The sequence below is a fragment of the Paenibacillus sp. Z6-24 genome (assembly GCF_054161335.1).
This window is the reverse complement of sequence record NZ_CP096398.1, coordinates 760001-817671: the sequence shown is the minus strand read 5'-3', so window position 1 is coordinate 817671 and position 57671 is coordinate 760001. Positions and strand designations below refer to the sequence as shown.

General features: G+C 47.8%; 61 protein-coding genes, 2 rRNA genes and 1 other annotated feature (2 of these 64 running past the window's edge). Of the genes, 1 reads left to right on the top strand and 62 read right to left on the bottom strand.

Features of this window, described 5'->3' with window-relative positions; translation table 11 throughout:
- The 55 genes from map to M1D61_RS03285 form a co-directional block, all read right to left on the bottom strand.
- Nucleotides 1–613, bottom strand: partial view of a type I methionyl aminopeptidase gene (gene map, locus M1D61_RS03555; protein ID WP_458121208.1) — the 5' portion only. It extends 140 nt beyond the left edge of the window; only the first 613 of its 753 coding nucleotides appear in the window; the start codon lies at nt 611–613; its stop codon lies off the left edge, out of view.
- A 5-nt stretch (nt 614–618) separates the two neighbouring features.
- Entirely contained in the window at nt 619–1263 is a 645-nt protein-coding gene (locus M1D61_RS03550) for an adenylate kinase (protein ID WP_458121207.1), read from the bottom strand.
- Between the two features lie 93 nt (nt 1264–1356).
- Nucleotides 1357–2655 (bottom strand): preprotein translocase subunit SecY, encoded by a 1299-nt coding sequence (secY, locus tag M1D61_RS03545; protein WP_046213340.1) that lies wholly within the window; start codon nt 2653–2655, stop codon nt 1357–1359.
- Nucleotides 2655–3095, bottom strand: a complete 441-nt coding sequence (gene rplO / locus M1D61_RS03540) for a 50S ribosomal protein L15 (protein ID WP_017815380.1) — start codon at nt 3093–3095, stop codon at nt 2655–2657. Before rplO ends, secY begins: the two co-directional genes overlap by 1 nt.
- A 46-nt stretch (nt 3096–3141) precedes the next feature.
- Nucleotides 3142–3327, bottom strand: coding sequence for a 50S ribosomal protein L30 (gene rpmD / locus M1D61_RS03535; protein WP_017815379.1), 186 nt, complete (start codon nt 3325–3327; stop codon nt 3142–3144).
- A 12-nt stretch (nt 3328–3339) separates the two neighbouring features.
- Nucleotides 3340–3837, bottom strand: a complete 498-nt coding sequence (gene rpsE, locus M1D61_RS03530; protein WP_017815378.1) for a 30S ribosomal protein S5 — start codon at nt 3835–3837, stop codon at nt 3340–3342.
- A gap of 27 nt (nt 3838–3864) precedes the next feature.
- Nucleotides 3865–4230: a 50S ribosomal protein L18 gene (gene rplR, locus M1D61_RS03525; RefSeq protein ID WP_458122400.1), complete on the bottom strand. Its 366-nt coding sequence runs from the start codon at nt 4228–4230 to the stop codon at nt 3865–3867.
- 82 nt (nt 4231–4312) lie between these two features.
- Nucleotides 4313–4855: a 50S ribosomal protein L6 gene (gene rplF, locus M1D61_RS03520; RefSeq protein ID WP_046213342.1), complete on the bottom strand. Its 543-nt coding sequence runs from the start codon at nt 4853–4855 to the stop codon at nt 4313–4315.
- 31 nt (nt 4856–4886) lie between these two features.
- Complete coding sequence (rpsH, locus tag M1D61_RS03515) at nt 4887–5285, bottom strand: 30S ribosomal protein S8 (protein ID WP_017815375.1); 399 nt, start codon at nt 5283–5285, stop codon at nt 4887–4889.
- 32 nt (nt 5286–5317) lie between these two features.
- On the bottom strand, nt 5318–5503 hold the full coding sequence (locus M1D61_RS03510) for a type Z 30S ribosomal protein S14 (protein WP_013312154.1): 186 nt from the start codon (nt 5501–5503) through the stop codon (nt 5318–5320).
- A gap of 70 nt (nt 5504–5573) precedes the next feature.
- A complete protein-coding gene (rplE, locus tag M1D61_RS03505) occupies nt 5574–6116 on the bottom strand; it encodes a 50S ribosomal protein L5 (protein ID WP_458121206.1) in 543 nt (180 codons plus the stop codon).
- A 33-nt stretch (nt 6117–6149) separates the two neighbouring features.
- Entirely contained in the window at nt 6150–6506 is a 357-nt protein-coding gene (rplX, locus tag M1D61_RS03500; protein WP_082096552.1) for a 50S ribosomal protein L24, read from the bottom strand.
- Nucleotides 6507–6559: 53 nt separating this feature from the next.
- Nucleotides 6560–6928: a 50S ribosomal protein L14 gene (gene rplN, locus M1D61_RS03495; RefSeq protein WP_017815372.1), complete on the bottom strand. Its 369-nt coding sequence runs from the start codon at nt 6926–6928 to the stop codon at nt 6560–6562.
- A gap of 37 nt (nt 6929–6965) precedes the next feature.
- Nucleotides 6966–7229 (bottom strand): 30S ribosomal protein S17, encoded by a 264-nt coding sequence (rpsQ, locus tag M1D61_RS03490; protein ID WP_458121205.1) that lies wholly within the window; start codon nt 7227–7229, stop codon nt 6966–6968.
- 52 nt (nt 7230–7281) lie between these two features.
- Entirely contained in the window at nt 7282–7482 is a 201-nt protein-coding gene (gene rpmC / locus M1D61_RS03485; RefSeq protein ID WP_017815370.1) for a 50S ribosomal protein L29, read from the bottom strand.
- Nucleotides 7472–7906, bottom strand: a complete 435-nt coding sequence (gene rplP, locus M1D61_RS03480; RefSeq protein ID WP_017815369.1) for a 50S ribosomal protein L16 — start codon at nt 7904–7906, stop codon at nt 7472–7474. Before rplP ends, rpmC begins: the two co-directional genes overlap by 11 nt.
- Before the next feature lie 2 nt (nt 7907–7908).
- Nucleotides 7909–8574, bottom strand: a complete 666-nt coding sequence (gene rpsC, locus M1D61_RS03475) for a 30S ribosomal protein S3 (RefSeq protein ID WP_458121204.1) — start codon at nt 8572–8574, stop codon at nt 7909–7911.
- 15 nt (nt 8575–8589) lie between these two features.
- On the bottom strand, nt 8590–8937 hold the full coding sequence (gene rplV, locus M1D61_RS03470; RefSeq protein ID WP_046213345.1) for a 50S ribosomal protein L22: 348 nt from the start codon (nt 8935–8937) through the stop codon (nt 8590–8592).
- Nucleotides 8938–8972: 35 nt separating this feature from the next.
- The gene (gene rpsS / locus M1D61_RS03465) at nt 8973–9251 is read right to left on the bottom strand and encodes a 30S ribosomal protein S19 (protein WP_017815366.1); all 279 of its coding nucleotides are present in this window, start codon (nt 9249–9251) and stop codon (nt 8973–8975) included.
- A gap of 62 nt (nt 9252–9313) precedes the next feature.
- Nucleotides 9314–10144 (bottom strand): 50S ribosomal protein L2, encoded by an 831-nt coding sequence (gene rplB, locus M1D61_RS03460; protein WP_046213346.1) that lies wholly within the window; start codon nt 10142–10144, stop codon nt 9314–9316.
- 12 nt (nt 10145–10156) lie between these two features.
- Nucleotides 10157–10450: a 50S ribosomal protein L23 gene (gene rplW, locus M1D61_RS03455; protein ID WP_017815364.1), complete on the bottom strand. Its 294-nt coding sequence runs from the start codon at nt 10448–10450 to the stop codon at nt 10157–10159.
- Nucleotides 10450–11073 (bottom strand): 50S ribosomal protein L4, encoded by a 624-nt coding sequence (gene rplD / locus M1D61_RS03450; protein ID WP_046213347.1) that lies wholly within the window; start codon nt 11071–11073, stop codon nt 10450–10452. Before rplD ends, rplW begins: the two co-directional genes overlap by 1 nt.
- Before the next feature lie 25 nt (nt 11074–11098).
- Complete coding sequence (gene rplC / locus M1D61_RS03445) at nt 11099–11722, bottom strand: 50S ribosomal protein L3 (RefSeq protein ID WP_017815362.1); 624 nt, start codon at nt 11720–11722, stop codon at nt 11099–11101.
- Between the two features lie 44 nt (nt 11723–11766).
- Complete coding sequence (gene rpsJ, locus M1D61_RS03440) at nt 11767–12075, bottom strand: 30S ribosomal protein S10 (protein ID WP_017692074.1); 309 nt, start codon at nt 12073–12075, stop codon at nt 11767–11769.
- A gap of 328 nt (nt 12076–12403) precedes the next feature.
- Entirely contained in the window at nt 12404–13594 is a 1191-nt protein-coding gene (tuf, locus tag M1D61_RS03435; protein ID WP_046213348.1) for an elongation factor Tu, read from the bottom strand.
- Nucleotides 13595–13706: 112 nt separating this feature from the next.
- Nucleotides 13707–15779 carry an elongation factor G gene (gene fusA / locus M1D61_RS03430; RefSeq protein WP_458121203.1) on the bottom strand — a complete coding sequence of 691 codons (2073 nt, stop codon included), beginning with the start codon at nt 15777–15779 and terminating at the stop codon, nt 13707–13709.
- Between the two features lie 50 nt (nt 15780–15829).
- Complete coding sequence (gene rpsG, locus M1D61_RS03425; RefSeq protein WP_017815359.1) at nt 15830–16300, bottom strand: 30S ribosomal protein S7; 471 nt, start codon at nt 16298–16300, stop codon at nt 15830–15832.
- Nucleotides 16301–16350: 50 nt separating this feature from the next.
- Nucleotides 16351–16770, bottom strand: a complete 420-nt coding sequence (rpsL, locus tag M1D61_RS03420; RefSeq protein ID WP_017815358.1) for a 30S ribosomal protein S12 — start codon at nt 16768–16770, stop codon at nt 16351–16353.
- A gap of 138 nt (nt 16771–16908) precedes the next feature.
- Nucleotides 16909–17157, bottom strand: a complete 249-nt coding sequence (locus tag M1D61_RS03415) for a ribosomal L7Ae/L30e/S12e/Gadd45 family protein (protein WP_046213350.1) — start codon at nt 17155–17157, stop codon at nt 16909–16911.
- Nucleotides 17158–17396: 239 nt separating this feature from the next.
- Nucleotides 17397–21011, bottom strand: coding sequence for a DNA-directed RNA polymerase subunit beta' (rpoC, locus tag M1D61_RS03410; RefSeq protein WP_458121202.1), 3615 nt, complete (start codon nt 21009–21011; stop codon nt 17397–17399).
- Between the two features lie 147 nt (nt 21012–21158).
- Entirely contained in the window at nt 21159–24704 is a 3546-nt protein-coding gene (rpoB, locus tag M1D61_RS03405; RefSeq protein WP_458121201.1) for a DNA-directed RNA polymerase subunit beta, read from the bottom strand.
- 423 nt (nt 24705–25127) lie between these two features.
- On the bottom strand, nt 25128–25724 hold the full coding sequence (locus M1D61_RS03400) for a class I SAM-dependent methyltransferase (protein ID WP_458121200.1): 597 nt from the start codon (nt 25722–25724) through the stop codon (nt 25128–25130).
- A 105-nt stretch (nt 25725–25829) separates the two neighbouring features.
- Entirely contained in the window at nt 25830–26192 is a 363-nt protein-coding gene (gene rplL / locus M1D61_RS03395; protein WP_046213354.1) for a 50S ribosomal protein L7/L12, read from the bottom strand.
- Between the two features lie 94 nt (nt 26193–26286).
- Nucleotides 26287–26790, bottom strand: a complete 504-nt coding sequence (gene rplJ / locus M1D61_RS03390; RefSeq protein ID WP_017815352.1) for a 50S ribosomal protein L10 — start codon at nt 26788–26790, stop codon at nt 26287–26289.
- 68 nt (nt 26791–26858) lie between these two features.
- Nucleotides 26859–27022: a sequence feature (ribosomal protein L10 leader region), on the bottom strand.
- A gap of 76 nt (nt 27023–27098) precedes the next feature.
- Nucleotides 27099–27791, bottom strand: coding sequence for a 50S ribosomal protein L1 (gene rplA, locus M1D61_RS03385; RefSeq protein WP_046213356.1), 693 nt, complete (start codon nt 27789–27791; stop codon nt 27099–27101).
- A 108-nt stretch (nt 27792–27899) separates the two neighbouring features.
- Nucleotides 27900–28325 (bottom strand): 50S ribosomal protein L11, encoded by a 426-nt coding sequence (rplK, locus tag M1D61_RS03380; protein ID WP_026136396.1) that lies wholly within the window; start codon nt 28323–28325, stop codon nt 27900–27902.
- A gap of 170 nt (nt 28326–28495) precedes the next feature.
- On the bottom strand, nt 28496–29029 hold the full coding sequence (nusG, locus tag M1D61_RS03375) for a transcription termination/antitermination protein NusG (RefSeq protein WP_017815349.1): 534 nt from the start codon (nt 29027–29029) through the stop codon (nt 28496–28498).
- 22 nt (nt 29030–29051) lie between these two features.
- A complete protein-coding gene (gene secE / locus M1D61_RS03370; RefSeq protein WP_046213630.1) occupies nt 29052–29243 on the bottom strand; it encodes a preprotein translocase subunit SecE in 192 nt (63 codons plus the stop codon).
- 372 nt (nt 29244–29615) lie between these two features.
- The gene (sigH, locus tag M1D61_RS03365) at nt 29616–30260 is read right to left on the bottom strand and encodes an RNA polymerase sporulation sigma factor SigH (RefSeq protein WP_046213357.1); all 645 of its coding nucleotides are present in this window, start codon (nt 30258–30260) and stop codon (nt 29616–29618) included.
- Between the two features lie 186 nt (nt 30261–30446).
- Complete coding sequence (locus M1D61_RS03360) at nt 30447–30971, bottom strand: NYN domain-containing protein (RefSeq protein ID WP_458121199.1); 525 nt, start codon at nt 30969–30971, stop codon at nt 30447–30449.
- A gap of 5 nt (nt 30972–30976) precedes the next feature.
- Nucleotides 30977–31723: a 23S rRNA (guanosine(2251)-2'-O)-methyltransferase RlmB gene (gene rlmB, locus M1D61_RS03355; protein ID WP_458121198.1), complete on the bottom strand. Its 747-nt coding sequence runs from the start codon at nt 31721–31723 to the stop codon at nt 30977–30979.
- A gap of 107 nt (nt 31724–31830) precedes the next feature.
- Entirely contained in the window at nt 31831–32268 is a 438-nt protein-coding gene (locus tag M1D61_RS03350; protein WP_046213360.1) for a Mini-ribonuclease 3, read from the bottom strand.
- A 16-nt stretch (nt 32269–32284) separates the two neighbouring features.
- Complete coding sequence (cysS, locus tag M1D61_RS03345) at nt 32285–33682, bottom strand: cysteine--tRNA ligase (protein ID WP_458121197.1); 1398 nt, start codon at nt 33680–33682, stop codon at nt 32285–32287.
- A gap of 39 nt (nt 33683–33721) precedes the next feature.
- Nucleotides 33722–34381: a serine O-acetyltransferase gene (gene cysE / locus M1D61_RS03340; RefSeq protein ID WP_458121196.1), complete on the bottom strand. Its 660-nt coding sequence runs from the start codon at nt 34379–34381 to the stop codon at nt 33722–33724.
- 486 nt (nt 34382–34867) lie between these two features.
- Nucleotides 34868–36331 (bottom strand): glutamate--tRNA ligase, encoded by a 1464-nt coding sequence (gltX, locus tag M1D61_RS03335; RefSeq protein ID WP_458121195.1) that lies wholly within the window; start codon nt 36329–36331, stop codon nt 34868–34870.
- Between the two features lie 24 nt (nt 36332–36355).
- Complete coding sequence (gene ispF / locus M1D61_RS03330; protein ID WP_458121194.1) at nt 36356–36832, bottom strand: 2-C-methyl-D-erythritol 2,4-cyclodiphosphate synthase; 477 nt, start codon at nt 36830–36832, stop codon at nt 36356–36358.
- Complete coding sequence (ispD, locus tag M1D61_RS03325) at nt 36829–37527, bottom strand: 2-C-methyl-D-erythritol 4-phosphate cytidylyltransferase (protein WP_458121193.1); 699 nt, start codon at nt 37525–37527, stop codon at nt 36829–36831. The genes ispF and ispD overlap by 4 nt, the downstream gene beginning before the upstream one ends.
- Nucleotides 37528–37690: 163 nt before the next feature.
- Nucleotides 37691–38740 carry a PIN domain-containing protein gene (locus M1D61_RS03320; protein ID WP_458121192.1) on the bottom strand — a complete coding sequence of 350 codons (1050 nt, stop codon included), beginning with the start codon at nt 38738–38740 and terminating at the stop codon, nt 37691–37693.
- Nucleotides 38741–38855: 115 nt separating this feature from the next.
- Nucleotides 38856–39581, bottom strand: coding sequence for a CDP-diacylglycerol--serine O-phosphatidyltransferase (gene pssA, locus M1D61_RS03315; protein WP_458121191.1), 726 nt, complete (start codon nt 39579–39581; stop codon nt 38856–38858).
- A gap of 55 nt (nt 39582–39636) precedes the next feature.
- A complete protein-coding gene (disA, locus tag M1D61_RS03310; protein ID WP_458121190.1) occupies nt 39637–40713 on the bottom strand; it encodes a DNA integrity scanning diadenylate cyclase DisA in 1077 nt (358 codons plus the stop codon).
- A 12-nt stretch (nt 40714–40725) separates the two neighbouring features.
- Entirely contained in the window at nt 40726–42096 is a 1371-nt protein-coding gene (gene radA, locus M1D61_RS03305; RefSeq protein WP_458121189.1) for a DNA repair protein RadA, read from the bottom strand.
- 210 nt (nt 42097–42306) lie between these two features.
- Nucleotides 42307–44778: an ATP-dependent protease ATP-binding subunit ClpC gene (gene clpC, locus M1D61_RS03300; protein ID WP_458121188.1), complete on the bottom strand. Its 2472-nt coding sequence runs from the start codon at nt 44776–44778 to the stop codon at nt 42307–42309.
- Nucleotides 44779–44797: 19 nt separating this feature from the next.
- Nucleotides 44798–45871: a protein arginine kinase gene (locus tag M1D61_RS03295; protein WP_458121187.1), complete on the bottom strand. Its 1074-nt coding sequence runs from the start codon at nt 45869–45871 to the stop codon at nt 44798–44800.
- A 13-nt stretch (nt 45872–45884) separates the two neighbouring features.
- Nucleotides 45885–46409, bottom strand: coding sequence for a UvrB/UvrC motif-containing protein (locus M1D61_RS03290; protein WP_458121186.1), 525 nt, complete (start codon nt 46407–46409; stop codon nt 45885–45887).
- 25 nt (nt 46410–46434) lie between these two features.
- A complete protein-coding gene (locus M1D61_RS03285) occupies nt 46435–46893 on the bottom strand; it encodes a CtsR family transcriptional regulator (protein ID WP_046213370.1) in 459 nt (152 codons plus the stop codon).
- Nucleotides 46894–47508: 615 nt separating this feature from the next.
- Here M1D61_RS03285 and serS point away from each other — a divergent pair.
- Nucleotides 47509–48804, top strand: coding sequence for a serine--tRNA ligase (gene serS, locus M1D61_RS03280; RefSeq protein WP_458121185.1), 1296 nt, complete (start codon nt 47509–47511; stop codon nt 48802–48804).
- A 124-nt stretch (nt 48805–48928) separates the two neighbouring features.
- Here serS and M1D61_RS03275 read toward each other — a convergent pair whose 3' ends face one another.
- From M1D61_RS03275 to M1D61_RS03245, 7 genes are all read right to left on the bottom strand, one after another.
- Nucleotides 48929–49819 carry a carbohydrate ABC transporter permease gene (locus M1D61_RS03275; RefSeq protein ID WP_458121184.1) on the bottom strand — a complete coding sequence of 297 codons (891 nt, stop codon included), beginning with the start codon at nt 49817–49819 and terminating at the stop codon, nt 48929–48931.
- A gap of 14 nt (nt 49820–49833) precedes the next feature.
- The gene (locus M1D61_RS03270) at nt 49834–50712 is read right to left on the bottom strand and encodes a carbohydrate ABC transporter permease (protein WP_458121183.1); all 879 of its coding nucleotides are present in this window, start codon (nt 50710–50712) and stop codon (nt 49834–49836) included.
- Between the two features lie 139 nt (nt 50713–50851).
- Nucleotides 50852–52195, bottom strand: a complete 1344-nt coding sequence (locus M1D61_RS03265; protein ID WP_458121182.1) for an extracellular solute-binding protein — start codon at nt 52193–52195, stop codon at nt 50852–50854.
- Between the two features lie 139 nt (nt 52196–52334).
- On the bottom strand, nt 52335–53108 hold the full coding sequence (locus M1D61_RS03260) for a response regulator transcription factor (protein WP_458121181.1): 774 nt from the start codon (nt 53106–53108) through the stop codon (nt 52335–52337).
- A 198-nt stretch (nt 53109–53306) separates the two neighbouring features.
- Nucleotides 53307–55049, bottom strand: coding sequence for a histidine kinase (locus tag M1D61_RS03255; RefSeq protein ID WP_458121180.1), 1743 nt, complete (start codon nt 55047–55049; stop codon nt 53307–53309).
- A gap of 219 nt (nt 55050–55268) precedes the next feature.
- A 5S ribosomal RNA gene (gene rrf, locus M1D61_RS03250) occupies nt 55269–55385 on the bottom strand.
- Between the two features lie 71 nt (nt 55386–55456).
- A 23S ribosomal RNA gene (locus M1D61_RS03245) occupies nt 55457–57671 on the bottom strand (it continues 708 nt past the right edge of the window).

Here is a 57671-nt window from a genome sequence, read left to right as displayed (position 1 = left end):
TTACCATAGGTTCAATTGCTAGAACCATTCCCGGTTTAAGCCTTGGACCCCGATCGGCGATTCCGTAATTCGGAATTTTTGGATCTTCGTGCAGTTTGGTTCCGATCCCGTGACCGACATACTCTCGTACGACAGACATTCCGGCATCTTCAATAAAACGCTGTATCGCATGCGATATTGTAAACAGACGCACATCCGGTTTTACCAGGTCAAGTCCGGCAAATAAAGCCCCTTCTGTAACATCCAAAAGACGCTTCGCTTCGTCAGAAATTTGTCCTACCGGATAGGTCCACGCCGAATCACCGTGATACCCCTGATACTGAGCTCCAATATCAAAAGTAACGATGTCGCCTTCTTGCAGTTTGCGTTTGCTTGGGAATCCATGAACAAGCTGCTCATTCACCGAAGCACAAATACTGGCAGGAAAACCATTGTATCCTTTGAACGATGGCAAGGCATTCTGGCTGCGAATATAACGGTCCGCAAGTTGATCGAGCTCTTCCGTTGTAACCCCTGGCTCGATAGACTGTTTGATCAAAGCGTGTGTTTCCGCTACGATTCGCCCTGCTTCTCGCATAAAGCCAAGTTCTGTTTCGGATTTGCAAATGATCATTCCGCTTAACCTCTCAGCAATGACACAATATCCTGTGATACTACGTCAATGCCCTGTTCGCCATCAATATCTCTTAGAAGGTTGCGATCTCCGTAGTAAGCGAGCAGAGGTGCCGTCTTGTTACCGTACTCGTCAAGTCGGGTTGCTACACTTTCTTCGTTATCATCAGCTCTCTGGTAGAGTACACCGCCATCGATATCACATACGCCTTCTTGCTTTGGCGGATTAAATACAATGTGGTAAGTAGCACCGCAAGTTTTGCAGATGCGTCGTCCGGTAATACGAACGAGCAGCTTGTCACGATCTACTTTAAGATTGATTACGTGGTCCAGCTTCCGGTCCATTGCTGCCAGCATCTTATCCAGTGCTTCAGCCTGGGCCAAAGTTCTTGGATAACCGTCAAGCAAAAAACCTTTTTCACAGTCAGGTTGAGCGAGTCGCTCTTCCACAATTCCATTGGTTACATCATCCGGTACCAGTAACCCCTGATCAATGAACTCTTTGGCTTTAACTCCAATAGGAGTCTCCTGTTTGATCGCCAGACGAAATGCATCGCCCGTAGAAATATGAGGAATGCCCAGTTCTTTCACAATCACAGCGGCCTGTGTTCCTTTTCCTGCTCCCGGAGGTCCCATGAATATAATGTTCACGCTTCGTCACTCCCCCTAAAACTACTCTTGCAAGAACAGCACGGAAAGGTGCCGGGTATGAATGGGACTCCCCATTCAGCCGGAACCTGCCGTCTATTTATTGATAAAACCCTTGTAATGGCGTTTGATAAGTTGGCTTTCGATCGTTTTCATCGTATCCAGTGCAACACCGATAACGATAAGAAGCGATGTACCACCGATTTGAACCGATTGAGGCAAACCGGAAATGGCGCCCAAGAATACTGGAAGTACAGAGATGATCGCCAGGAACAAAGAGCCGGTCATGGTCAAACGAGTCATAACACGAGTCAAGTACGTAGCCGTAGGCTTACCTGGACGAACGCCTGGAATGTAACCGCCATTCTTCTTCATATTATCTGCCATTTGCGTAGGATTCATTTGCACAAATGTATAGAAGAAAGTAAAGCCTATAATCATTATAACATACAGCACCATACCGAGCGGCTTGTCGTACCAAAGATTATCGGTAACCCATTTAGCCCAGAGATGTGTAGACCAAAAGCTTGCTATAATGATCGGGAATTGAAGCAGGGATACAGCGAAGATTACAGGGATAACACCAGCTGAATTGATCTTCAGCGGAATATGTGTATTCTGACCGCCATACATTTTGTTACCTACAACGCGTTTTGCATATTGTACCGGAATTTTCCGAATCCCTTGTTGAATGAAGATAACACCGATAACAATCAAAATCACGACAATAACAACGACAACCAGTTTCACAACGTTCATGAACGTCTGACCTGGTGCCAGGAAATCCGATTGAACCATATCACGGATATGCTGTGGAATTGCTGCCACGATCCCCGCGAAAATGATAATCGAGATCCCGTTACCAATTCCTTTTTCAGTGATCTGCTCGCCGAGCCACATTAGGAAAGATGTACCCGCCGTCAATACAAGTGCAATCAGAATATAACTCCAGATAGTAGCACCTGGAATCATTTCTGTGTTGTACAGACGGTTAAAGCCGATCGATGTACCAAAGGCCTGAATCAGACCCAGAATAACTGTACCGTAACGAGTAATCTGTGCTAGCTTCTTTTTACCGTGTTCCCCTTGTTTTGCCCATTCCGCAAACTTTGGAATGACATCCATCGACAGTAACTGTACGATGATGGACGCTGTGATATACGGCATAATTCCAAGAGCAAAGATCGAGAATCGAGACAATGCTCCTCCGGAGAAGGTGTTTAAAAGACCGAATAATTCTTGCCCCTGGTTATTTGTGGCAGTGAAAACTTCCGTGTTTACTCCAGGTACTGGTACAAACGAACCGATACGGTAGACAATTAGTACCAGCAGGGTAAATAGTATCCGATTTCTAAGATCCTCCACCCGCCATATATTCGTCAGGGTCTTGAACATTAGATCACCTCGGTTTTACCGCCGGCAGCCTCGATCTTCTCTACCGCAGATTGAGAGAACTTATTCGCTTTTACAGTCAGTTTTACAGACAGTTCGCCATTACCCAGAATCTTGATTCCGCTTTTCGCACTTTTTACAATGCCTTGCTCCATCAAGAATTCAGGAGTTACTTCAGTATCAGCAGCCAGACTGTTCAGTTCAGCTACGTTAACCAGTGCATACTCTTTACGGGTTGGGTTAACAAATCCACGTTTCGGCAAACGACGATACAGTGGGTTTTGACCGCCTTCAAATCCTGGACGAACACCGCCGCCAGAGCGTGAATTTTGTCCTTTGTGACCACGACCCGATGTTTTACCAGTACCACTACTAGTTCCGCGACCAACGCGCTTACGCTCTTTACGGGAACCAGGTGCTGGAGAAAGTTCATGCAATTTCATCGTTCGTTGCACCTCCTTATTGATAATAGGCTAATCTTTCGATCAATTAGCCTTGAATTTCTTTTACAGACACCAAGTGTTGTACTTGGTTGACCATGCCACGAATTGCAGCATTGTCTTCTTGAATGACCGAATGGTTCAGTTTACGCAGTCCCAAAGTTTTTACAGTGACGCGTTGGTTTTCTGGACGACCGATCACGCTACGGACGAGGGTAATTTCCAATTTAGCCATGTGATTCCCTCCTTAACCGAGCAGTTCTTCGATTGTTTTTCCACGCAGTTTAGCTACATCTTCAGCACGTTTCAGGCGAGACAAGCCTTCCAGCGTAGCATTAACCATATTCATGGAGTTCGAAGAACCCAGGGATTTTGTCAAGATGTCACCTACACCAGCAAGTTCCAGAACGGCACGAACTGGACCACCAGCGATTACTCCAGTACCTTCAGATGCTGGCTTCAGCATTACGCGGCCTGCTCCGAATTTACCGTTTACGAGGTGAGGAATTGTAGTTCCTACGAGTGGAACGTGTACCAGGTTTTTCTTAGCATCTTCGATACCTTTACGAATCGCATCAGGTACTTCACCGGCTTTACCGAGACCAGCACCAACCCAGCCTTTACCGTCGCCTACTACTACCAGCGCGCTAAAGCTAAAACGACGTCCGCCCTTAACTACTTTAGCTACACGATTAATATGAACTACTCTTTCAGTAAGTTCTAAAGTATTTGGATCAATACGCAAGTCGTTTACCTCCTTTTTTACAATGTTTTAGAATTGAAGACCCGCTTCACGAGCTGCATCTGCCAGGGCTTGAATCCGTCCGTGATACAAATAGCCTCCGCGGTCAAATATAACCGACTCGTGTCCTTGTTCAACCGCACGTTTTGCGATCAGCTGTCCAACTTTAGCAGCAGCTTCAACGCTAGCGCCGTTTTTGATGTCTGTCAGTTCTTTATCCTTAGTGGATGCAGATACCAAAGTTACACCAGCCACGTCGTCGATTAGTTGAGCGTAGATATGTTTGGAAGAACGGAATACGTTCAGACGCGGACGCTGAGCAGTACCGGTGATGTTCTTACGAACACGCAGATGTCTTTTCAGACGAGCTTTATTTTTATCAGCTTTAGTAATCATGACTGTATATTTCACTCCCTTCATTTTACCTGAGCCAGCTTCATGCTAGCTTGCTTGGGGTAATGAGCCATTATCCCCTAGCTTATTTTTTCTTACCAGCTTTACCTTCTTTACGAAGGATACGTTCGCCTTCATACTTGATACCTTTACCTTTGTAAGGTTCTGGTTCACGTACGGAGCGGATCTTAGCTGCGTAAGCACCTACGCGCTCTTTATCGATACCGTTAACTACGATACGAGTGTTAGTAGGTACATCGAAATCGATGCCTGCTTCCGGAGTAATTTCTACCGGGTGAGAGTAACCTACGTTTAGAACGATTTTGTCGCCAGATTTGCTTGCGCGGTATCCGACACCAACCAGTTCCAGAGCTTTGGAGAAACCAGTAGTTACTCCACTCACCATGTTACTCACAACACTGCGAGTTGTTCCGTGCAGGGAACGGTGAAGTTTATTGTCAGAAGGACGCTCAATCGTGATCACGTTACCTTCAACGTTTACTTTCATATCTTTGTGAAGCTCACGGGACAGGGTTCCTTTCGGACCTTTTACCGTCAGAGTAGTGTTATCCAAAGTGATTTCTACACCACTAGGTACTTCAATTGGTTTACGACCAATACGGGACATTGCGTTGCACCTCCTTATTTTATGACGTTAATTACCAAACGTAGCAAATAACTTCGCCGCCGCTTTTGGATTGACGAGCCTCTTTATCGGTTACCACTCCGTTAGAAGTAGAGATAATCGCGATTCCGAGTCCACCCAATACGCGTGGGATTTCATTGCTCTTTGTGTAAACGCGAAGTCCTGGTTTACTGATACGTTTCAGGCCAGTAATTACACGCTCGTTATTTTGACCGTATTTCAGGAAAATACGGATAATTCCTTGTTTGTTATCCTCAACCATTTCAGCATCACGAATGAAACCTTCACGCTTCAGGATATCAGCAATTTGCTTCTTCATTTTAGAAGCTGGAACTTCTACTGTTTCGTGACGCACAGTGTTGGCGTTACGAATACGAGTAAGCATATCAGCAATTGGATCTGACATAGACATGTGTGTGAACCTCCTTCCTGTTAATCAATGGTTTACCAGCTTGCTTTTTTCACGCCAGGAATCTGGCCTTTGTATGCCAATTCACGGAAGCAAATACGGCAAATTTTAAACTTTTGCAAAACGGAATGTGGACGACCACAACGTTCGCAACGAGTGTAAGCACGCACTTTGAACTTCGGTGTACGTTGTTGTTTAACTTTCATTGAAGTTTTAGCCACTTCGCCTGACACCTCCTAAAGATTTTCGGAGAAAAAGGGGCTTATATTCGAACCCCGTACATTTCACAACTTATTTTACGAAAGGCATTCCCAATTGGGTCAACAGTTCACGGGACTCTTCGTCCGTTTTAGCTGTAGTAACGATAACGATATCCATACCACGTACTTTATCGACTTTATCGTACTCGATCTCTGGGAAGATCAGCTGCTCTTTCAGACCCAGTGTGTAGTTACCACGACCATCGAACGCTTTGGAAGAAACACCGCGGAAGTCACGTACGCGAGGCAGTGTAATGTTAACCAGTTTGTCCAGGAAGTAGTACATACGATCGCCGCGCAGTGTTACTTTAACACCGATCGGCATGTTCTCACGCAGTTTGAATCCAGCGATGGATTTTTTAGCGCGAGTGATGATTGGTTTTTGACCAGAAATCAGTTGCAAATCGCTTACAGCAGAATCCAATACTTTGGAGTTCGATACCGCTTCGCCCACACCCATGTTGATAACGATTTTTTCAACTTTAGGGACTTGCATAACAGTCGTGTAGTTGAATTTCGTAGTCAGGGAAGGAACGATTTCGTTCAGGTACATCTCTTTCATTCTTGAAGCCATTGTGGAAGGTCCTCCTTTCCTTAACAATTAGTATTAATCGATTGTATCTCCGGAGCGCTTAGCAACGCGAACTTTTTTGCCGTTATCCAGTGTTTTGTAACCAACACGGGTTACTTTTTTTCCGTCCTTAGGATCAACGTGCATTACGTTCGAAACGTGGATAGGTGCTTCTTGCTCAATGCGTCCACCTTGCGGGTTCAGCTGAGTCGGTTTTTGATGCTTGGTAATCATATTCACGCCTTCAACCAGCACGCGGTTTTCACGAGGATACGCAGCGATTACGCGACCTTTTTTACCTTTGTCCTTACCGCTGATTACGATAACCGTATCATCTTTTTTTACATGCAGTTTGTTGTTGTGAGACTCCAACACTTTTTTCACTTTCGCCATTTCTGTACACCTCCTATAACTCACTCAGGCACAGGGCCTTATATCGGTATCGTTTAGATGACTTCCGGAGCCAGGGAAACGATTTTCATGTAATCGCGATCACGCAGTTCACGGGCAACTGGTCCAAAGATACGAGTACCACGAGGGCCTTTATCGTCTTTGATTACCACTGCTGCATTCTCATCAAATGCGATGTAAGAACCGTCTTTACGACGTACAGAGCTCTTCGTACGAACAACTACTGCTTTAACTACATCACCTTTTTTGACAACGCCGCCTGGTGTTGCTTGTTTTACAGAACAAACGATTGTATCACCGATAGCAGCTGTACGACGTCCAGTACCACCCAGTACGCGGATACACATCAGTTCTTTTGCGCCAGAGTTATCGGCTACAGCCAAACGTGTAAATGGTTGAATCATTTCTAGTTCCTCCTTCCAGGCAACTTATATTAAATCATCAAATGATGATTGCTTCTTCTACAACTTCCACCAGTCTCCAGTTTTTGTCTTTGGACAGTGGACGAGTTTCCATGATTTTAACAACATCACCGATTTTCGCAGTGTTGTTTTCATCATGAGCTTTGAATTTCTTAGTGTACTTAATGCGTTTGCGATACAGATCATGCTTTTTGTAAGTTTCTACAGCAACTACAATAGTTTTATCCATTTTGTCGCTGACAACTTTGCCTACCTGTACTTTACGGGCATTACGTTCGCTCATAGTGGGCCTCCTCCCTCAGCTGACGGCAATCACAAGCTCGTCAAATATTGGATTATGAAGTAATTCCGAGTTCTCTTTCACGAACTACTGTTTTAGCACGCGCGATTTGCTTGCGGACTGCGCTAATACGAGTAGGGTTATCCAATTGACCGGTAGCAAGTTGAAAGCGCAGGTTAAAGAGTTCCTCTTTAAAACCAGCAATCTTTTGCTCGATTTCAGCAGTGGTAAGGTTGCGCAATTCATTAGCCTTCATTTGCTTCACCACCCAATTCTTCACGTTTCACAAACTTAGTTTTTACCGGCAATTTATGAGAAGCCAGACGCATCGCTTCACGTGCAATCTCTTCAGATACGCCAGCAAGTTCAAACATAATTTTTCCTGGTTTAACGATGGCAACCCATTTTTCTACGTTACCTTTACCACTACCCATACGAACCTCAAGAGGCTTTTGAGTGATTGGCTTATCCGGGAAAATTTTAATCCATACTTTACCACCACGTTTGATATAACGAGTCATAGCAATACGGGCAGCTTCGATTTGACGATTCGTGATCCAAGCAGGCTCAGTAGCTTGCAGGCCGAATTCGCCGAAGTTCAGTTCAGTACCGCCTTTAGCGCGACCAGCCATTCCTGGACGATGCTGTTTACGGTGTTTTACACGTTTAGGTACCAACATGATTAGTTGCCTCCTTCCTGAGCAGCTTGTTTCTTAGCCGTAGGAAGAACCTCGCCACGATAGATCCATACTTTTACGCCGATACGGCCGTAAGTTGTATGAGCTTCAGCTGTACCATAATCGATATCAGCACGAAGTGTATGCAGTGGAACAGTTCCTTCGCTGTAACCTTCGGAACGGGCGATTTCAGCTCCGCCAAGACGTCCGCTAACGGCTGTTTTGATTCCTTTTGCGCCAGAGCGCATAGTTCTTTGGATCGATTGTTTCAGAGCACGACGGAAAGAAACGCGACGTTCCAGTTGTTGTGCAATGCTTTCAGCAACGAGGATAGCATCCAGTTCCTGATTTTTGATTTCGGAAATGTTGATGTGAACTTTTTTGCCGCCTGCGATTTTAGTCACTTCGTTACGAAGTACTTCAACCTCAGAACCACCACGTCCGATAACCATACCAGGTTTCGCAGTGTTGATTGTAACGTTCACGCGATTAGCCGCTCTCTCGATTTCGATTCGGGAGACAGCGGACTCCTTCAGTTTCGTCTTCAGGTATTCACGGATTCGAACGTCTTCCATAAGAAGATCGCCGAAGTCTTTACCAGCATACCATTTAGATTCCCAGTCACGGATAATACCTACACGTAATCCGATGGGATTTACCTTTTGGCCCACACGTTTTCCCTCCTTTTATTTTTCAGTTACCACCAAAGAAATGTGGCTGGTGCGTTTGTTGATCTTACTTGCACGTCCCATTGCACGAGGGCGGAACCGTTTCAAAGTAGGACCTTGGTTAACGTAAGCTTCAGAAATGAACAGGCTGTTCACGTCCAAAGATTCGTTTTTCTCAGTGCTGATGAACTCAGCATTGGCGATTGCGGAGTTAAGAAGCTTCTCAACTACCGGAGATGCAGACTTTGGTGTGTGACGCAGAATTGCGATCGCCTCACCAACCTGCTTTCCGCGGATCAGGTCAACAACCAGTTGAACTTTGCGCGGAGCGATGCGTACAAACTTTGCATGTGCTTTCGCTTGCATTGCGTGACCTCCTCTCTTACTTTTACAACACTATATTAACGTCTTGTTTTTCTGTCATCGTCAGTATGACCTTTGTACGTACGAGTTGGTGCGAACTCACCAAGCTTGTGTCCGACCATATCTTCCGTTACGTATACAGGTACATGTTTGCGTCCATCATAGACAGCGAAAGTGTGTCCGATGAATTGCGGGAAAATTGTGGAGCGACGGGACCAAGTTTTGATCACTGTTTTTTTGTTGTCAGCATCCAGAACTTCCACTTTTTTCAGCAAGTATCCATCCACGAAAGGACCTTTTTTAAGACTACGGCTCATAGGTTGAATCCTCCCTTCATCTTTTCGTCACTTCATACTTTACAAGCATTCAAGCACAAATCTTACTTCGTGCGGCGGCGAATGATGTATTGATCGGAAGCTTTACCTTTTTTACGAGTTTTGTAACCCAGAGTTGGTTTACCCCAAGGTGACATTGGAGATTTACGACCGATAGGAGCTTTACCTTCACCACCACCGTGTGGGTGATCGTTAGGGTTCATAACTACGCCTCGAACTTGTGGACGTTTGCCCAACCAGCGGTTACGACCAGCTTTACCGATTTTGATCAATTCGTGATCTTCGTTACCTACAGAACCGATTGTAGCGCGGCATACTTTAAGTACACGACGTACTTCACCGGAAGACAGGCGAATGGACACGTATTTTTCTTCTTTACCAAGCAATTGGGCTTCCGTACCAGCTGCGCGAACGAGCTGACCACCTTTACCTGGTCTCAGTTCGATATTGTGGATAACTGTACCTACAGGAATGTTCTCCAGTGGCAGTGAGTTACCGATTTTGATATCGGATTCCGGGCCGGAGAATACTTGATCTCCAACTTTCAGTCCTTTTGGAGCGATGATGTAACGTTTTTCGCCATCAGCGTAGTGGAGCAGTGCAATGTTGGAAGTACGGTTTGGATCGTACTCGATTGTAGCAACGCGACCTGGTATTCCATCTTTGTTACGCTTGAAGTCGATAATACGGTACTTACGTTTGTGTCCGCCGCCATGGTGACGAACAGTAATTTTACCTTGGTTGTTACGGCCTGCTTTTTTGAAAAGCGGAGCCAGCAACGTTTTCTCCGGTTGATTCGTTGTAATCTCTTCGAATGTAGAAACACTCATATTACGACGAGCCGGGGATGTCGGTTTATACTTTTTAATAGGCACGGTTTGTCCTCCTTACTCTACAGATTCAAAAAACTCGAGCGGTTTGCTCTCTGGAGCCAATGTTACGATTGCTTTCTTCCATTCGGAAGTATAGCCACTGTAACGTCCATAACGTTTTGGTTTAGCTGGCATGCGAAGAGTGTTAACTTTAGACACTTTCACTTTGAAGATTTCTTCAATTGCCTTTTTGATTTCCGTTTTATTGGAACGAATGTCAACTTCGAAAGCATATTTCAGTTCGCTCATGTAGTCAGCAGTACGTTCAGTAATTACCGGACGCTTGATTATATCGCGTGGATCCTTCATTACGCGAACACCTCCTCTACCTTCTGAACTGCTTCCTTCGTCAGAATCAGTTTATCGTGCACAAGCACGTCTAGAACATTCACACCGTCAGCTGCAACAAATTTGATACCTGGAATGTTACGAGCAGAAAGAGCTACGTTATTGTCGTACTCGGAAGCTACGATCAATGCTTTACGGTCTACTTTCAGGTTGTTCAGGATTGCTGCAAACTCTTTAGTTTTCGGACTGTTCAGAGTCAGAGTATCCAGAACGATAATTTCGTTGGCTACTACTTTGGAAGACAAAGCAGATTTGATCGCCAGACGACGAACTTTTTTAGGCAGTTTGAAAGCATAGCTACGTGGAGTTGGTCCAAATACTACGCCGCCGCCTTTCCATTGTGGAGAACGGATAGAACCTTGACGAGCACGTCCAGTTCCTTTTTGTTTCCATGGTTTGCGTCCACCACCGCGTACTTCAGAACGTCCTTTTACTTTGTGAGTACCTTGACGAAGGGAAGCGCGTTGCATAACTACTGCATCGTGGAGCACGCTAGTATTAGGTTCGATACCGAATACGGAATCGCTCAATTCGATTTCGCCAACCTGGCTACCATCGATACTATAAAGTGCTACTTTGGGCATTTCATGTTCCTCCTTTCTTTTTTAATTATTTTTTCACCGTTTCTTTAACTTTAACGAAGCTATTTTTCGGGCCTGGAATAGAGCCTTTAACGAGGATTACGTTACGCTCAGCATCCACGCGGATAACTTCGAGGCGTTGGATCGTTACTGTATCATGACCCATGTGACCTGGCAGACGTTTACCTTTCGGTACACGGTTCGCTTGGATAGAACCCATAGAACCTGGTCTGCGATGATAACGGGAACCGTGAGACATTGGTCCGCGGCTTTGGCCCCAACGTTTGATAACGCCGGCAAAACCTTTACCTTTGGAAATACCCGTTACGTCAACGAACTCACCTTCAGCAAACAAGTCTGCTTTGAGTTCCTGGCCAACCTCGACATTAGCGAGGTCAACACCGCGAATTTCGCGAACGTAGCGCTTAGGCACAGTATTCGCTTTAGTAGCGTGTCCTGCTTCCGGTTTGTTAGATCTGCTTGCTTTTTTGTCAGCAAAACCGATTTGTACCGCTTCGTATCCGTCATTTTCCAGGTCTTTCTTCTGCAGAACCACACATGGTCCAGCTTCGATAACCGTTACAGGAATTACGTTACCTTCCGCGGTAAAGACTTGAGTCATACCCAGTTTTCTTCCTAAGATACCTTTCATGTTGACACCTCTTTTCATTTTACGTGTTACCACATCTATGTGGATTACAATTTAATTTCGATATCTACGCCAGACGGTAAGTCCAGACGCATCAGAGCATCCACAGTTTGTGGAGTTGGGTTAACAATGTCGATCAAACGTTTATGTGTACGTTGTTCGAATTGTTCACGAGAATCTTTGTATTTATGCACCGCACGGAGAATAGTGATGATTTGTTTCTCAGTCGGAAGCGGGATCGGCCCGGATACTCCTGCGCCGGAACGTTTAGCCGTTTCAACGATTTTCTCTGCGGATTGATCAAGAATTCTGTGATCGTAAGCTTTCAAGCGAATACGAATCTTTTGCTTTGCCATTTTAGTCCCTCCTTTTATCGCCCAATTTATTATCGGACATACTCCGTGAAAATTTTCCGACTCACCGCTCATGGCAAAGGAGCCGGGTGTGTCAGTAACCTCTCACATCATCGCAACGTCTCAGCACAACATTAGTTATTATATATGATAAGCTGGTAGATGTGCAAGTCTTTTTTGAAACTTTTCCATAATAAAATAAGACCTGTCTCCTTTTGCAAAGGAAGCAGGCCTTATCTCAACTTTCGATTAGGATACAATGTTGCTTCGTTACAATACAATGTTGCTTATTTAAATCTTCCGGATCCTAAAGATCACGCAGGAAGATTAATTATTTGGAGATAGTAGCAACCGCGCCAGCGCCTACTGTACGTCCGCCTTCGCGAATCGCAAAACGAGTACCTTCTTCAATCGCGATTGGATTGATCAGGGATACGCTAACAGTGATGTTATCACCAGGCATAACCATTTCAGTACCTTCTGGCAGGGAGATAACGCCAGTCACGTCAGTTGTACGGAAGTAGAACTGTGGACGGTAACCAGTGAAGAAAGGCTTGTGACGGCCACCTTCTTCTTTTGTCAGAACGTATACTTGAGCGGAAAACTCAGTATGCGGGTTAACAGAACCTGGTTTGGACAGTACTTGTCCACGCTCGATTTGAGTACGGTCAACACCACGCAGCAGTGCGCCAATGTTGTCACCAGCTTGAGCGGAATCCATCAGTTTACGGAACATTTCTACGCCCGTAACAACGGATTTCTTAGTTTCTTCCTGGATACCAACGATTTCGATTTCATCGCCGACTTTAACAGTACCACGCTCGATACGACCAGTAGCAACTGTACCACGACCAGTGATGGAGAATACATCCTCGACAGGCATCAGGAAAGGACGATCTGTGTCGCGCTCTGGAGTTGGGATGTAAGTATCGATTGTTTCGAACATTTCAACGATTTTCTTAGCCCAGTCGCCATCAGGGTTAGCCAATGCTTCACGAGCAGAACCGCGAGTGATTGGAGTGTCGTCGCCTGGGAAATCGTATTCGCTCAGCAGATCGCGAACTTCCATTTCAACCAGTTCCAGAAGCTCTTCGTCTTCAACCATATCACATTTGTTCAGGAATACTACGATGTAAGGTACGCCTACTTGACGGGACAGCAGGATGTGCTCACGAGTCTGTGGCATAGGACCATCAGCTGCGGATACAACCAGGATCGCTCCGTCCATTTGTGCAGCACCAGTGATCATGTTTTTAACATAGTCAGCGTGACCTGGGCAGTCAACGTGTGCATAGTGACGGTTAGGAGTTTCGTACTCAACGTGTGCAGTAGAGATAGTGATACCGCGCTCGCGCTCTTCTGGAGCTTTATCGATTTGATCGAATGCTACAGCAGCACCACCGTAAGTTTTGGACAGTACAGTTGTGATTGCAGCAGTCAGAGTTGTTTTACCATGATCGACGTGACCGATAGTACCGATGTTAACGTGCGGTTTATTACGTTCAAATTTAGCCTTTGCCATTTTAAACAGTTCCTCCTTGAAGGTAGTGTTGTTTATTTTTGGTATGGAGCATGGATCAGAAAGCGGTTAAACCGCCTCCTGCATACCCCATAGGTGAAAACGAATATTGGACTTAGCCGTTAGCTTTTGCACTAACTGCTTCAGCAATGCTCTTAGGTACTTCTTCATAATGAGAAAGTTCCATGGAGAACACGCCGCGTCCTTGTGTACCGGAACGAAGTGTAGTGGAATATCCAAACATTTCGGACAGAGGTACTTTTGCACGGATAATTTGAGTACCGTTGCGGGAATCCATACCTTCGATACGGCCGCGACGGGAGTTCAGCATACCCATTACGTCACCCATATACTCTTCTGGTACTGTAACTTCAACTTTCATGACTGGCTCCAGCAGGACAGGTTTACACTTGTCTTTTGCAGCTTTCAATGCCATCGAACCGGCGATTTTGAACGCCATTTCGTTGGAATCGACATCATGATAAGATCCGTCTACAACTGTAGCTTTTACGTCTACAACCGGGAAGCCTGCAAGAACACCGTTCTTCATTTGCTCCTCGATACCTGCGAGTGCAGGGCCAACATATTCTCTTGGTACGGAACCACCGACAATTTTGCTTTCGAATTGGTTACCAGTACCTGCTTCGAGAGGTTCGAATTCAACCCAGACGTGACCGTATTGACCACGACCACCGGACTGACGTACGAATTTACCTTCGACGCGAGCTGGTTGACGGAATGTTTCACGATAAGCAACCTGTGGTTGACCTACGTTAGTTTCAACCTTAAATTCACGACGCATACGGTCGATAATGATATCAAGGTGAAGCTCACCCATACCTGCCAGGATAGTTTGTCCTGTTTCTTCGTTAGTGGAAGCGCGCAGAGTAGGATCTTCTTCCGTCAATTTACCCAGAGCAGTTGCCATTTTATCTTGGTCTGCTTTGGTTTTTGGTTCAACTGCGATCTCGATAACCGGATCAGGGAAGTTCATGGACTCCAAGATAACCGGATTCTTCTCATCACACAGTGTATCACCAGTTCCTGTATCTTTCAAACCAACAGCTGCTGCGATGTCACCAGCGTATACTACGCTGATTTCTTCACGACTGTTAGCGTGCATTTGCAGGATACGACCGATACGTTCGCGTTTGCCTTTAGTGGCATTCAGAACGTAAGAACCGGATTGCAGTACACCAGAGTATACACGGAAGAATGTCAGTTTACCAACATAAGGGTCAGTCATGATTTTGAATGCCAGTGCAGAGAATGGTTCTTCATCCGAAGAATGACGAATTTCTTCTGTACCGTCTTCGAGCTGACCATTGATCGCCGGTACATCCAGTGGAGACGGCAGGTAGTCGATAACAGCATCCAACATCGGCTGTACACCTTTGTTGCGGTAAGAGGAGCCACAGATTACAGGGAAGATCTTAACATCACAAACACCTTTACGCAGAGCAGCTTTGATTTCATCAACCGTCAGCTCTTCTCCTTCAAGGTATTTCATCATCAGATCTTCGTCCAGTTCTGATACTTTCTCTACCAGTTCCATACGAAGCTCATCAACAGTATCTTTCAGCTCGGCTGGGATCTCGATATCTACCGGATCTTTACCCAAATCATCTTTATACTGGATAGCTTTCATTTCAATAATATCGATGATACCTACGAAGTCATTCTCTGCACCAATCGGCAATTGAATCGCTACTGCGTTCGCTTGCAGACGTTCGCGCATGTCTTTAACTACGTTCAGGTAATCAGCACCGATAATATCCATTTTATTGACATAAGCGATACGAGGTACACCATAACGGTCTGCTTGTCTCCAAACAGTCTCGGATTGTGGCTCAACGCCCTCTTTCGCACTAAATACGCCTACGGCCCCGTCCAATACACGCAGGGAACGTTCAACTTCAACAGTGAAGTCAACGTGACCTGGAGTATCAATGATATTAACGCGGTGGCCCTTCCACTGAGCAGTCGTAGCCGCGGATGTAATCGTAATACCGCGCTCTTGTTCTTGCTCCATCCAGTCCATTGTCGCAGCGCCTTCGTGAACTTCACCGATTTTGTGCGTACGGCCTGTGTAGAACAAGATACGTTCTGTAGTGGTTGTTTTACCGGCATCAATGTGTGCCATGATACCAATATTACGTGTATTTTTCAAGGAGAACTCTCTTGCCATGAATAGGTGCTCCCTTCAAAAATAGGAATTTTTGAAAATTGGCTTGAATCCTACCAGCGGTAGTGAGCAAACGCTTTGTTCGCTTCAGCCATTTTGTGTGTATCTTCACGCTTCTTCACAGATGCGCCAGTGTTATTGGATGCATCGATGATTTCAGCTGCCAGGCGTTCTTCCATAGTCTTCTCGCCGCGGTTGCGGGAGTAGTTAACGAGCCAACGCAGACCAAGGGAAGTACGTCTCTCCGGCTTAACTTCGATAGGTACTTGATAGTTAGCACCACCGACACGGCGAGCTTTAACTTCGAGAACCGGCATAATGTTCTTGATTGCCGCCTCGAATACTTCCATAGGATCATTTCCTGTACGTTCTTGAATCAGGTTGAACGCGTTATAAAGAATGCTTTGAGCAACTCCACGTTTTCCGTCGATCATGATGCGGTTGATCAAGCGAGTAACAAGTTTGCTGTTATACACCGGATCAGGCAGCACGTCTCTTTTGGTAACTGGACCTTTTCTTGGCATGGTTATCCCCCTTTCTTAAATGTGCAGTGCAGATTTCTGCACTCATCGAATTACTTTTTCTCTTTAGGACGTTTTGTACCATATTTGGAACGACCTTGCATACGGTTGTTAACGCCTGCTGTATCCAGCGCGCCACGAACGATATGATAACGAACCCCTGGTAAGTCTTTAACCCGGCCACCACGTACGAGTACTACGCTGTGCTCTTGAAGGTTATGACCGATACCTGGAATGTAAGCAGTAACCTCGATACGGTTAGTCAAACGTACACGAGCATACTTACGAAGCGCGGAGTTAGGTTTTTTCGGAGTCATTGTACCTACACGAGTACATACACCACGTTTTTGTGGAGCACTCAGGTTTGTCTCTTGACGTTTCAGAGCGTTAAACCCTTTTTGCAGTGCAGGAGATTTCGATTTCTCGATTTTCGCTTGACGTCCTTTACGGACCAATTGATTGATAGTTGGCATTGTATTGCCACCCCCTTCCCATATTTTCAGTTCTTTTTGTAAACCGTTTGTTAAGCCCACAGACCCAGGCGGTTCATAAAAGAACAAATGAAAAGTTTTTGCCTGCCGTTCTGACTAGCAAAAACGTTCCTTATTGCATTATTTAAGGACAACAGCCATTGCACTTCCCACTTCGATTCCACATGCCTTGCCCAGTTCCTTCATCGTATCTACATAAGTGATTCTGACAGAGTGCTTGGAACATAATTGCACGATCTTTGAAATGAGATGCTGCTCTGCATCCTGCGCAACATAGACTTCAGTGGCTTGCCCCGCTTCGACCATTCGCATTGTCTGCTTGGTGCCGATCTTGATACGGGCATCCTGTAATCCTTTATCATTAGTCATCTTCCGATTCCCTCCAAAAGATCAGGGATCAGCGCTCTATTCACGCACCTTTGCTATATTAGCATTACCATAAGCCAGTGTCAATAGATAAGTTGAATGTTAAATAAAGAATTATGTGGATAAGTGTATGGATAAAGCAGCAGTCCACCCGGGAAAGTATAACTTTCCCGGTATGAACCCTACTTTGTATCATATCAATTCACTGCTCTTGCAGTCAATGTTTTTAAAGCATTTGCATGCTACTCTACCGTCACAGTCTCCAGGTTCTCTTCGTTCCCTTCCACTGCTTCCGGCTCTTCAAACTTCACGCTGCGGTAACGGTTCATACCTGTACCTGCAGGGATCAGCTTACCGATAATAACGTTCTCTTTCAGACCGAGCAATTTGTCGACTTTACCTTTGATTGCAGCATCGGTCAGGACACGAGTAGTCTCCTGGAAGGATGCAGCAGACAGGAAGGAATCTGTCTCCAGGGATGCTTTGGTAATACCGAGCAGTACCGGTTTGGCAACAGCAGGCTCACGATCTCCCATAATGGCCACTTTGTTGGCATCTTCGTATTCGTAGATGTCTACAAATGAACCTGGCAGCAGTGTAGTCTCGCCGTTATCCACAATACGGATTTTGCGCAGCATTTGTCTGATCATAACTTCAACGTGCTTATCGTTGATTTCTACACCCTGGTTACGGTATACGCGCTGTACTTCCTGCAGGATGTAGTTCTGTACGCCACGGATACCTTTGATACGCAGCATTTCTTTCGGATCGATAGAACCATCTGTCAGTTCGTCCCCTGCTTCGATTTCCATGCCTTCTCTTACGCGCAGGCGGGAACCGTAGGTAACGGAGTAGACTTTGGTTTCCGCTTCACCTTCGACTTCGATTTCACGACGGTCTTTGGCTTCACGGATTTCTTTGATGACACCATCGATTTCACTGATTGTCGCCTGACCTTTAGGGTTACGGGCTTCAAACAGCTCCTGAATACGCGGCAAACCTTGAGTGATATCGTCTCCGGCTACACCACCGGTATGGAACGTACGCATCGTCAGCTGTGTTCCTGGCTCACCGATGGATTGGGCAGCGATAATACCAACCGCTTCACCGATCTCAACGTGCTTACCAGTCGCCAGGTTACGACCGTAACATTTCTTACATACCCCGTGTCTTGTACGGCAGCTCAGTACGGAACGAATCTGTACTTTATTGACGCCAGCAGCCACGATAGCTTCAGCCTTATCGGAATCAATCAGTTCATTACGGCTGGCAAGTACTTCACCAGTCTCCGGATGACGGACAGTCTCGAAGCAGTAACGTCCTTCCAGACGATCGTACAGATCTTCGATAACTTCTTTACCATCCTGAATACGGCTAACGATAAAGCCTTTGTCTGTTCCACAATCATCTTCACGTACGATTACATCCTGGGCTACGTCAACAAGACGACGAGTCAGATAACCGGAGTCAGCGGTACGAAGTGCTGTATCCGCCAGACCTTTACGCGCTCCGTGAGTAGACAGGAAGTACTCAAGGACTGTCAGACCTTCACGGAAGTTTGATTTGATCGGGAGTTCGATGATACGACCGGATGGGTTGGCCATCAGACCACGCATACCGCCCAGCTGGGTAATCTGGGATTTGTTACCCCGCGCCTTGGAATCGACCATGAGCATGATGGAGTTGTAACGATCCATCGATTTCATCAGGATATCCGTCAGCTCGTCCTTCGTACGGGACCAGATTTCGATAACACGATCATAACGCTCTTCGTTTGTAATCAGACCACGACGGTACTGGTTCGTGATAACCGCAACTTTTTTGTCGGATTCAGCCAGCAGTGCTGTTTTCTCCGGTGGAACCACAACGTCCGCCACACCAACGGTAATACCCGCGCGAGTGGAATACGTGAAGCCCAGCTGCTTGATTTTATCCAGAATTATGGAAGTCAGGGTTGTGTGGTAGACTTCGAAACAACGTGCAATGATGGTACCGAGATATTCTTTACCGATCGCGCCTGTCTCTGGAACAGCCTTCATGAATTCCAGTACGTTGGTACCTTTTTCATAGATGAAGTAGTGATCCGGGATACCCTGATACAGGTTGGCACGAGTCGGTTCATTGATATAAGGGAAAGACTCAGGGAAAATCTCGTTAAAGATAATCCGTCCGACAGTTGTAATCAACATACCGGATTGTTGTTTTTCAGTAAAGCTGGTTTTACCCAGAGCTTTGGCAGGGATCGCTACGCGTGCATGCAGGGAAGCTGTGCCACGCTGATAAGCGGATACGGCTTCGTTCACTGTACGCAGGATCATGCCCGAACCTTTGGCTTCCATGTTATCCATAGTCAGATAGTAGGAGCCAAGGACCATATCCTGGGAAGGTGTAACAACCGGTTTGCCATCTTTAGGGTTCAAGATGTTACCGGATGCCAGCATCAGCAGGCGCGCTTCCGCTTGTGCTTCAGCAGATAATGGTACGTGAACGGCCATCTGGTCACCGTCAAAGTCAGCGTTGTACGCTGTACATACGAGCGGATGCAGACGGATTGCACGGCCTTCAACCAGAATTGGTTCGAATGCCTGGATACCGAGTCTGTGCAGCGTTGGTGCGCGGTTCAGAAGAACTGGGTGTTCTTTGATTACTTCTTCCAGTACATCCCATACTTCCGGACTTACACGTTCAACTTTGCGTTTTGCACTCTTGATGTTATGAGCAAGGCCTTTGTTAACCAGCTCTTTCATTACGAATGGCTTGAACAGTTCCAGTGCCATTTCTTTTGGCAGACCGCACTGGTACATTTTCAGATAAGGACCTACGACGATAACGGAACGACCAGAGTAATCGACACGTTTACCGAGCAAGTTCTGACGGAAACGACCTTGTTTACCTTTCAGCATATGGCTGAGGGATTTCAGAGGACGGTTACCAGGGCCGGTTACCGGACGTCCACGACGACCGTTATCGATCAGGGCATCTACTGCTTCTTGCAGCATACGTTTCTCGTTCTGTACGATAATATCAGGAGCACCCAGATCGAGCAGGCGCTTCAGACGGTTATTCCGGTTGATGACACGACGGTACAGGTCATTCAGGTCGGATGTTGCAAAACGTCCGCCATCCAGCTGAACCATTGGACGGATTTCTGGCGGGATAACCGGCAGAACGTCCATGATCATCCAGTCCGGAGAGTTGCCGGAATTACGGAAAGCTTCGATAACTTCAAGGCGTTTGATCGCACGGTTACGACGCTGGCCTTGAGCGGTACGCAGCTCTTCACGCAAGAATTCCAGTTCTTTGTCCAGATCAAGATCTTGAAGCAGTCTTTTGATCGCTTCCGCACCCATGCCTGCATGGAATCCGTAACCGTATTTCTCACGGTAGCTGCGGTATTCTTTTTCAGAGAGAAGCTGTTTCTTCTCCAGTGGTGTCTCGCCTGGATCTGTAACAACATAAGATGCGAAGTAGATAACTTCTTCCAGGGATCGTGGAGACATATCGAGTGCAAGACCCATACGGCTCGGGATACCTTTGAAATACCAAATGTGGGATACAGGAGCTGCCAGCTCAATATGTCCCATACGTTCACGACGCACTTTGGCACGTGTTACTTCAACGCCACAACGGTCACAGACTACACCCTTGTAACGTACGCGCTTATATTTACCGCAATGACATTCCCAGTCTTTGGTTGGTCCAAAAATACGTTCACAGAACAGACCGTCTTTCTCTGGTTTAAGCGTACGGTAGTTGATTGTCTCCGGTTTTTTAACTTCTCCGCGGGACCAAGAACGAATTTTGTCTGGGGAAGCAAGCCCAATTTTCATAAATTCGAAATTGTTAACGTCTATCAAGAGACACCCCTCCTAAGGCCAAATCCTATTTATTGTAAAGCTCTGTATTCCGCACAAATCCCAACGCACCGTCTGATGAATACGGATAGACCGGAAATGCTCCGGTCTACCTTCATCAGACAATGTTGGGAATTATGAATAAGTGTATTAATCTACGCCGACTTCTGAACCTTCAAGGTTGAGGCTCAATTTATCATTGGTGTTTTCTTCCTCGTCATCCAGCTCTCTCATCTCAATTTCGTTTTCGTCCTCATTGAGAATCTTAACGTCCATACCCAAGCTTTGCAGCTCCTTGATCAATACCTTGAAAGATTCAGGAACGCCCGGTTCAGGAACGTTTTCGCCTTTCACGATGGATTCGTACGTTTTCACACGGCCAACGACATCATCGGATTTGACAGTAAGGATCTCTTGCAGGGTGTAAGCAGCGCCATAAGCTTCCAGCGCCCATACTTCCATCTCCCCGAAACGCTGACCACCGAACTGAGCTTTACCACCCAGCGGCTGCTGTGTAACGAGAGAGTAAGGACCTGTGGAACGAGCATGGATTTTATCATCAACCATGTGCGCCAGTTTGATCATGTGCATAACGCCGACTGTAACTTCACGCTCGAACTCGTCACCGGTTCTTCCATCGTAAAGGATCGTCTTACCGTTACGCTGCATGCCGGCTTCTTCCATCGTATCGAATACATCATACTCATTCGCTCCATCAAATACCGGTGTAGCGACGTGAATACCAAGCTTCATCGCTGCCATACCGATATGGACTTCGAGAATCTGACCGATGTTCATACGGGAAGGTACGCCCAGAGGGTTCAGTACAACCTGTACCGGTGTGCCATCCGGCATAAACGGCATATCTTCTTCCGGCAGAATACGTGCAACGACACCCTTGTTACCGTGGCGTCCCGCCATTTTATCGCCTTCGGAGATTTTACGTTTTTGCGCGATGTACACACGTACCAGATGATTTACACCCGGTGGCAATTCATCGCCATTTTCTCTAGTGAACACTTTGACGTCTACAACAATACCGTCTGTACCATGCGGTACGCGCAGGCTGGTGTCGCGAACTTCACGTGCTTTTTCACCAAAGATGGCGTGCAGTAGGCGCTCTTCTGCTGTCAGTTCGGTTACACCTTTAGGTGTTACTTTACCAACGAGGATATCGCCAGCAGCAATCTCGGCACCGATACGGATAATCCCGCGCTCGTCGAGATTTTTCAGTGCATCTTCACCCACATTAGGAATATCACGTGTGATTTCTTCCGGACCAAGCTTCGTATCACGAGCTTCAGATTCATATTCTTCAATATGAATGGAAGTGTACACATCTTCCTTAACGAGTTTTTCACTCAGCAGGATCGCATCCTCATAGTTATAACCTTCCCAGGTCATAAATGCTACGACTACGTTACGGCCCAGAGCGATTTCACCCATTTCAGTGGATGGACCATCTGCCAGGATATCGCCTTTCTTCACAACGTCACCCGTTTTAACGATTGGACGCTGGTTGATGGAAGTACCTTGGTTAGATCTCATGAATTTGTGTAATTTATACTTAACGAGATCGCCTTTAACTTCTTTGCCGTCTACAGTCTCGATACGGCGCAGTGTAATCTCGCTTGCTGTAGAGCGTTCGATAATACCATCGTATTTGGTTACGATACATACGCCGGAATCCTTGGCGGCTTTGTGCTCCATGCCTGTACCGACCAGTGGTGCCTTCGGAATAAGCAAAGGTACCGCCTGACGCTGCATGTTGGAACCCATCAGCGCACGGTTGGAGTCATCGTTCTCCAAGAACGGAATCAGCGCTGTTGCAACGGATACGACCTGTTTTGGAGATACGTCCATGTAATCGACACGTTCTCTTGGCATAGGAAGAATGTTATCGGCCTGTTTGTTATAACGGCTGATTACCATTTCTTCTGCAAAAGTACCGTCTTCGTTCAGGATCGCATTTGCCTGTGCTACTACATAGTTATCTTCTTCATCCGCAGTCAGGTAATCAATCTGATCGGTTACCCGGTTGGTGTTCGGATCCACGCGACGGTATGGTGCTTCGATGAAGCCATACTCATTAATGCGTGCGAACGTGGACAGGGAGTTGATCAGACCGATGTTCGGTCCCTCTGGAGTCTCGATAGGACACATACGACCGTAGTGACTCGGATGTACGTCACGGACTTCAAAGCCTGCGCGCTCACGGGTCAGACCGCCGGGTCCGAGGGCAGACAGACGACGTTTGTGCGTCAGTTCGCCAAGCGGGTTGGTCTGGTCCATAAACTGGGACAGCTGGGAGCTACCAAAGAACTCCTTGATAGATGCAATAACAGGACGTATGTTGATCAGTGCCTGTGGAGTGATGACGTTCGCATCCTGAATGGACATTCTCTCGCGTACTACACGCTCCATACGGGACAAACCAATACGGAACTGGTTCTGCAGCAGCTCGCCTACGGAACGCAGACGACGGTTACCCAGATGGTCAATATCATCAGTATCACCGATGCCTTGAAGCAGGTTCAGGAAGTAACTGATCGATGCGATAATATCAGCCGGTGTAATATTCTTAACAGATTTATCAATGGTGCCATTGGCAATCACTGATACGACTTTGCCATCTTCAAGTGGAGAGAAGACATTAATCGTCTGCATTGGAATATCATTGGCATCCAGTACGCCGCCAGCTACATGGTAAGTTTTGAAGTTAAGGTCACCTTCAAGGTAAGGCATGATCTCATCAAGGAGACGACGATCTACTACCTGGCCGGCTTCGGCAACAATCTCACCTGTATTGGTATCAATCAGCGTCTCAGCCAGACGTTGGTTAAAGAGACGATTTTTAATATGCAGCTTTTTGTTGATTTTGTAACGACCTACATTGGCGAGATCATAGCGTTTTGGATCGAAGAAACGCGCTACGAGCAAGCTTTTAGCGTTATCAAGTGTTGGTGGCTCGCCCGGACGAAGACGCTCGTAAATCTCGATCAGCGCTTTCTCGGTAGAGTCGGTGTTATCTTTATCTAATGTATTGCGGATATATTCGTCATTGCCAAGCAGGTCCAGAATTTCAGCGTCGCTGCCGAATCCAAGAGCACGCAGCAGTACGGTTACCGGGATCTTACGGGTGCGGTCGATACGTACATAAACGATATCTTTCGCATCCATCTCCAGTTCCAGCCATGCGCCACGGTTAGGAATAACGGTAGCAGTATATGATGTTTTACCATTTTTATCGACTTTAGTGCTGAAATAGACGCTGGGAGAGCGAACCAACTGGCTGACAATAACCCGTTCTGCACCATTGATAATGAAGGTGCCGGTTTCCGTCATCAGCGGGAAATCACCCATGAATACTTCCTGCTCTTTGACTTCACCCGTTTCCTTATTGATGAGACGGACTTTTACTCGCAATGGAGCTGAATACGTAACGTCACGCTCTTTCGCATCGTCTACTGTGTATTTCGGCTCACCAAGGCTGTAGTCGATGAACTCGAGTACCAGATTCCCTGTAAAATCTTGAATTGGCGAGATATCCTGGAACATTTCACGCAATCCTTCATCCAAAAACCACTGATAAGATTTCTGTTGGATTTCGATCAGGTTAGGTACTTCAAGAACTTCATTAATTCGTGCATAACTTCGCCGAGTGCGTCGACCATATTGAACAAGATGTCCTGCCAACTTATACTCACCCCTTAATGTCTACTCACTTAAAAATTTCATTGCGAACTGCTGTTTGGATCACGTATAATAGGTCCATACATAGAAGTGCACACCCACAAATAGAGAAAAGCTCTTATCGAATCTTCTCGAAAAAAGAGCACCATCAGCTATCAACGGATGTGACCCAGCAGCTCAGACTCATATTTCAGTTGAAATTAACTGAAATACCGATTATTATACGTTTAAGGACAAGATTAAACACCCTTATGGTACATAATTTTCGTAATTCACAGAAAACTAAAGCCAAAAAGGGCATCTTAATACTGACATTTTGTAATAATAACACGTTAGCCTATTTAAGTCAACAGGCGTCTTTACTGATTTCATCTATTTTGTTTTACGTCAAGGTCTGTTCATCCTCGCCGATGAGTAGGCCTTTTTTTATTTAATCGCCTGGAAGATACGATATCCTTTATCCTTGGTAACCTCTTCCACGCTGGCAAACAGTTCTTCCAATCTGGCTTTGGCTGAAGGTGCACCCTGCTTCTTTTGAATAACGACCCAGAGCGAGCCTCCTTTTTTCAAATGAGCTGCTGCCTGTTCGAAGATCGCATGTACCGTGGCTTTACCTGCTCGGATCGGCGGGTTTGTCAATATGACGTCAAACACCTGCCCCTGCACCGCTGCAAACAAATCACTTTCCAGGATCGTGACATTCTCAATCTGGTTAAGTCTGGCATTCTCTCTGGCAAGCTGTACTGCTCGTGCATTCACATCAACCATGGTCACATGGCCTTTTGCAGCAAGGTACGCTGCCGATAAACCGATCGGTCCATAGCCACAGCCTACATCCAACACGTTGGAATTTTCATTCAGTGTCAGAGCATCAATAAGTACTCTGCTGCCATAGTCTACTCCCATTTTGGAAAAGACACCGGCATCGCTTATAAATTTGAAAGTTTTGCCACGCAATTCTGCCTCAATCGTTCGGCGTTCGTGCGCTGCGCCAGGCCGGCTGGAATAATAATGATCTCCCATATCATTCCTTCACCCTTTCTTCATATCACCTGTTTTACTGTTTTTTTTATAAAACAAACCCCTTGAACGGATTCAAGGGGTTTGTAAGAAAGAAGAGAAAATCTCTTATTTCAATTCTACAGATGCGCCTGCTTCTTCCAGTTTTGCTTTGATGGATTCAGCTTCTTCTTTAGCAACGCCTTCTTTGATTGCTTTAGGAGCGTTGTCTACTACTTCTTTAGCTTCTTTCAGACCCAGACCAGTTACTTCACGAACAGCTTTGATTACGTTGATTTTGGAAGCACCAGCGGATGTCAGTACTACGTCAAATTCAGTTTGCTCAGCTTCTGCAGCTGCGCCGCCTGCTGCTGCTGCTGCTACTGGAGCTGCTGCAGTTACGCCGAATTCTTCTTCGATTGCTTTTACCAGATCGTTCAGTTCCAGTACAGTCATGCCTTTGATGGCTTCAAGGATTTGCTCTTGACTCATTTATAAACCCTCCATAATTGGTTGTATTTTGGTTTTGGCTGATCACAGCCATTTTTTTTACGCCGCATGGGCGTGAGCAGAATGGGCTAGTCGCTTACGCGCTTTGCTCTTCTTTCTCGGATACTGCTTTAACTGCCAGTGCAAAGTTGCGAACTGGAGCTTGAAGTACGCTAAGCAGCATGGACAAGAGACCTTCGCGGGATGGCAGAGCTGCCAGCGCTTTGATTTCTTCTGCGCTTACTACGCGTCCTTCAACAACGCCGCCTTTCAATTCCAGAGCGTCATTCGTTTTAGCGAAATCGTTCAGAATTTTAGCCGGTGCTACTGCATCGTCTTTACTGAAAGCAATAGCGGTAGGACCGCTAAGTACTTCGTTCAGTTCAGTCAGGTCAGCAGACTCAGTGGCACGACGAACCAGTGTATTTTTCAATACTTGGAACTCGATACCAGCTTCACGCAGTTGCTTGCGCAGTTCTGTAACTTGAGCTACATTCAGACCACGATAGTCGGCAACAACTGTAGTTACGCTCTCGCGCAGTTTCGCTGCTACTACTTCTACCGCTTCCTGTTTTGCCTGGATTACTTTTGCGTTTGCCAAATTGGACACCTCCTGATCGTATTCTTGCTTTTCTCCGTCCTCTCGGGATTCGGGAGAAAAGAGTTCCTACGGGCATTAAAAAAGCCCCCGCAGAATGACGAAGGCTTGACGGAGCGGATTCACCAGGCGCAGCAAGCTGCGCACTGAGTATCCGATATTCTATCATAACACCTCGGTAGGAAATTAAGCCGGTAAAGGCACCTACTGTCTACGGTTAAACATATTCAAGTATAATTGCAAGTACAAAGTTCAAACGTAATTACAACTTTCACAGATTATCAAATCTAAAGGCTGTTGTCAACCCTTAATTATCTGTAAGTTGCTGCGTTTACGCGTGCGCTTGGTCCCATTGTGGAAGATACCGCAATGTTTTTCAGGTAGATACCTTTTGCTGCAGCTGGTTTAGCACGGTTAAGAGCTTCAACCAGAGCTTGCAGGTTCTCGTTCAATTGCTCTTCAGAGAAAGATACTTTACCGATAGGCGCGTGAATTTGTCCTGCTTTGTCCAGACGGTATTCGATTTTACCAGCTTTGATTTCTTGAACAGCTTTGGTAACGTCGAAAGTAACTGTACCTGCTTTAGGGTTAGGCATCAGACCTTTACCACCGAGCAGACGACCCAGTTTACCAACTTCGCTCATCATGTCAGGCGTAGCTACGCAGACATCAAATTCGAACCATCCTTGTTGGATTTTGTTGATCATGTCCTGATCGCCAACGAAGTCAGCACCAGCAGCTTCCGCTTCTTTTGCTTTTTCGCCTTTTGCGAATACGAGAACACGTTGAGTTTTACCAGTACCGTGTGGCAGTACTACGACACCACGAACAGCCTGATCTTGTTTACGAGGGTCTACACCCAGACGTACTGCTGCTTCAACAGTTTCGTCGAATTTTGCAGTAGCTGCTTTTTTAACCAAAGCAACCGCTTCAGCCGGCTCGTAAGTTGCTTCGCTGTCAATCAGCTTAACAGCTTCCAAATATTTTTTACCATGTTTAGCCATTTGTTATTCCTCCTTTGTGGTATTAACGGATATTCCTCCCACATATACAGAATCTTGAGATTCTGCATAGACTGGTTCCTGGCGGATACCAGTAAAAACTAATAAAAATTAGTCTTCGATTGTGATACCCATGCTACGTGCTGTACCTTCAACCATCAGCATTGCTGCTTCGATAGAAGCTGCGTTCAGGTCAGGCATTTTTTGTTCTGCAATTTCACGAACTGCGGAACGTTTAACAACTGCGACTTTCTTCTTGTTCGGTTCGCCAGATCCTTTTTCGATCTTAGCAGCAACTTTCAGAAGAACTGCAGCCGGTGGAGTTTTGGTGATGAAAGTGAAAGAACGATCTTCAAACACTGTGATCTCAACCGGAATGATCAAACCTGCTTGATCTGCTGTGCGAGCGTTGAACTCTTTACAGAATGCCATGATGTTGACACCTGCTTGACCCAATGCCGGACCTACTGGAGGAGCCGGATTCGCTTTACCAGCTGGGATTTGCAGTTTTACCATTTTGATTACCTTTTTAGCCATGTAAAACACCTCCTTGCGAATAGTGGTAGACGGACATCGCTGCCCTCCCACGTAAAACGACGCATATGACTCAAAACATCTGTCTTCAGCATATGCGGTGAAACCGGAAGCACCGGTTAGAATCTGAAATGATTGCTCACTTCAAATCCCCGTGTCATCCTAGAAACCTGCTATATCTTTTCCACTTGAGTATAATCGAGCTCAAGCGGGGTTTCCCGTCCGAACATGTTAACATGTACTCTGAGCTTGCTCTTGTCTACCAAGATTTCTTCCACGGAGCCCACAAAATTCGCAAACGGTCCAACTTTGATGCGTACGGATTCTTTGACCTCGAAGTCGATATGCTCCTTCGGTTCTTCCATACCCATGTGTTTGAGAATCTGTTCAACTTCTTCGGGCAGCAGCGCAGTCGGCTTCGAGCCTGAACCTGTTGAACCGACAAAGCCGGTTACGCCAGGCGTATTGCGAACTACATACCACGAATCATCGGTCTGGATCATTTCAACAAGAACGTATCCCGGGTAAACTTTACGCATGACGGTCTTTTTCTTTCCGTCTTTGTTTACCAGTTCTTCTTCCATAGGAACAAGAACGCGGAAGATCTTGTCTTCCATGCCCATCGACTCAACGCGTTTTTCCAAATTGGCCTTGACCTTGTTTTCATACCCTGAATAAGTATGAACTACGTACCATCTTTTTTCCATATCAAGCCACCTGGAACCCTTCTTAAATTATCGCTTCGATCACAGCGGAAATGCCGATGTCTAGAACCCAAAAATAAACGGCGACAAACAATATCGTACCGATAACGATAAGAGTATAGTTGGTCAGCTCTTTACGATTAGGCCAGCGAACCTTTTTAAGTTCAGCCCAGCTTTCGGAGAAAAAGGAAAACATAGACTTAAAGCTTCGTGCCACGACTACACCTCCAAAAGACGATCTGGTTAAACGAAGAAAAGGCTTCAGACCAAGAGCCTGTTCCATTCTTCATCCCCATGCGGTCAGGGTGGTTACACTTGCTCATATAGCTGCCTTGATCGCCATAAAGATTGACACACCTAAGAACAGGCGATTTTAGGCCTACCTAAAACACTTTATCATAGGCCCCTGACCGTGTCAACGAATATTCATGATGTTTTGCAAAAAAATAACAATTCTTTTCGGCAGCTTTTCCGAACATGATCGAATGCTTTGCTGATCGTTGTTTCTTGCCGCATTATAGGGTGAACGACAGACTGCACAAAATAAAAAAGACTCTATGCGCAGAGTCTTCACTTGGTTGCCAGGAGCCTAGTTATCACGTACTTCGAGGTAACGCTCAAGCTTGCGTTTGACACGCTGAAGTGCATTATCGATAGATTTGACATGTCTGCAGAGATCGACAGCAATCTCCTGATAGGAACGTCCATCGAGATAAAGCATCAGAACTTTGCGTTCCAGCTCACTCAGAATCTCGGACATTTTGTCCTCGAGACCAGTGAACTCCTCTTTGTTGATAACCAGTTCTTCCGGATCGGATACCTGTGAGCCACAAATGACATCAAGCAGTGTACGGTCGGAATCTTCGTCATAGATCGGTTTGTCCAGCGATACATACGAGTTCAGCGGAATATGCTTTTGCCGTGTAGCCGTCTTGATCGCCGTAATGATCTGACGGGTAATGCACAGCTCGGCAAACACTTTGAACGAAGACATCTTGTCATTCTTGAAGTCGCGAATCGACTTATACAGGCCGATCATGCCTTCCTGCACAATATCCTCTCGATCCGCACCAATAAGAAAATAAGACCGGGCTTTTGCACGCACAAAATTTTTGTACTTGGTAATCAAGTACTCCAAGGCTTCGGAATCGCCTTGCCGGACGGCTTCTACAAGATCTTCATCGCTCTGGTAATCGTATGGTGACACCATGATATCTTTGAGGTCGACACTCACAAACAATCCCTCCGGTTGCAACGCAAGGTCTCCGTTACCCTATAAAATATAGCCCAAGTATATATTATGTAACCTCACATAGTCAACCGTATTTGTTGCCTGTAACGCTGTAGCAGCAGCATTTTTCATCTTTTTTTGATAAAAGAGAACGCAGGTTCGCAAGTAAGCTGTCATTGCGGTGACAACTCACTCTCCCCTGCGCCATTTTTCAAATAGATGCCGCTGCTGCGGACTAAGTTTTCCATCCAGTGTATTGCGTGAACTCTGCTCCCGCTGCTCCCGGATTCGCTGGGCAATTTCTCTTTCGCTGATCTGTACTTCAATCAGCAGCTCTCTTGCAGATATTCGCAGCGCTCCCTGCCCAAATACGACATGCTGCTCTGCCAGATCACTGGTAGCTACGTAGATTTGCCTGCGGCGGTGGGACAACTCGCCGACAAAACGTTCTATCGCTTCATCGGCGGTTTCCTTTTCCTTGGTAAAGTACATCTCAACTTTACCCTGCTCATACGACTTGCCCAATCCCGGAACGCGGTAGGCATCAAAAACCGCAATCACTCTTCTTCCCGAGTAGGCCTGATAATTAGCCAGACGTTCCAGCAGCCGGTTGCGTGCTTCGTTCAGCCCGATCTCCGACAATTCCACAAGTTCAGGCCAGGAACCGATCATATTATAACCATCGACCAGAAGAACATCCCGCAGATCGGCCATACGGTCTAACCGAGCGACTGCCGGCGGCGCAGTACTTCGTACATGACCACTCCTGCAGCTACTGAAGCATTAAGCGAGTTGATCTGCCCCTTCATCGGCAGCTGGACAAGTACATCGCACTTCTCCCGGATCAATCGGCCCATGCCTTTGCCTTCGTTACCGATCACAATTGCTACCGGTCCATTGAAGATATCCGCCTCGTACAGACTGCTGTCGGTATCCACATCGGTTCCGGCTACCCATACTCCTTGTTCCTTAAGACGGTCGATCGTCTGGCCGATATTGGTTACACGGGCTACAGGCACATACTCCACAGCACCGGCAGATGTTTTGGATACCGTTGCTGTGATACCTGCTGAACGCCGTTTGGGAATAATTACGCCGTGAACACCGGTACAATCCGCTGTACGCAGTATCGAGCCGAGATTATGCGGATCTTCGATCTCGTCCAGCAGCAGGATGAATGGAGGTTCTCCCTTGGCGGCTGCCGCTGCCAGGATATCCTCTACCTCTGCATATTCGTAAGGAGCAGCCTGGGCGATAACGCCCTGATGCTGTACACCCGGTACGAAAGTATCCAGCTTGCGCTTGTCGACGTACTGGACTACGATTCCGCGCTGCTTGGCTTCTGCGAGAATCGGCTGTACGAGATTTTTCTGGGAGCCTTCGGCGATCCAGATTTTATTAATGCTTCTGCCGGCCCGAAGTGCTTCGGTAACCGAGTGCTTGCCGGCGATGTATTCTTCTTCCATTGTGTTTCCTCCTGTAGAACGCATTATGCCTACATGTCCATTACCCCTTTTGGAGGGAATTGCTTCTGTATCATAGGGTTCCTGTCTGAATAGATGAATGCAGCAGTTTAAGTCTTCTGCTCCAGATGTTGAATGCCGCGGGTAATCAGTTCTTCAATTCGTGCTTGTTCGCCTTTGTAATACAGGTAGCCGAGCAAGCATTCCCAGGCAGTGGCATACCGGTAATCGATAACACTGGCGTTTTTGGGTACGCTGCCGGATTTGGCATTGCGTCCATGGCGTACGACATTGGCCTCTTCTTCGGTGAGTTCGGGTTCCAGATGCTGCAGCATTCGCGCCTGTGCACCCGCCGAGACGAATCCGGTGGACATACGATGCAAATGATTTGGACGCAGATTTTTGCCGGAAATCAGATACTGCCGGACAGCCACTTCATGGATTGCATCTCCCATATACGCAAGTGCCAGCGGTGGCAGCTGCTCCGCCGGCTTGGACGGAGCGAACGGAAACCATCCGTGTTGATAATCATTTTCTGGAGGATTCATAGATATTGCCTCCTGTTCATTTACGACGCCATCTCATGCCCTGCGGCGTGTCTTCCAGAACAATGCCCTGTGCAGACAGCAGATCGCGGATCTCATCGGCTCTTGCCCAGTTTTTGCTGCTGCGTGCTTCGATGCGTTCGGCAATCAGCTGTTCCACTTCTTCATCGAGAAGCTGTTCTTCTTCCCAGTACAGACGCAGCACTTCATTCATTTCGTCAAATGCCTGAAGCAAGGCTTCCAGAGAAGCTTTTTGTACGACTTCACGCTGCAGCAGCAGGTTTGCTTCGTTGACCCATTCAAAGATTGCCGTAATCGCATCCGGTGTATTGAAGTCATCCTGCATTTTCTCATGGAACAGACCGCGGATTTTCTCTATGCGGCTGATCAGTTCAGCATCTGCCGGAGAAGAAGTATCGGATGCGGACAGACGATGCTTCACATTGCTGACTGCGTTAGCGATACGCTCAATGCTGTTCTCGGCCTGTGTCATCGTATCGTCCGTGTAGTTGAGCGGATTACGATAATGGGTGGACAGCATCAGATAGCGGATCGCAGCGGGCTTGTGGTCTCTGCGCAGGTCTTTGACAAGAATACCATTGCCCAGTGACTTGGACATTTTCTCGTCGTCAATCCGGATAAAGCCGTTATGCATCCAATAGTTGGACAAAGGCTTGCCGGTAACGGATTCCGACTGGGCGCATTCGCACTCATGATGGGGGAACTGAAGATCCTGTCCGCCACCGTGAATATCAAGCGTATCTCCCAGATAGTGGCGCGCCATCGCGGAGCACTCGATATGCCAGCCCGGACGCCCCTGGCCCCAAGGACTTTCCCAGAAGATCTCGCCCGGTTTGGCCGCTTTCCACAGTACAAAGTCTTCCGGATTTTCTTTGCGCTTGTCGACTTCGATCCGGATACCAAATTGCAGTTCATCCAGCTTCTGATGAGACAGTTTGCCGTAGGAAGCGAATTTGCGGGTACGGAAGTATACATCGCCTTCTTTTGGATAGGCATAGCCGAGTTCGACTAGCTTATCGATAAACTGGATAATAATATCCATGTTCTCCGTTACACGCGGATGAATGGTGGCACGGCGGATACCGAGACCTTCCAGATCTTCAAAATAAGCTGCAATAAAGCGTTCTGCCACTTCGGTCACGGTTGTATTCAGTTCTTCTGCCTTGCGGATCAGCTTGTCATCCACATCGGTGAAGTTGACCACATAATCCACTTTGTACTGCTGGTTCTCCAGGTAGCTGCGCACTACATCAAAGAAGATCATCGGACGGGCATTACCGATATGGATGTAGTCGTATACGGTCGGTCCGCACACGTACATTTTGACCTCACCGGGTGTAAGGCTGACGAACTGTTCTTTCATGCGAGTCATTGTGTTATAAATTTGCAATGGCATACTCTCATCCCTTCTCTGTGTCCATGTATATTGCAATGATTACGAAGAATGTCTACTGCTATTCGGCTTGATTCCATTTTCCGGTTCCAGCTGCTTTTTGAGCTGCTCGATCTCCATCTGCAGCTCAGCCAGTCTGACGGCGACCGGATCGGGCATCTGGTGACTAAGCCGGTCGGCTTTTTTGCCGTCCTGGATCACGATTTTGCCGGGGATCCCGACGACCGTGCTGTTGGGCGGCACTTCCCGCAGAACCACCGAGTTGGAGCCAATATTGGAATTGGAGCCGACGGTAAAGGAACCGAGCACCTTGGCGCCGGAGCCGATCACCACGTTATTGCCGATCGTCGGGTGACGCTTGCCCTTCTCCTTCCCTGTACCACCGAGTGTGACGCCCTGATAAATAAGCACGTCGTCTCCAATCTCACAGGTCTCTCCAATCACGACTCCCATGCCATGATCGATAAACAGACGACTGCCGATGGTTGCACCCGGGTGAATCTCAATCCCCGTCATAAAGCGGCTTCCCTGAGAAATGATACGAGCGACAGTGAACCATCTTTTACAGTAAAACCAGTGGGCCAAACGGTGGGCCCAAATCGCATGCAATCCCGAATAGGTGAATATGACCTCAAACCAGCTGCGCGCTGCCGGATCATTATCGAACACAGCGCGAATATCGGACCTCATATTTTTCAGCATGAATTCTTCCCCTCTTTGCTTGCGCCTCATTAAAAAACGCCCCCACAGCCGGTTAAGGCTGCAGAGGCGTCTTCTTACGCGGTTCCACTCTGCTTGGACAGACTCTGTGCTCCCGAACCGCAAAAGGCCAGGCAGAATCGTCCAACTTGTGCAGTCTGTAACGTAAGACCAGACGGCAAAATCTACTGCTATCCCTATGCTTTCGTTCAAATTGAATGAAAGCAAGCGGAAAAGGTTCGACTTTGCAGCTCACAGGTGCATGTTCAGCCTGTTTGAAGTGGATGATTTCCAGCCACCTGTGCATGTTCTTGCTCACAGGGTCATCTTCTCTGGGACTTCATATTCAGGCTTACTTTTCCTGCTCAATGCCGTTATATCCATATGTTATACATTTTAGTTTTAAATTATCTGTTAGGTGATCATTATAACGGACTCCACCCGATTAAACAATATGAATTATTGCGGCGGCTTGATGCCATTTAGAAATTATGATCCTTTGATCTGGGATTCCAAACGCTCGATCACCCGGTCGCGGCCCAGCAGATATACGGTATGATTCAGGTCACGTCCATGCATTTCGCCTGTCAGTGCCACACGGATCGGCATAAACAGTTGCTTGCCTTTATAGCCAGTCTCTTTTTGCACTTCCTTGATCATGACAGCGGCGTGGGAAGGGCTGAATTCGCTGGAAGAACGAATTTTATTCAGCAGGGCTTCCAGAACGGTTTTGACATGCTCTTCAGCCAGAATCTGCTGTTCTTCCTGGCCGAGTTCCACGTGTGTACGGAAGAACATTTCGGACAATTCCACAATATCGGAAGCCGATACCATCTGTTCCTGGTAAAGGGCAACCAGATCATGCGCCCACTGCTGCTGTTCTTCGTTCAGCTCTGCCGGCAGGCGTCCTGCTTTTTGCAGATGCGGAATCGCCATCGCTGCGATACGGTCGGTATCGGCTTTTTTGATGTACACGTTGTTCAGATGAGCCAGCTTGTTGGTATCGAATACCGCCGGGCTCTTGGACAGACGCTTGGCATCGAAAATCTTGATCAGTTCTTCGCGGGAAAAGATTTCTTCTTCGCCTTCCGGAGACCAGCCCAGCAGCACGATAAAGTTAAACAGTGCTTCCGGCAGGTAGCCCAGCTGATCATACTGCTCGATAAACTGGATAATGGATTCGTCGCGTTTGCTGAGCTTTTTGTGATTCTCATTGACGATCAGGGTCATATGACCGAACTGCGGCGGTTCCCAGCCAAGCGCTTCATAGATCATCAGCTGACGAGGAGTATTGGATACATGATCTTCCCCGCGCAGTACATGCGAGATTTTCATCAGATAATCGTCCAGTACGACGGCAAAGTTGTACGTCGGGATGCCATCTTTCTTCACGATAACAAAGTCTCCGGTATCTTCCGTAGTAAAGGAGATTTCGCCTTTGACGATATCGTTGAACGTATACGTTTTGTTCTCCGGTACACGGAAACGCACGCTAGGTACACGACCTTCCGCTTCAAAAGCAACACACTGCTCCGGTGTCAGATCACGATGCTTGCCGGAATAGCGCGGCGTCTCGCCACGGGCGATCTGCTCTTCGCGTTCCTGCTCCAGCTCTTCCTCGGTGCAGTAGCATTTGTAGGCCAGACCGCGATCCAGCAGATCCTGCCAATATTGACGGTAGATATCCAGACGTTCAGTCTGGCGGTAAGGTCCGTATTCACCGCCGATATCAATACTTTCATCCCAGTCGATACCGAGCCATTTCAGATAGGACAGCTGGTTTTCTTCACCACCGGCCACGTTGCGTTTTACATCCGTATCCTCGATTCGGATCACAAATTTACCACCCTGACTGCGGGCAAACAGATAATTGAACAATGCGGTACGAGCGTTACCGATATGCAGATGTCCGGTTGGACTCGGCGCATAACGTACGCGAACTTCATTAGACATAATAGTATTCCTCCTTAAGCTTGATTACTCTTTGATCAGACAAACAACCGCCTGGGCTGCGATTCCTTCACCACGACCGGTGAAGCCCAGCTGTTCGGTTGTTGTTGCCTTGACATTCACCTGGTCGATCTCTGCATCCAGTGCTTTGGCGATCACTTCAACCATCTGCGGAATATAAGGTGCCATTTTGGGCTTCTGGGCAATAATCGTAGCATCCACATTGCCTAGGCGATAACCGCGTTCACGGATCATTTGCCAGATATGCAGCAGCAGCTTGAGACTGTCCGCATCCTTGAATTCCGGATCGGTATCGGGAAAATGCTTACCGATATCACCCATGGCAAGTGCGCCCAGAATCGCATCGGTAATCGTATGCAGCAGTACATCCGCATCCGAATGACCGAGCAGTCCTTTTTCATAAGGGATCGTTACGCCGCCGATAATGCACGGCCTTCCCTCCACCAGTTGGTGTACATCAAATCCCTGTCCTATACGAATCATATCTGTCCCTCTCCCTTACGTTCCAGTAAATAAGCAGCATAATCCAGATCATCCGGCGTGGTAATCTTTATATTCGTATAACTGCCTTCCACGACAGCTACTGTTACTCCGAGACGTTCCACCAGCATCGAGTCATCCGTTCCACGGAACCCCTGCTGTTCAGCCTGCTGATGAGCCTTCAGCAGCTGACTGCGGCGGAAAGTCTGCGGTGTCTGAATCGCCCACAGACTGCTGCGATCCGGCGTACCGGTAATATGCCTGTCTGCATTCACCTGCTTGATCGTGTCCTTGACCGGCACCGCCAATACGGAAGCTCCTGCCGATACAGCTGTATCATAACACTGACGGATGTGTTCCTCCGTCACAAAAGGACGCACACCATCATGTACCATCACCCACTCGGTGGACAGATACTGGAGACCGCACAGGACAGATTCCTGGCGATCATGGCCTCCTGCTGTCACATGGACCACTTTGCTCAATCCGTACTGTCTGATCCAATCCTCGCAGCGCTGAACATCCTCTGCACCTGTAACCATAACGATCTCATCCACTATGGATGAACGTTCAAAAACCTCCAACGTATGTATAATGATCGGCTTTTCTTGAAGTCTCAGGTACTGTTTGCTCTCTGTCGTGCCCATACGTGAGCCTTTGCCCGCTGCTACGACCACTACACCAGCCTTATTCGTCATAATCCCCATCCTTATCCTTCCAGTCCGCCACCTGCTGTATCAATGCCAGGCGCCTCAAATCCCATTCCTTAATAATATACCCGTCTGCACCCGCAGCACAACAGTTATTAGGTATGAGAGCGCTATACCGCCTTCTAGGACAGTGATAAGAGTACCATCCCATCTATTGACTTGGAACATGGGGCTTGACAAATACCATTTTGCCATTGGCTGTCTGCAGAGCACTGGTAACAACTACTTCGACAGTATTTCCCATATATTCACGTCCCTGCTCTACGACAATCATGGTGCCATCATCCAGATAGGCGATACCCTGCCCCTGTTCCTTACCCGCTTTGGTCACATGGACCAGCAGCAGATCACCCGCGACGAGTTGCTGCTTGAGCAGGGAAGCCAGCTGGTTCACATTAAGCACGCGAATCTGATGCAGCTCACAGATCTTTTGCAGATTGGTATCATTGGTCAGCAATACGGCCTGCCGGGCAAGAGCAAGCTGGACGAGCCGATCATCTACACCCAGACTATCCGGAAAATCGGTAGCGGTCATCTCCATCTCAACCCCGTCTATCTGACGCAAGCGATTGAGCATATCCAGTCCCCTTTTGCCACGCTGACGCCGCAGGATATCTGCAGAATCGGCAAGTTGCTGCAGCTCATACAGGACAAAATCAGGAATCAGCAGATTCCCTTCCAGAAATCCCGCCTGAATAATATGCTCGATTCTGCCGTCAATTATAATATTGGTATCCATGATTTTGGGAGGGATAATGCTGATCAGCTGCGCCTGCTGCATATTGGGCTCCGCTGCTTCAGTAGATTCAGGCGGTAATGGTCTTGTGGGTATTATATTATGCAGCAACTGCTTCACTTCAACCGCTCTCTCACTGCCTATCCGCAGTCCGATATAGCCAAACAGCAGCATCAGCAAAGCGCGAATAATCTCATAGCCCGACTCCCACCAGGAGACGAGAAATGATCCCAGCAAACCTGTTACCCAGCCGGTCAGTAGACCTGTTGTCATCAGGATGAGCTGTACGGTCGAGATTCTCTCTCGGGATGCAGGTCTGCTGCTGATCCGAATCAGCAGTCTTCGTGCCCCCCAGCACAACCCGGCAATAACGATTGCCAGTATAATCAGATTAGCTACCGTCTGTTCCGGCTGCCCTTCATTGTGAAATAAACTGCCGTCTTGTTGCATCCATTGCTCCAGCATATCTCCCTCTCCTTCTTGATCGTTTTTATGATGATTCAGACATAAAAAAAAGCATTTATCCTCCGGTAAACCAGAGAAATAAATGCTTCTTTATTCATCATATCATGCGAGCATCTTAACGAAGTGATTCTTTGGAAGAATTATCGTCGTCCCGATGATTGCGACGGCGGATCAGCCGACGGATATTTTGTTGAAATCCGTATAAAGCATACACTGCCAGCGGTACAAAAATCAGTTTGGATACCTGATCCGGGAACATAATCGCAATGATGACTGCTGCTGCCACCACAAAAGGTGCCAGCCATAGCGCTTTGCGCGGAATACCGACTTTTTTGAAATTCGGGTATTTGACCCGGCTGACCATCAGATACGACAGGATTAATGTACTGATTACCATATACGGTGTAGAGACTTCATTATGAAATAGTGATAAGGTCGCCAGCACGCCACCTGCTGCCGGAATCGGCAAACCGGTGAAATAGCCGGGCACCCCTGCTTTTACATTGAATCGTGCCAGACGCATCGCGCCGCACATTGGGAAAATTAGCGAAGCAGAGACTGCGAGCACCGGGTTTATATCATGAAAAGAAATACTGTACATGATAATAATGGGTGCTACACCGAATGATACAAGATCAGACAGCGAATCAAGCTCTTTTCCCAACTCACTCTGGGCATTCAGCGCTCTTGCCATACGGCCATCAAGACCGTCCATTAACATTGCTACAATTACCATAATCGCTGCCAGACTATAGTTCTCATTCAACGACAGTAAAATAGCCACCATTCCAAGTCCCAGGTTAAACAGCGTACACAGGTTTGGAATTGATTTTGTTATCATTTTGTCACCTCAAAGATGGATATATTAACCAATTAACTTTACGATTCTAACGCGTTTAGATTTGTCTGTCAATAAATACTTGCTCCTGGATACGCTCCAGGCCTGCACGTATCGTTCTTGCCCGCACTTCACCAATGCCATCCACTTCGTCCAGTTCTTCAATACTTGCGCCGATGACCTGATGCAATGCCTCGAAACGTTCAACCAGATTATTGATAATTACATTGGGCAAGCGTGGTATTTTGCTCAGCACACGATATCCGCGAGCATGTACCACTTCTTCGGACTGGGCAATCGCCACGGGATAACCCAGCATTTTGACAATCTGCGTGATATCCATCAGTTCATTATCGGTAATCCGCTTAAGATTATTGACAATATCATTCAGCTTGTCTTCACTGCAGTCGCGGCCATAGTCTTTGAGCAGCAAGCGGAATTCTTCTTCCGTATTGCCGACCATCTCCTCCATCTGCATGGAGATCAACCGGCCTTCGGTTCCGAGCTCGGTAATATAGCGGCTGATCTCGGTCTGGATACGCAGAACCATCTCCACCCGTTGAATCACACCGGCTACTTCGGAAATGGTGACCATCTGTTCGAATTCGGAAGCGGTCAGGTTCGTCAGTGCCTGACCCAGTACCACCTGATAACGATCCAGCGTCTGAATCGCCTGATTGGCCTTGGTCAGGATGACGCCGATCTCTTTGAGCGCATAACGCAGATTGCCTTTGTACAAAGTAATAATGTTACGGCGCTGCGAGATGGAAATGACCAGCTCTCCCGTCTGTTTGGCTACCCGCTCTGCCGTACGGTGACGAATCCCCGTCTCGATCGAGGAGATCGAAGAATCAGGAATCAGCTGCGTATTCGCATACAGGATTCGCTTCAAATCACCACTCAGAATAATTGCGCCGTCCATCTTGGCCAGCTCATACAAATAGTTGGGAGAAAATTCGCAATCGATGGAAAAACCGCCATCTACGACTTCCATTAATTGAGAAGTTGAACCGACTACGATAAGTCCGCCTGTTTTGGCACGAAGCACGTTGTCGAGTCCGTCCCGGAAAGCTGTACCCGGTGCTACCATTTTCAGCAGGCGGTTAATTTTCTCTGCTTGACTGATTTCCTTCATTCCCTGTTCCCCCTAATCCAACGCAGCCTTTAATGCTTCCGCTACCGTATTTACACCGATTAATTGAATATCTTTGGGATGCTTCCATCCCTTGAGGCTTTTCTCCGGTAAAATAACCCGTTTGAATCCCAGCTTGGCGGCTTCCTTGACCCGCTGCTCCGCTCTGGATACGGCTCGTACTTCACCGGTAAGACCAATTTCTCCAAAAATCACGTCATCCGGCTTGGTAGGCGCATCGCGGAAACTGGAAGCGAGACTGACCGCAATTGCCAAATCGACAGCCGGCTCATCCAGTTTGACACCGCCGGCCACATTCAGATAGGCGTCTTGGTTTTGCAGGAACATGCCCATTCGCTTTTCCAGTACAGCGATAATTAGCGCGAGTCGGTTATTATCCACGCCTGTACCCATCCGCCGTGGTGACGGGAAATGGGTCGCAGCAACCAGTGCCTGCAGCTCGACCAGCATCGGACGTGTCCCTTCCATACTGGCTACCACTGTCGAACCGGCTGCACCCAATGCCCGTTCCGACAGGAACAATTCCGAAGGATTGGATACTTCCGTCAACCCTTCTTCATGCATTTCAAAAATACCCATCTCGTTCGTCGAACCAAATCGGTTCTTCACCGCACGCAAAATCCGGTACGTATGATGACGCTCGCCTTCAAAATACAGTACGCAGTCCACCATATGCTCCAGCATCCGCGGACCGGCAATCGCGCCTTCCTTGGTCACATGACCTACAAGGACCGTGGCAATACCGCGTATTTTGGCTACCCGCATAAATCGTGAAGTACATTCGCGCACCTGCGACACACTGCCGGGTGCACTGGTCACTTCCGGCTGATACACCGTCTGAATGGAGTCGATGACCAGAAAATTGGGATTCAGATTATCGATCGCTTCTTCGATCAGGTCCATATTACTTTCACAAAGTACAAAAAGTTCGTCCGACAGCGCATCCAGCCGCTCGGCACGCAGCTTGGTCTGCCTTACAGATTCCTCGCCGGAAACGTACAGTACCCGCAGACCTTTCTGGGTCAGTGCATGGGACGTCTGCAGCAGCAGCGTGGATTTACCGATACCCGGATCACCACCTACGAGCACGAGCGAGCCGGGTACAACGCCGCCGCCCAGTACACGGTTCAGCTCCTGGATTCCCGTCTGAATCCGCGGCTCTTTGCCGGATTCAATCTCTGTGATGGCCTGCGGTTTTTGCTTGGTCTGGAACAGGGAGGAATTCATTCCCTGCGTCTTTACCGCAGCGCTCTCTTTTTCTTCAACCATTGTGTTCCAGGCCTGACATCCCGGACACTTGCCATACCATTTTGGAGATTCATATCCACAATCCGTACAGAAAAATTTTGTTTTTACCTTAGCCATGAACGTCCCTTTCTATATATACGTTAACCGTACCGTTAACATCTCATATCTTTTTATCGTATTGCAATGCTTTGAATTTTACATTCTATTCTATTATAACATTAAAAAGGTTGATTCCGCGGGCGATTTTGCCTTTGGAATCAACCTTTATTTATACGCTATATCGATGTGCGGCATTCCATTTTATCCAGAAATGGATACCTGCACTACTTATAAATTAGCTTCGTTGGCAGATACGCTGTCTGCCTGAGTGGCAGGATCTACCTTATTTACAGTCAATGCGCCGTCTTTCTCGTCGATCAGCAGAGTATCGCCTTTGGTGACGCTGCCGGTCAGCAGTTCTTCAGAGAGACGGTCCTCGATATGCTTCTGGATCGCCCGGCGAAGCGGACGTGCACCATAGGCAGGATCAAATCCTTCTTTGGCCAGGAATGCTTTGGCTGTTGCAGTCAGAGTAAAGTCGATCTCATACTCACGCAGACGCTTGCGCAGTTCTTCGGACATAAGTGTTACGATCTCGGCGATGTGTTTCTCTTCCAGAGAGTGGAATACGATCACATCGTCAATACGGTTCAAGAACTCCGGACGGAAGTGGCGTTTCAGTTCATCCGTCACTTTGCCCTTCATGTTGTTGTACTCTGCACCGGAATCGATCGTTGCGGTAAAGCCGAGTGTTGTATTCCGGCGGATCGCTTCAGCACCGACGTTGGACGTCAGGATGATCAGCGTATTACGGAAATCGACAACACGGCCTTTGGAATCGGTCAGACGACCATCTTCCAGTACCTGCAGCAGGATGTTAAATACTTCCGGGTGAGCTTTCTCGATCTCATCCAGCAGGACAACGGAGTATGGTTTACGGCGAACTTTCTCGGTCAGCTGGCCGCCTTCTTCATAACCCACATATCCTGGAGGCGCTCCGACCAGACGGGACGTGGAATGTTTCTCCATGTATTCGGACATATCGATCCGGATAATGGCATTTTCGTCACCGAACATGGATTCCGCCAGCGCACGGGCAAGCTCGGTTTTACCAACCCCGGTAGGACCGAGGAAAATAAAGGAACCCATTGGGCGCTTCGGATCTTTGAGGCCGGCACGGGCACGGCGGATCGCACGGCTGACAGCCACAACAGCTTCGTCCTGGCCGATTACGCGCTCATGCAGCAGACTTTCCATATTGAGCAGGCGGTCGGTCTCTTCTTCTTTGAGCTTGGTTACCGGGATACCTGTCCAGTTGGCTACGATATCCGCAATATCCTCCGGTGTTACTTCAGAATCGGTACGACCCTGTTTTTCTTTCCACTGGTTTTTGGTAGTATCCAGCTCTTCACGAATTTTCTGCTCGGTATCACGCAGAGCAGCCGCTTTTTCGAATTCCTGGCTTTGAACAGCAGCGTCTTTTTCCTTGCGGATGTCTTCCAGACGGCTCTCCAGCTGCTTCAGATTAGGCGGTACGGTGTAAGAGTTCAGCCTTACTTTGGAACCCGCTTCATCAATCAGGTCAATCGCTTTATCCGGCAGGAAGCGGTCCGTAATATAACGGTCGGACAGCTTAACTGCCTGTTCGATCGCTTCATCCGTAATTTTCACGCGGTGATGGGCTTCATAACGATCACGCAGACCCATTAGGATCTGTACAGCTTCACTTGGAGAAGGCTGATCTACCGTGATTGGTTGGAAACGACGTTCCAGTGCCGCATCTTTTTCGATATATTTACGATATTCATCCAGTGTCGTTGCACCGATACATTGCAGCTCACCACGGGCCAGAGACGGTTTGAGGATGTTGGATGCATCAATTGCACCTTCCGCTCCACCGGCACCGATCAGTGTATGCAGCTCATCGATGAACAATACGATATTGCCTGCCTGGCGAATTTCATCCATGATTTTTTTGAGGCGGTCTTCGAACTCACCGCGGTATTTGGTTCCGGCTACGACAGAACCCATATCCAGCGTCATAACACGCTTGTCACGAAGTGTCTCCGGAATCTCGTTGTTGATAATTTTCTGGGCGAGACCTTCGGCGATGGCTGTTTTACCAACCCCCGGCTCACCGATCAGTACCGGATTGTTCTTGGTACGACGGCTCAGTACCTGAATAACACGCTCAATTTCCTTACTGCGGCCGATTACCGGATCCAGGTTGCTATCCTTGGCAATAGCCGTCAGATCGCGTGCCAGGCTGTCCAGTGTTGGTGTGCTGACGTTAGCCGGTGTGCCATGGTGGCTCGATACAGCTTCGTTGCTGCCGAGCAGCTGCAGTACCTGCTGGCGTGCCTTGTTCAGGCTGATACCCAGGTTATTGAGCACTCTGGCTGCGACGCCTTCACCTTCACGGATCAGACCGAGCAGAATATGCTCTGTACCTACATAGGTATGACCAAGCTTGCGCGCTTCGTCCATGGACAGCTCGATCACTTTTTTGGCGCGGGGCGTATAAGCAATATTAGTAGGCTGTTCCTGCCCTCTGCCAATCAAGGATTCCACTTCATCCTGAATTTTCTCAAGCCCAAGACCCAGACCGATCAGCGCTTTGGCGGCGATGCCTTCACCTTCACGAATCAATCCAAGCAAAATATGCTCTGTGCCGATGTTATTGTGACCGAGACGAACTGCTTCTTCCTGAGCCAAAGCCAGAACTTTTTGAGCTCGCTCCGTAAATCTACCAAACATCATATTCAAGCACCTCCACGGTTTAGTCTTCTACGTGTACATTACCCAATTTATCGCGGATCAGTTGCGCCCGGTACATATCGCGTTCTCCTGATCCCATTTTAACACCGAAGGTTTTCTGAAGGAAACCCGGTTGTGTCATAATCATTAACTCGTTCATCTGCGTAACCGATGTTTTATCAATCAGTCCGAGATCCACGCCAAGACGCACATCGGAGATCCGCTGAAAAGCTTCCTTGGAATCCATCATCGTTGCATAACACAGAATTCCGTAGGAACGCATAATCCGGTCGGTAATACGCAGTCTGGATTCGGTCAACAGACGACTGCGGGCATGCTGTTCATACTCGATGATCTGGAGTACAACGCTGCGCAGATTATCGATAATCTCTTCTTCAGACATCCCCAGTGTAATCTGGTTGGAAATCTGAAAAATATTACCGATCGCCTCACTGCCTTCACCATACAGCCCCCGTACGGCCAATCCGACCTGCGAGACCGCTGACAGGATGCGCCCCACCTGGTTCATAATGGCCAACGCCGGCAGATGCAGCATCACCGAAGCCCGCAGTCCTGTACCCATATTGGTAGGGCAGCTGGTCATGTATCCGCGGTGAGCATCAAACGCATAATTGACGGCCTTTTCAAAAGCATCATCGATCGCAGATGCACGCTCCCACGCTTCCTGAAGCTGAAATCCCGGATACAGACACTGAATCCGCAGATGGTCCTCTTCATTCAGCATGATGCTTACCGATTCATCCTCGGCCAGCAGCACCGCTCCTGCCCTGGAGTCATTAATAAGGCTCGGACTGATCAGATGCTTTTCCATCAGTACTTCCTTATCCACATCATCCAGTTCCTTGAGTACAATCGGCTCAAATGGGCCAACGCTCTGCACGGATTCGCTGCCTAAGGCTTCGATAAGCTGCCCCTGTACTTCCTCAGCCTGCTCGGCAGAAGCCACGATGGGAAACGGGTGCTGAACCAGATTACGGGCGATACGCACCCTGCTGCTGATGACAACATCCGAATGATCTCCGCCTTCTTTCATCCATTCACTCAAAGGCTTCTCGGTAAAACGGAGATTCGGCATACGGCATTCCTCCTTACAACTCCTGTGAAATTTGCTTTTCCAGTCCGCGGATCCGATCTCTCAGTTCTGCTGCCTGTTCAAATTCCTCATCAGCGATGCTTTGCTGCAGCTGCTGCTTGAGCTCATGCATCTGCTGTCTGATTTTGATCTGGACTCCGGCACGGCCAGGCAGTTTGCCGGTATGGGCGGTACTGCCGTGTACTCGCTTGAGCAGCGGGTCCAGCTTGTCATCAAATGTCTTGTAGCAGGAACTGCAGCCAAAGCGTCCCAGCTTGCGGAATTGCGTATAGGTCATTCCGCATTCCGGACATTGCAATTCCTGTACTGCCGGTCCGGGGACCTGCCCTTTGTTGCTGGAATCAAAGTCCATTAATCCGGACAGCAGATTGTGAATAGAAAATCCTCCGGATGTACCCGGAATCAATTCACCCTTTTCACGGGCACAATGTTCGCAAATATGAAATTCCGTTTTTTCCCCATTTACGATCTTGGTAAAATGAAGAGTAGCCGGTCTCTTTTGACATTCCTGACAGACCATCAAAATTACCCCCTTCGCCAGATGATCAGGATCCAAGCAGTGAAATCAGCATGGCCTTCATCATCCTTGCACGGACTTCATCCCGGTAGGGAAGATTAATTGAAATGACATCCCTGCATACGACAGAACGCATCAGCTCGGCTTCACGCTTGGAAATCAGCCTTGCTTCCAGCAGCTGGTAAATAAGCCCTTCTGCGGCTACCTGACTCATGTTCTGACCGATACTTTCGTGAATATGCGTATGGATCGTAGAATGACCGGGCAGTTCGATACGCCGTATGCGGATATATCCTCCGCCTCCCCGCTTGCTTTCGACGAGATACCCTTTTTCCAGGGTAAAGCGGGTACTGATTACATAATTGATCTGCGAAGGAACGCAGGAGAACTGGTCAGCCAGATCATTGCGCTGAATCTCGATCGCTCCTTCACCTTCCTGAAGTATCCGTTTTAAATATTGTTCGATAATGTCGGAGATATTACGCATTGTATCCTCCTCCATGTATAGTTAAACCTGCAAACATGAATTCGCCAATGATAATATCAAAGTCCACATAAATATCACTTAACCATAAATTTCATGGTCAGAAACGAACGTTCGTCATAAACTGTACGACATTCGGAACAGATCATTCCTTTGCAGGATCACATCCATTCTACAGGCAGATATATTATTGCAAATGTTCGCTGACTTTGACTTTCTTTGACTTTATAATATTATACCATAAAATCCCGTTTTGCCAATAGCAGACGGGAGATCTTTGCGGTTGTTTTATATGCCGTCTTGACGTTATTCCTTCCATCCAGTACACTAGCACAAATAAATATTATGAAACGGCCATTGAAAGGAATCCAACCTGGAGGCGTTCTCGTCAAGGAACAGCGGCAAGTGACAGACATAACGCTGTATCCCTAAGTTAAACGGTATTCGCCCGTTATCGCGAAACCTGAGCGGATCGGAGTCGGCATGTACTCCGGTCAAGTTGGGTGGCACCGCGAGCAGAACGCTCCTCGTCCCAAGTTGATGAGGAGCGTTCTTTGTGTTTTTTCAGAATCCCTGGCAGTGAACAGCACTTCCTATTTGAAAAGGAGCGAACCACCCATGCTGGATATTCAGTACATTCGACAAAATGCCGACACCCTTCAGGAAATTGCCAACAAAAAGCATATCCAAATCTCCATTGCAGAGCTGCTGGAACAGCATCAGCTGCGCAGCCGTACTCTGCAGGAGATGGAACAGCTGCGTCAGCAGCGCAACACACTCACCCGTCAGATTAGCGAGCAGATCCGTACATCGGCTGATACAGCCGAAGAGATGAAACAGCGGGTCAGGGATATTAACGTCCAGCTGCAGAAGCTGGAGCAGCAGGCCAGTCAGGTGCTTGAGAAATATGATGCTCTGATGGCGATCGTTCCCAATACGGTATCGCCGGATTCGCCGGATGGAGAGTCTGACGAAGATAACGTACTGCTGCGGCAGATCGGTGCGCCGCCGATCTTCGCTTTTCCTGCGAGGGATCATATCGAGCTGGGCGAACTGCACGACATGATCGACACTGCGCGCGGGGTCAAAGTCAGCGGCAGCCGTCATTATTATCTGAAAGGTAACGGTGTGCTGCTGCACCGTGCCGTCCAGCAGCTTGCCTTTGACCTGTTAATGGGCAAAGGATATACTCCGCTAGAAGTTCCTCTAATGGTTCGCGGCTCGGCTCTGCACCATACGGCCTTTTTCCCGCTGGGCAAGGATCAGACATTCCGGATCGGGCAGGAAGATCGCTGGCTCACCGGCACCTCCGAAGTGGCGCTTGTGTCGTATTATCAAAATGAGATTATTGATCTGGCGGAAGGTCCGATTCGTCTCGCTGCTGCCTCGCAGAGCTTTCGCAGTGAAGTAGGCTCGGCAGGACGGGATGTACGTGGATTGTACCGTGTGCATCAATTTGCCAAAGTCGAACAGGTTGTTCTTTGCGAAGCCGATCCCGAAGTCTCGGAACGTATTCATCGGGAAATTACAGCCAATGCAGAAGAACTGCTGCAGCTGCTGGAGCTGCCTTATCAGGTCGTAGCGGTATGCGTCGGCGATATGTCCCAAAAAACCTACAAACAGTATGATATCGAGACCTGGATGCCAGGACGGCAAGCATACGGGGAGACTCACTCTTCGTCAAATCTGCATGATTTCCAGGCTCGCCGCGCCAACATCCGCTATCGTACAGAAGCCGAAGAGCTGCAATTCTGTCATACGCTTAATAATACGGCAGTAGCGTCGCCGCGTATTCTGATTCCTCTGCTGGAGAACCATCAGCAGGAAGACGGCAGCATTTATATACCTGCCGCCCTGCGTCCTTATATGAACGGGATGAAGTTACTGACTGCCCCACCTGTCACGGTTAACTGAATAGAGCTTGGATAGTTTGCTTTGCCCTATTACACAGTGAATCCTATTGTACGTTTAAAAGGAGCCTCCATCAGGAAAGCTCCTTTTAAACGTATCTATCTACAACTGTCTACGAAATGAAATATCATCCTTTGACCGAACCGGCAGCCAGTCCTTCGACAATCCGGTTGCTCAGCAGCAAAAAGGCGATCAGTATGGGAAGAATACTAATCATCAATGTAGCCCCGATCGCTCCCCAATCCGTCAGATATTGCCCCACAAAATTATTCACCCCTACCGTCAGCGTTTTCCAGCGGTCCGAGCTGATAAATGTATTTACAAATACAAATTCATTCCAGTTATAAATCATATTGATAATCGCTGTCGTGGCAAGCACCGGCGTCGTCAGCGGCAGCACAATCCGGAAAAAGATCCGGTGCACCGAGCAGCCATCCATTACGCCCGCTTCCTCAATTTCACGTGGAATCGCCTGGTAAAACCCCAGCAAAATCATAATTGTCACCGGCAGGTTAAAAGCCGTATACGATAAAATGACCGAAAGCGGATTGTCAATTAGATGCACATGTTTAAAAAAGTTAAACAGCGGGATCAATGTGGAATGCAGCGGAATCATCAAGCCCACAATAAACAATCCCAGCACAAACTTGCTCCATTTCCAATACATTCTTGTAATCGCAAAAGTCACAAAGCTGGCCAGCACAATCGTTAATAGGACAGCCACCACGGTATACCAGACACTATTGAAAAAATACAGATTAATATGGCCCTGGCTCCATACTTTTGGATAATTGGACCATTGCGGATGCTGAGGCAGCGCAAATGGTGACATACCGAATACTTCCTGATTCGTTTTTAGTGAAAATAAAAGCAGCCAGAACAGCGGGTAGATCTGGATAACAGACAGTATTCCGAGTACCAGGTAGAGGATTCCAAACCCGAGACGGCTCCGCAATGATACTTTTGCCCGGATATCCGTAGTTGTACCGGACTGCTTATGTGCGGCAAACTCATTCATGATGTGATCCCCCCTCAGTATTGGACATCTTCGCCCGATGTGGTCAGTTTGCGGATCAGCCAGGTCATCAGCAGACAGATCAGCAGCAGGGCAAATCCGATCGCACTGCCATAGCCGAAATTGTATTTGCTGAACGCTTCACCATACATATAGGAGGCCATCACTTCACTCGCATGATTCGGCCCGCCGCCGGTCATCACAAAGATCAAATCAAAATACTTTAGGGAACCGACCAGCGCCAGTATAATCGTGACCTTGAATACCGGGGCAATCAGCGGCAATTTGATTCGGGTAGCTACCTGCCACGGTGTGGCTCCGTCGATCGTAGCGGCTTCCATCACTTCTTCCGGTACATTTTTGAGAGCAGCATAATAAATGATGATGTAAAATCCGGCATACTGCCATACAATCGGTACAAAGATGGCAAACAGTACAATATTCGGATCGGACAACCAGAGTGGCGGATTTTGTACACCCATGCTGATCAGCAGATGATTGATCATGCCATTGGATGGATCATAGATTTTGGACCATAGCTGGGCAATTGCTACCGAGGATAGCAGCATGGGAATCAGATAGATTTTGCGGAATAGATTGGCACCCTTGATCCGGCTCGCCAGCACCATCGATACGGCTAGATAGATCAGCAGACTGAGTGTTGAGCAGATGCCGAGCAGCACGGAATGATAGGTACTTTTCCAGAACATTGAATCATGAATGAGTTTGTTGTAATTGCCCAGCCCGATAAACTTCATCGGCGCAAAGCCTTTCCAGTCCATCATGCCATAGTAACCGGTAAGCACTAGGGGAATATAAATGATGACCAGAATCAGCAGCAGCGCCGGCAGGACGTACAGCGCAATCACACTCCTGTTGGACATGACAGCTTTCATAACCGTTCCTCCTCCTGAACATGGTGGAAGGCAGCTCAGACACCTTCCGCCAACCATCACAAATCACATATTGTACAGCCGGAAAAAAAACTTTGTGGATAGTGACCAATAATCAGCACTCACCATCATCGACACCGTGCTAATTGCTTTCTTCTGCCAGGGCAGCCGCGGTCTGCTGGACAAATTGCTGCGGTGTGATCTGTTTGCCAAACAGGGCAGCGATCAAGTCATGATGCAGTTCGGCCACATTTGGACTGGCCTGGGTGTCAAAATAAGTAGTGACGTTGGACGCGGTGCTCAGGTCTTTCAAAATCTCTACATACATCGGATCCAGCTTTTTGCCGTCCGTGTCCACTTTGGTAGCGGGAATGACGCCTGCATCAGTAACGGATTTGTCCCCCCACTCTTTGACCAGAAAAGCCGCAAAATCCTTGGCCTGTTCCTTCACTTCGGAATTCTCTGCCACGAACAGCCCAACGCCCGGTCCGCCGACATAGCTGTTGATATCTGTTCCTTTACCGCCTTCATACAGCGGGAATTTGAAATAATCGATTTTGTCCTTGAATGCCTGTGGAACATCCGGGCTGGTAGTATAATTCGGCAGCTCCCATGTTGCTGTCAGGAACATGGCCGCCTGCTCGTTCATAAAATACCCTTTAGCCTCATCGTTGGACAGACCGCTGTTTCCTTTTTCAAATGTATTCATGTCCACCAGACTCTGTACTTCCGTAGCCGCCTGGACAATCGCCGGATCGTCAAAGCTGCGCTTGCCCTGGATAACGTCGGTCAGAATCGTTGGCCCGCCGATCCGGTCCACCAGATACATAAACCAGAATGATCCCGGCCAGCCTTCCTTGTTGCCTACTACAGCTGGAATGACCTTGTTGTCATTTAGCGTTTTGACGATGTTTTTGAATTCACTGTATGTTTTGGGTACCTGAAGATTGTACTTTTTGAATAACTCCTTATTGTAGAAAATGTATGAAATATTCAGCTCAAGCGGCATACCATACGTTTTGCCATCGATTGCATAAGATTCTTTGACACCCGGAATAAAGTTGTCTTTCAGATTGGCATCAATTACATCATCCAATGGTGTAAAGAGCTGTCCTTCCACATAAGGCTTGAGAAACCCATCCGACCAGGTCATGCCTACATCGGGAAGTTCATTGGACGAAGCCAGTACTTTCAACTTTTCACGATACTGATCATTCCCGAGAATCTCAGTCTGGATCTTGATATCCGGGTGCTGCTTCTCGTAATCCTGTATGATCTCATTCACAATCGTATACTGCGCATTGGAGCTGCCTTCCGGCCATAAATGCATAAACTTGATTACGGTCTGCCCACTGCCGCCACCCTGGCTTCCACTTGCACTCTCACCCGTCGAATTACATCCTGCAAGAGCAACAGACAACATCATCAATAAAGCCAGCACATTAGGAAGCGCTTTCTTTTTGGTCAATGAAACTACCTCCTTCATCGGTTTATAGCCGTATGACTATAGATTCAGTCTAACAGCTGGCTCCGATGCACATAAGGCAACAGCGATTGGCAAAAATTCTCTTTTTATTGGAGGTTTGGTATATGAATGGTATAAGAGTAGAGCGCCTGCTTTTTGTTTAGTGGATCGACTTGCGGTAGCTGCTCGGGGTAATGCCTTCACTTTCCTTAAAAATTTTAATAAAGTACTTGGCGGTACGATATCCGGACTGCTCGGCGATATCTCCAACTGGCAGACTGGTCGAAATCAGCAGCTCTTTGGCACGCTGGATACGTTGACGAGTCACATACTCGCTAAAAGTCAGATGTACCTGCTCCTTGAACAGCACACTCAGATAACTGGGATTAAGATGTACATGATCTGCCAGCTCCTTCAGTGTAAGGTCTTCCTCCAGATGAGTATCAATATAGTGCAGGACAGAGCGTACTCGTTCAGTAGCTGTCTGACTTTGTTCGTTGACCTGAACCAGCCGGTTATCCACTACTTTCTCGACAAGGATTGCTCGGGTCTGCTTCTCCTCGACCTGCAGAGCAATCTCTACAGCAGCGATCAGATCCGTTTTGCTGATCGGCTTCAGCAGATAATTCACCACACCCAGCCGAATCGCTTCCTGGGCATAGACAAATTCCGAATACGCCGAAATCAAGATCACGACCGGCGACAAACCATGCTCTTGAATATTTCGCAACATCGTCAATCCACTCATTTCCGGCATCCGTATATCGGTAAGAAGCACATGAACATTCTGCATCTTCATGATTCCGATCGCTTCCTCTCCATCTGCTGCTATCAAGATCCGGTAGCTGCCATCACACCATTGATCCAGAATCTTTTTCATTCCCTGCCGTGTACGCGGCTCATCATCGACAATCAGAATGGTCTTGGTATACATAATGCTGATCCCCCTTTGGTTCCATGTATTGAATTACCTGTATTAATTCCACGTATATTGATTCCATGTATCGGATTACCTGTACTCATGATTACCAGAACGCTGTTATTTAGCTTAATGGATCTGCAACTCAATATACTTGTAGCTAATCTTAATATACTGGTCGTTTAATAAGCCCGCAGCTTAACTGCTGTATTTTTAATGGAACTGTATCGGAATTGCCAAAGAAATGCAGCTTCCCTGGTTCAGCTTGCTTTCTATCCGCAGCGGATCGATCAGATCAGGAAAATACAGTGTCAGCCGCTGATAGACATTGGATAATGCAATCCCGCTGCCTGTCCCTTCATCCGGGTGACGGACAATTCCTCCCGAGCGCATAGCGTGCCGGATCTCTTCCAATGTGGTATCATCCATTCCGGGACCGTCATCCTGTACAGCGATATACAGCAGCCCAGCCTCTTGATTCGGTCTTACCAGCACACGGACTGTGCAATCTCCTTTTTTATTGCCCGCTCCATGCAAGATCGCATTTTCCACCAGGGGCTGAATCAGCAGACGAGGGATGCGTACCTGTGATACGTCTGGCGGCATATCCATCTGATAATGCAGCCTCTCACCAAAACGCATCTGCATAACTTCCATATAATTATCGATATGGCGAATCTCCTGCTGCAGCTGTACCCACTCATCCCCCTCCTGTCGACTGATCGTATAACGAAACAGATTAGACATGGCTACGACCTGTTCGGCCAGCTCTTCCTGATCCCGATCTTCCAGCGACCAGCGCAGTGCATCCAGCGCATTGAACAGAAAATGGGGATTAATCTGCGCCTGCAGTGCCTTGAGCTCGCTGCGGCTGCGGGTGATCTCTTTCTCATATACCATCTGGATCAGATGATTGGTTTCTTTTACCAGCTGATTATACGTGCTATTCAACTCATTGATTTCATTGACCGCATGTATCTCCGGATTGACCGTCAGCGGCCCTTCAATCGCCTGCTGCATTGTTCGCGTCAGCCGCAGAATCGGCTTGGTAATAATAGTCGACAGCAGATAGGAACAAATGAAAAAAATAAGAATTCCCATAATCCCTGCATATATGATCCCCGTACGCAGCACATCAATACTCTTATAGAGAGCGCTTACAGGAGTGAGAATCAAAACGGTCCAACCTGTTACCATCGATTGCTGTCTGGCCATAATATACCGCTGATTTTCCAGCTCAACGATCGGCATCTGCTGTGGATGATGAATAATGTTCGTTAGCGGCCCTTTATAATTGGAACTGATCGTTTCCATATGCTGTCCGAGCAAAAGGGAATACTGATCGGTCTTCGCAGCAGGCTGCTGATTGGCAAACTGAAAGTAATATCGGTACATGCTGACGAGTAAATACCCACCAGTGCTGTAGTTGCGATCCATCAAATTCACACGCCGGATAGCCAGAAAATAGTTCCGGTCGGTCGGATCATTACCAATCCACACCAGACGTCCTCCTGCTTGATCTGCTTTGGCAATCCATTCTTTGGTGACTCGTCTAGACAGACTCACATCATCCAGAGGCAGAATCCGTTCCAGCTGCTTCGTATATAATTCAAACGACGAAATACCATCCGAATTGGCCTGAATTGTATTTACAATTCCTTTTAAATCCTGGCGTTCATTAAAAAAGACAGGATCATTGTAGTATTTGCGAAGCAGTACATTTTGTACATTCTGGTTGGTGGTCACCAGCTTGGACACCATATTAATTTGTTCATACAGGGACTCAAACCGCCCATTCGCCTCTACAGCCACCTGCTGAATCTGATGCTCGGTATGATCCTGCAGCATGGAGGAGATCGGCCGAAAGGTCATGACACTTACAATCAACAGTACAATGACCATAACAACTAAAAAAATAAACAATACCTGATTGCGCAGCGTATTCCATTTTCTCAATAAAGACAGCATCCCATCGCCTTTCCTTCCTGATTCATACATTTATGTACAAATAAATATACAATTAAAGGTAAGAATAACAGAAAGTTAGGTATTAGAAAATAAGCCAATCGCAAAAGAAACGATGCTTATGCTCTCCTATGTCTCTAAAGTTTCTAAAATAAATAAAATCTATGCAAAAAAGACGCTATCCAGTTGGATAACGTCTTTCTTTTCGTCGCTTGGCAACGTCCTACTCTCCCAGGACCCTGCGGTCCAAGTACCATCGGCGCTGGAGGGCTTAACGGTCGTGTTCGGGATGGGTACGTGTGGAACCCCTCCGCCATCATCACCAAACGTCTTACCTTGCAGGTGTTAATCACCTGAAAACTGAATCCGAAACGAAACCTCGCTGCTTTAGAAGCTTTTTGGATAAGCCCTCGACCGATTAGTATTGGTCAGCTCCATGCATTGCTGCACTTCCACCCCCAACCTATCTACCTCGTCGTCTTCAAGGGGTCTTACTAATTGGGAAATCTCATCTTGAGGGGGGCTTCACGCTTAGATGCTTTCAGCGCTTATCCCTTCCGCACGTAGCTACCCAGCGATGCTCCTGGCGGAACAACTGGTACACCAGCGGTGCGTCCATCCCGGTCCTCTCGTACTAAGGACAGCTCCTCTCAAATTTCCTACGCCCACGACAGATAGGGACCGAACTGTCTCACGACGTTCTGAACCCAGCTCGCGTACCGCTTTAATGGGCGAACAGCCCAACCCTTGGGACCTACTTCAGCCCCAGGATGCGATGAGCCGACATCGAGGTGCCAAACCTCCCCGTCGATGTGGACTCTTGGGGGAGATAAGCCTGTTATCCCCAGGGTAGCTTTTATCCGTTGAGCGATGGCCCTTCCATGCGGTACCACCGGATCACTAAGCCCGACTTTCGTCCCTGCTCGACTTGTAGGTCTCGCAGTCAAGCTCCCTTATGCCTTTACACTCTTCGAATGATTTCCAACCATTCTGAGGGAACCTTAGGGCGCCTCCGTTACATTTTAGGAGGCGACCGCCCCAGTCAAACTGCCCACCTGACACGGTCCCTGTACCGGATTACGGTACCAGGTTAGAACTCAGATGCGATCAGGGTGGTATCCCAACGGCGCCTCCAAGGAAGCTTGCGCTCCCTCTTCGTAGGCTCCCACCTATCCTGTACAAATCGCACCCCAGTTCAATATCAAGCTGCAGTAAAGCTCCATGGGGTCTTTCCGTCTTGTCGCGGGTAACCTGCATCTTCACAGGTATTAAAATTTCACCGGATCTCTCGTTGAGACAGCGCCCAAATCGTTACGCCATTCGTGCGGGTCAGAATTTACCTGACAAGGAATTTCGCTACCTTAGGACCGTTATAGTTACGGCCGCCGTTTACTGGGGCTTCGGTTCATAGCTTCGCTTGCGCTAACCACTCCCCTTAACCTTCCAGCACCGGGCAGGCGTCAGCCCGTATACTTCGCCTTGCGGCTTCGCACAGACCTGTGTTTTTGCTAAACAGTCGCTTGGGCCTTTTCACTGCGGCCCCCTCGTGCTATTCACACTACCGGGGCACCCCTTCTCCCGAAGTTACGGGGTCATTTTGCCGAGTTCCTTAACGAGAGTTCTTCCGCGCGCCTTAGAATTCTCTTCTCGCCCACCTGTGTCGGTTTGCGGTACGGGCACCTGCTTCCTGGCTAGAGGCTTTTCTTGGCAGTGTGAGATCATGACCTTCGCTACTGTAATTTTCGCTCCCCATCACAGCCTGGCCTTGAAGTGTGCGGATTTACCTACACACAAGCCTCACTGCTTGGACGGACATCCATCAGTCCGCGTCACTACCCTCCTGCGTCACCCCATTGCTCATAACGGCTTTCGGTGGTACAGGAATTTCAACCTGTTGTCCGTCGACTACGCCTTTCGGCCTCGCCTTAGGTCCCGACTTACCCTGAGAGGACGAGCCTTCCTCAGGAACCCTTGGGCTTTCGGCGGATCAGATTCTCACTGATCTTTTCGTTACTCATACCGGCATTCTCACTTGAATTCTGTCCAGCGCTCCTTACGGTACACCTTCAACCTAAATTCAACGCTCCCCTACCCCTGATGCATTGCATCAAGCCATAGCTTCGGTGGTGTGTTTAGCCCCGTTACATTTTCGGCGCAGAGTCACTCGACCAGTGAGCTATTACGCACTCTTTCAATGGTGGCTGCTTCTAAGCCAACATCCTGGTTGTCTAAGCAACTCCACATCCTTTCCCACTTAACACACACTTGGGGACCTTAGCTGATGGTCTGGGCTGTTTCCCTTTTGACAATGGACCTTAGCACCCACTGTCTGACTCCCGGAATAAAGTCTGCGGCATTCGGAGTTTGACTGAACTTGGTAACCCTTGCGGGCCCCGCATCCAATCAGTGCTCTACCTCCGCGACTCACCTTCCGAGGCTAGCCCTAAAGCTATTTCGGGGAGAACCAGCTATCTCCGGGTTCGATTGGAATTTCTCCGCTACCCCCACCTCATCCCCGCACTTTTCAACGTGCGTGGGTTCGGACCTCCAGTACGTGTTACCGTACCTTCATCCTGGACAGGGGTAGATCACCCGGTTTCGGGTCTACGTCCA

What these genes read in the sequence shown, in the direction of transcription:
- secY (WP_046213340.1), bottom strand. Translation starts at nt 2,655, where the DNA reads ATGTTCAAGACCCTGACGAATATATGGCGGGTGGAGGATCTTAGAAAT.
- rplO (WP_017815380.1), bottom strand. Translation starts at nt 3,095, where the DNA reads ATGAAATTGCATGAACTTTCTCCAGCACCTGGTTCCCGTAAAGAGCGT.
- rpmD (WP_017815379.1), bottom strand. Translation starts at nt 3,327, where the DNA reads ATGGCTAAATTGGAAATTACCCTCGTCCGTAGCGTGATCGGTCGTCCA.
- rplR (WP_458122400.1), bottom strand. Translation starts at nt 4,230, where the DNA reads ATGATTACTAAAGCTGATAAAAATAAAGCTCGTCTGAAAAGACATCTG.
- rplF (WP_046213342.1), bottom strand. Translation starts at nt 4,855, where the DNA reads ATGTCCCGTATTGGTCGTAAACCAATTGAAGTACCTAGTGGTGTAGAA.
- rpsH (WP_017815375.1), bottom strand. Translation starts at nt 5,285, where the DNA reads ATGTCTATGTCAGATCCAATTGCTGATATGCTTACTCGTATTCGTAAC.
- rplE (WP_458121206.1), bottom strand. Translation starts at nt 6,116, where the DNA reads ATGGCTTCAAGAATGAAAGAGATGTACCTGAACGAAATCGTTCCTTCC.
- rplX (WP_082096552.1), bottom strand. Translation starts at nt 6,506, where the DNA reads ATGGCGAAAGTGAAAAAAGTGTTGGAGTCTCACAACAACAAACTGCAT.
- rplN (WP_017815372.1), bottom strand. Translation starts at nt 6,928, where the DNA reads ATGATTCAACCATTTACACGTTTGGCTGTAGCCGATAACTCTGGCGCA.
- rpsQ (WP_458121205.1), bottom strand. Translation starts at nt 7,229, where the DNA reads ATGAGCGAACGTAATGCCCGTAAAGTACAGGTAGGCAAAGTTGTCAGC.
- rpmC (WP_017815370.1), bottom strand. Translation starts at nt 7,482, where the DNA reads ATGAAGGCTAATGAATTGCGCAACCTTACCACTGCTGAAATCGAGCAA.
- rplP (WP_017815369.1), bottom strand. Translation starts at nt 7,906, where the DNA reads ATGTTGGTACCTAAACGTGTAAAACACCGTAAACAGCATCGTCCAGGA.
- rplV (WP_046213345.1), bottom strand. Translation starts at nt 8,937, where the DNA reads ATGCAAGCGAAAGCACATGCAAAGTTTGTACGCATCGCTCCGCGCAAA.
- rpsS (WP_017815366.1), bottom strand. Translation starts at nt 9,251, where the DNA reads ATGAGCCGTAGTCTTAAAAAAGGTCCTTTCGTGGATGGATACTTGCTG.
- rplW (WP_017815364.1), bottom strand. Translation starts at nt 10,450, where the DNA reads ATGAAGGATCCACGCGATATAATCAAGCGTCCGGTAATTACTGAACGT.
- rplD (WP_046213347.1), bottom strand. Translation starts at nt 11,073, where the DNA reads ATGCCCAAAGTAGCACTTTATAGTATCGATGGTAGCCAGGTTGGCGAA.
- rplC (WP_017815362.1), bottom strand. Translation starts at nt 11,722, where the DNA reads ATGAAAGGTATCTTAGGAAGAAAACTGGGTATGACTCAAGTCTTTACC.
- rpsJ (WP_017692074.1), bottom strand. Translation starts at nt 12,075, where the DNA reads ATGGCAAAGCAAAAGATTCGTATTCGCTTGAAAGCTTACGATCACAGA.
- tuf (WP_046213348.1), bottom strand. Translation starts at nt 13,594, where the DNA reads ATGGCAAAGGCTAAATTTGAACGTAATAAACCGCACGTTAACATCGGT.
- fusA (WP_458121203.1), bottom strand. Translation starts at nt 15,779, where the DNA reads ATGGCAAGAGAGTTCTCCTTGAAAAATACACGTAATATTGGTATCATG.
- rpsG (WP_017815359.1), bottom strand. Translation starts at nt 16,300, where the DNA reads ATGCCAAGAAAAGGTCCAGTTACCAAAAGAGACGTGCTGCCTGATCCG.
- rpsL (WP_017815358.1), bottom strand. Translation starts at nt 16,770, where the DNA reads ATGCCAACTATCAATCAATTGGTCCGTAAAGGACGTCAAGCGAAAATC.
- M1D61_RS03415 (WP_046213350.1), bottom strand. Translation starts at nt 17,157, where the DNA reads ATGACTAATGATAAAGGATTACAGGATGCCCGTATCAAGATCGGCACC.
- M1D61_RS03400 (WP_458121200.1), bottom strand. Translation starts at nt 25,724, where the DNA reads ATGGGAGATCATTATTATTCCAGCCGGCCTGGCGCAGCGCACGAACGC.
- rplL (WP_046213354.1), bottom strand. Translation starts at nt 26,192, where the DNA reads ATGAGTCAAGAGCAAATCCTTGAAGCCATCAAAGGCATGACTGTACTG.
- rplA (WP_046213356.1), bottom strand. Translation starts at nt 27,791, where the DNA reads ATGGCTAAACATGGTAAAAAATATTTGGAAGCTGTTAAGCTGATTGAC.
- rplK (WP_026136396.1), bottom strand. Translation starts at nt 28,325, where the DNA reads ATGGCTAAAAAGGTAATCAAAATGGTAAAACTGCAAATCCCAGCTGGT.
- nusG (WP_017815349.1), bottom strand. Translation starts at nt 29,029, where the DNA reads ATGGAAAAAAGATGGTACGTAGTTCATACTTATTCAGGGTATGAAAAC.
- M1D61_RS03360 (WP_458121199.1), bottom strand. Translation starts at nt 30,971, where the DNA reads ATGGCCGATCTGCGGGATGTTCTTCTGGTCGATGGTTATAATATGATC.
- rlmB (WP_458121198.1), bottom strand. Translation starts at nt 31,723, where the DNA reads ATGGAAGAAGAATACATCGCCGGCAAGCACTCGGTTACCGAAGCACTT.
- M1D61_RS03350 (WP_046213360.1), bottom strand. Translation starts at nt 32,268, where the DNA reads ATGAATCCTCCAGAAAATGATTATCAACACGGATGGTTTCCGTTCGCT.
- cysS (WP_458121197.1), bottom strand. Translation starts at nt 33,682, where the DNA reads ATGCCATTGCAAATTTATAACACAATGACTCGCATGAAAGAACAGTTC.
- cysE (WP_458121196.1), bottom strand. Translation starts at nt 34,381, where the DNA reads ATGCTGAAAAATATGAGGTCCGATATTCGCGCTGTGTTCGATAATGAT.
- gltX (WP_458121195.1), bottom strand. Translation starts at nt 36,331, where the DNA reads ATGTCTAATGAAGTTCGCGTACGTTATGCGCCGAGTCCAACCGGACAT.
- ispF (WP_458121194.1), bottom strand. Translation starts at nt 36,832, where the DNA reads ATGATTCGTATAGGACAGGGATTTGATGTACACCAACTGGTGGAGGGA.
- ispD (WP_458121193.1), bottom strand. Translation starts at nt 37,527, where the DNA reads ATGACGAATAAGGCTGGTGTAGTGGTCGTAGCAGCGGGCAAAGGCTCA.
- M1D61_RS03320 (WP_458121192.1), bottom strand. Translation starts at nt 38,740, where the DNA reads ATGCTGGAGCAATGGATGCAACAAGACGGCAGTTTATTTCACAATGAA.
- pssA (WP_458121191.1), bottom strand. Translation starts at nt 39,581, where the DNA reads ATGATAACAAAATCAATTCCAAACCTGTGTACGCTGTTTAACCTGGGA.
- disA (WP_458121190.1), bottom strand. Translation starts at nt 40,713, where the DNA reads ATGAAGGAAATCAGTCAAGCAGAGAAAATTAACCGCCTGCTGAAAATG.
- radA (WP_458121189.1), bottom strand. Translation starts at nt 42,096, where the DNA reads ATGGCTAAGGTAAAAACAAAATTTTTCTGTACGGATTGTGGATATGAA.
- clpC (WP_458121188.1), bottom strand. Translation starts at nt 44,778, where the DNA reads ATGATGTTTGGTAGATTTACGGAGCGAGCTCAAAAAGTTCTGGCTTTG.
- M1D61_RS03295 (WP_458121187.1), bottom strand. Translation starts at nt 45,871, where the DNA reads ATGCCGAATCTCCGTTTTACCGAGAAGCCTTTGAGTGAATGGATGAAA.
- M1D61_RS03290 (WP_458121186.1), bottom strand. Translation starts at nt 46,409, where the DNA reads ATGGTCTGTCAGGAATGTCAAAAGAGACCGGCTACTCTTCATTTTACC.
- M1D61_RS03285 (WP_046213370.1), bottom strand. Translation starts at nt 46,893, where the DNA reads ATGCGTAATATCTCCGACATTATCGAACAATATTTAAAACGGATACTT.
- serS (WP_458121185.1), top strand. Translation starts at nt 47,509, where the DNA reads ATGCTGGATATTCAGTACATTCGACAAAATGCCGACACCCTTCAGGAA.
- M1D61_RS03275 (WP_458121184.1), bottom strand. Translation starts at nt 49,819, where the DNA reads ATGAATGAGTTTGCCGCACATAAGCAGTCCGGTACAACTACGGATATC.
- M1D61_RS03270 (WP_458121183.1), bottom strand. Translation starts at nt 50,712, where the DNA reads ATGAAAGCTGTCATGTCCAACAGGAGTGTGATTGCGCTGTACGTCCTG.
- M1D61_RS03265 (WP_458121182.1), bottom strand. Translation starts at nt 52,195, where the DNA reads ATGAAGGAGGTAGTTTCATTGACCAAAAAGAAAGCGCTTCCTAATGTG.
- M1D61_RS03260 (WP_458121181.1), bottom strand. Translation starts at nt 53,108, where the DNA reads ATGTATACCAAGACCATTCTGATTGTCGATGATGAGCCGCGTACACGG.